Annotated in this window: 37 protein-coding genes (1 of these 37 running past the window's edge); 10 read left to right on the top strand and 27 right to left on the bottom strand. The window is 46.5% G+C overall.

Annotation, left to right across the window (positions count from 1 at the left end):
- Nucleotides 1-86: 86 nt before the first annotated feature.
- The 3 genes from CLV59_RS21030 to CLV59_RS21020 all read left to right on the top strand — a co-directional run bounded on the left by CLV59_RS21030 (nucleotide 87) and on the right by CLV59_RS21020 (nucleotide 5690).
- Nucleotides 87-3371 carry a SusC/RagA family TonB-linked outer membrane protein gene (locus CLV59_RS21030; protein ID WP_111594048.1) on the top strand — a complete coding sequence of 1095 codons (3285 nt, stop codon included), beginning with the start codon at nucleotides 87-89 and terminating at the stop codon, nucleotides 3369-3371.
- Between the two features lie 25 nt (nucleotides 3372-3396).
- Nucleotides 3397-5034, top strand: a complete 1638-nt coding sequence (locus CLV59_RS21025) for a RagB/SusD family nutrient uptake outer membrane protein (protein WP_111594210.1) — start codon at nucleotides 3397-3399, stop codon at nucleotides 5032-5034.
- Nucleotides 5035-5219: 185 nt separating this feature from the next.
- Nucleotides 5220-5690: a hypothetical protein gene (locus CLV59_RS21020; protein WP_111594047.1), complete on the top strand. Its 471-nt coding sequence runs from the start codon at nucleotides 5220-5222 to the stop codon at nucleotides 5688-5690.
- Between the two features lie 52 nt (nucleotides 5691-5742).
- On the opposite strand, the gene CLV59_RS21015 is transcribed toward CLV59_RS21020, so the two are convergent.
- Nucleotides 5743-6852, bottom strand: coding sequence for a calcium:proton antiporter (locus CLV59_RS21015; RefSeq protein WP_111594046.1), 1110 nt, complete (start codon nucleotides 6850-6852; stop codon nucleotides 5743-5745).
- Nucleotides 6853-6958: 106 nt separating this feature from the next.
- Between CLV59_RS21015 and CLV59_RS21010 the strand changes: the two genes are divergently transcribed.
- Genes CLV59_RS21010 through CLV59_RS21000 form a run of 3 tightly spaced genes read left to right on the top strand, consistent with a single transcriptional unit; the run spans nucleotide 6959 to nucleotide 9615 of the window.
- Entirely contained in the window at nucleotides 6959-7957 is a 999-nt protein-coding gene (locus tag CLV59_RS21010) for a glycosyltransferase (protein WP_111594045.1), read from the top strand.
- 19 nt (nucleotides 7958-7976) lie between these two features.
- A complete protein-coding gene (locus CLV59_RS21005) occupies nucleotides 7977-8981 on the top strand; it encodes a glycosyltransferase (protein ID WP_170137849.1) in 1005 nt (334 codons plus the stop codon).
- Nucleotides 8968-9615: a hypothetical protein gene (locus tag CLV59_RS21000; protein WP_111594043.1), complete on the top strand. Its 648-nt coding sequence runs from the start codon at nucleotides 8968-8970 to the stop codon at nucleotides 9613-9615. The genes CLV59_RS21005 and CLV59_RS21000 overlap by 14 nt, the downstream gene beginning before the upstream one ends.
- Here CLV59_RS21000 and CLV59_RS20995 read toward each other — a convergent pair whose 3' ends face one another.
- Complete coding sequence (locus CLV59_RS20995; protein WP_111594042.1) at nucleotides 9616-10554, bottom strand: ubiquitin family protein; 939 nt, start codon at nucleotides 10552-10554, stop codon at nucleotides 9616-9618. It lies immediately after the preceding gene.
- A 110-nt stretch (nucleotides 10555-10664) separates the two neighbouring features.
- Here CLV59_RS20995 and CLV59_RS20990 point away from each other — a divergent pair, with 110 nt between their 5' ends.
- Together CLV59_RS20990 and CLV59_RS20985 are read left to right on the top strand one after the other, a co-directional pair.
- Nucleotides 10665-11414 (top strand): glycosyltransferase family 2 protein, encoded by a 750-nt coding sequence (locus CLV59_RS20990; RefSeq protein WP_111594041.1) that lies wholly within the window; start codon nucleotides 10665-10667, stop codon nucleotides 11412-11414.
- 118 nt (nucleotides 11415-11532) lie between these two features.
- Nucleotides 11533-12327 (top strand): glycosyltransferase family 2 protein, encoded by a 795-nt coding sequence (locus CLV59_RS20985; protein WP_111594040.1) that lies wholly within the window; start codon nucleotides 11533-11535, stop codon nucleotides 12325-12327.
- Between the two features lie 7 nt (nucleotides 12328-12334).
- Here CLV59_RS20985 and CLV59_RS20980 read toward each other — a convergent pair whose 3' ends face one another.
- A complete protein-coding gene (locus tag CLV59_RS20980) occupies nucleotides 12335-13450 on the bottom strand; it encodes a glycosyltransferase family 2 protein (RefSeq protein ID WP_111594039.1) in 1116 nt (371 codons plus the stop codon).
- An 11-nt stretch (nucleotides 13451-13461) separates the two neighbouring features.
- Complete coding sequence (locus CLV59_RS20975) at nucleotides 13462-15297, bottom strand: ABC transporter ATP-binding protein (RefSeq protein WP_111594038.1); 1836 nt, start codon at nucleotides 15295-15297, stop codon at nucleotides 13462-13464.
- A 511-nt stretch (nucleotides 15298-15808) separates the two neighbouring features.
- Here CLV59_RS20975 and CLV59_RS20970 point away from each other — a divergent pair.
- Nucleotides 15809-16966, top strand: coding sequence for an acyltransferase family protein (locus tag CLV59_RS20970; RefSeq protein ID WP_111594037.1), 1158 nt, complete (start codon nucleotides 15809-15811; stop codon nucleotides 16964-16966).
- A gap of 80 nt (nucleotides 16967-17046) precedes the next feature.
- On the opposite strand, the gene CLV59_RS20965 is transcribed toward CLV59_RS20970, so the two are convergent.
- The 14 genes from CLV59_RS20965 to CLV59_RS20900 all read right to left on the bottom strand — a co-directional run bounded on the left by CLV59_RS20965 (nucleotide 17047) and on the right by CLV59_RS20900 (nucleotide 45442).
- On the bottom strand, nucleotides 17047-17631 hold the full coding sequence (locus CLV59_RS20965; RefSeq protein WP_111594036.1) for an RNA polymerase sigma factor: 585 nt from the start codon (nucleotides 17629-17631) through the stop codon (nucleotides 17047-17049).
- Between the two features lie 96 nt (nucleotides 17632-17727).
- Nucleotides 17728-18312, bottom strand: a complete 585-nt coding sequence (locus CLV59_RS20960; protein WP_146616265.1) for a collagen-like triple helix repeat-containing protein — start codon at nucleotides 18310-18312, stop codon at nucleotides 17728-17730.
- A gap of 55 nt (nucleotides 18313-18367) precedes the next feature.
- Nucleotides 18368-19402 (bottom strand): PorP/SprF family type IX secretion system membrane protein, encoded by a 1035-nt coding sequence (locus tag CLV59_RS20955; RefSeq protein ID WP_111594034.1) that lies wholly within the window; start codon nucleotides 19400-19402, stop codon nucleotides 18368-18370.
- Nucleotides 19403-19426: 24 nt separating this feature from the next.
- Complete coding sequence (locus CLV59_RS20950) at nucleotides 19427-21424, bottom strand: OmpA family protein (protein WP_245950912.1); 1998 nt, start codon at nucleotides 21422-21424, stop codon at nucleotides 19427-19429.
- Between the two features lie 25 nt (nucleotides 21425-21449).
- Nucleotides 21450-22454, bottom strand: a complete 1005-nt coding sequence (locus tag CLV59_RS20945; RefSeq protein WP_111594033.1) for a PorP/SprF family type IX secretion system membrane protein — start codon at nucleotides 22452-22454, stop codon at nucleotides 21450-21452.
- A 24-nt stretch (nucleotides 22455-22478) separates the two neighbouring features.
- The gene (locus CLV59_RS20940) at nucleotides 22479-26603 is read right to left on the bottom strand and encodes a PKD domain-containing protein (protein WP_111594032.1); all 4125 of its coding nucleotides are present in this window, start codon (nucleotides 26601-26603) and stop codon (nucleotides 22479-22481) included.
- Between the two features lie 18 nt (nucleotides 26604-26621).
- Nucleotides 26622-26963: a T9SS type A sorting domain-containing protein gene (locus CLV59_RS20935; RefSeq protein WP_111594031.1), complete on the bottom strand. Its 342-nt coding sequence runs from the start codon at nucleotides 26961-26963 to the stop codon at nucleotides 26622-26624.
- A gap of 19 nt (nucleotides 26964-26982) precedes the next feature.
- Nucleotides 26983-35904 carry an Ig-like domain-containing protein gene (locus tag CLV59_RS20930; protein ID WP_111594030.1) on the bottom strand — a complete coding sequence of 2974 codons (8922 nt, stop codon included), beginning with the start codon at nucleotides 35902-35904 and terminating at the stop codon, nucleotides 26983-26985.
- Between the two features lie 29 nt (nucleotides 35905-35933).
- Nucleotides 35934-37223 (bottom strand): DUF4302 domain-containing protein, encoded by a 1290-nt coding sequence (locus CLV59_RS20925; protein WP_111594029.1) that lies wholly within the window; start codon nucleotides 37221-37223, stop codon nucleotides 35934-35936.
- Nucleotides 37224-37234: 11 nt separating this feature from the next.
- Nucleotides 37235-38143: a zinc-binding metallopeptidase gene (locus tag CLV59_RS20920; RefSeq protein WP_111594028.1), complete on the bottom strand. Its 909-nt coding sequence runs from the start codon at nucleotides 38141-38143 to the stop codon at nucleotides 37235-37237.
- Between the two features lie 27 nt (nucleotides 38144-38170).
- Nucleotides 38171-39664 carry a RagB/SusD family nutrient uptake outer membrane protein gene (locus CLV59_RS20915; RefSeq protein WP_170137848.1) on the bottom strand — a complete coding sequence of 498 codons (1494 nt, stop codon included), beginning with the start codon at nucleotides 39662-39664 and terminating at the stop codon, nucleotides 38171-38173.
- An 11-nt stretch (nucleotides 39665-39675) separates the two neighbouring features.
- Nucleotides 39676-43311 carry a SusC/RagA family TonB-linked outer membrane protein gene (locus tag CLV59_RS20910; protein ID WP_111594027.1) on the bottom strand — a complete coding sequence of 1212 codons (3636 nt, stop codon included), beginning with the start codon at nucleotides 43309-43311 and terminating at the stop codon, nucleotides 39676-39678.
- Between the two features lie 417 nt (nucleotides 43312-43728).
- Nucleotides 43729-44736 carry a FecR family protein gene (locus CLV59_RS20905; protein ID WP_111594026.1) on the bottom strand — a complete coding sequence of 336 codons (1008 nt, stop codon included), beginning with the start codon at nucleotides 44734-44736 and terminating at the stop codon, nucleotides 43729-43731.
- Nucleotides 44737-44845: 109 nt separating this feature from the next.
- On the bottom strand, nucleotides 44846-45442 hold the full coding sequence (locus CLV59_RS20900) for an RNA polymerase sigma factor (RefSeq protein WP_111594025.1): 597 nt from the start codon (nucleotides 45440-45442) through the stop codon (nucleotides 44846-44848).
- A gap of 395 nt (nucleotides 45443-45837) precedes the next feature.
- On the opposite strand from CLV59_RS20900, the gene CLV59_RS20895 reads away from it, so the two are divergent.
- Nucleotides 45838-46857 carry an AAA family ATPase gene (locus tag CLV59_RS20895; RefSeq protein ID WP_111594024.1) on the top strand — a complete coding sequence of 340 codons (1020 nt, stop codon included), beginning with the start codon at nucleotides 45838-45840 and terminating at the stop codon, nucleotides 46855-46857.
- A 113-nt stretch (nucleotides 46858-46970) separates the two neighbouring features.
- Here CLV59_RS20895 and CLV59_RS20890 read toward each other — a convergent pair whose 3' ends face one another.
- The 9 genes from CLV59_RS20890 to CLV59_RS20850 all read right to left on the bottom strand — a co-directional run.
- Nucleotides 46971-47999 (bottom strand): hypothetical protein, encoded by a 1029-nt coding sequence (locus CLV59_RS20890; protein ID WP_111594023.1) that lies wholly within the window; start codon nucleotides 47997-47999, stop codon nucleotides 46971-46973.
- Nucleotides 48000-48031: 32 nt separating this feature from the next.
- The gene (locus CLV59_RS20885) at nucleotides 48032-49141 is read right to left on the bottom strand and encodes a hypothetical protein (protein ID WP_111594022.1); all 1110 of its coding nucleotides are present in this window, start codon (nucleotides 49139-49141) and stop codon (nucleotides 48032-48034) included.
- Nucleotides 49142-49149: 8 nt separating this feature from the next.
- Nucleotides 49150-49854, bottom strand: a complete 705-nt coding sequence (locus CLV59_RS20880) for a hypothetical protein (protein WP_111594021.1) — start codon at nucleotides 49852-49854, stop codon at nucleotides 49150-49152.
- A gap of 166 nt (nucleotides 49855-50020) precedes the next feature.
- The gene (locus CLV59_RS20875; protein ID WP_111594020.1) at nucleotides 50021-50566 is read right to left on the bottom strand and encodes a putative HlyD family type I secretion protein; all 546 of its coding nucleotides are present in this window, start codon (nucleotides 50564-50566) and stop codon (nucleotides 50021-50023) included.
- 3 nt (nucleotides 50567-50569) lie between these two features.
- Entirely contained in the window at nucleotides 50570-52765 is a 2196-nt protein-coding gene (locus CLV59_RS20870; protein ID WP_111594019.1) for a peptidase domain-containing ABC transporter, read from the bottom strand.
- Entirely contained in the window at nucleotides 52765-55881 is a 3117-nt protein-coding gene (locus CLV59_RS20865) for a lantibiotic dehydratase (RefSeq protein ID WP_170137847.1), read from the bottom strand. Before CLV59_RS20865 ends, CLV59_RS20870 begins: the two co-directional genes overlap by 1 nt.
- 33 nt (nucleotides 55882-55914) lie before the next feature.
- Nucleotides 55915-57120, bottom strand: coding sequence for a lanthionine synthetase LanC family protein (locus tag CLV59_RS20860; RefSeq protein WP_170137846.1), 1206 nt, complete (start codon nucleotides 57118-57120; stop codon nucleotides 55915-55917).
- 109 nt (nucleotides 57121-57229) lie between these two features.
- Nucleotides 57230-57421 (bottom strand): class I lanthipeptide, encoded by a 192-nt coding sequence (locus tag CLV59_RS20855; RefSeq protein WP_111594016.1) that lies wholly within the window; start codon nucleotides 57419-57421, stop codon nucleotides 57230-57232.
- A 79-nt stretch (nucleotides 57422-57500) separates the two neighbouring features.
- Nucleotides 57501-57671, bottom strand: partial view of a class I lanthipeptide gene (locus tag CLV59_RS20850; RefSeq protein WP_111594015.1) — the 3' portion only. Its footprint extends 9 nt past the window's final position; the window shows 171 of its 180 coding nt (coding positions 10-180); its start codon lies off the right edge, out of view — the gene reads right to left on this strand; the stop codon is at nucleotides 57501-57503.

Below are 57671 nucleotides of genomic sequence, written 5' to 3'. Positions count from 1 at the left end.
AGCCACAAAACAAAAGTATGGAACTCCTTTGTACCTGCAAAGTCCGCAGAAAGGGCGGGCATTTGCGTAGAAAATTATTGCTTACTATGCGATTAACTGTCATACTAACACTGGTATTTACACTTAATCTGAGCGCTAAAACATTCTCTCAGTCTGTTACCATCAAGGGCAAACGCCTCGCCCTGTATGATGTGTTTAACAGCATCAGCCGCCAGACAGGATATGAATTTATCTACGATGAAAAATTGCTGCAAAAAGCAGCTCCTGTAAATCTCAACCTGGAAGCAGCCCCGCTCACAGACGTGCTCAATGCCTGCCTGAACAACAAATTATTTTCCTACAGCATCGTTGATAAAACGATCGTTGTTTCACCAAAATCCAAACCAATGGAGTATACGGCCAGTCCGTATATAACCATCCAGGGTAAAGTAACGGGCCCCGACGGTCAGCCCTTGCCCGGCGTGTCTATCCAGGTTAAAGGATCTACCCGCGGCACCGTTACTAATCCCCTGGGGAGCTTTTCCATTCAGGCCAATCCCGGGGACGTACTGGTGGTTAGCTTTATTGGATATGCCCCACAATCCATCACGGTAGGCAACGACGCTAATATCCAGATCAAATTACAACCACAGGACGCCCAACTGAGCGGCGTGGTAGTAACGGCACTGGGTATACGCAGATCGGAAAAATCCATCACCTACTCAACCCAACAGATCAACGGCCTGGAACTCACCAAAGCCAAAGACGCGAACCTCATCAATACCCTGAATGGTAAGGTAGCTGGTCTGACCATCTCCTCCAGTGCATCTGGCGTAGGCGGTTCTGCAAAAGTGATCCTCCGTGGTAGCAAATCAGGACTGGGTTCCAACCAGGCCCTGTACGTAATCGATGGTGTGCCGATGAATAACAGTCTGACCAACCAACCTTCCAGTATCTACGGTGGTACTTCTTCCTATGATGGTGGCGATCCTATCTCCAACCTCAATCCGGAAGATATTGAAAGTATCTCTGTACTGAAAGGCGCTTCTGCAGCAGCTTTGTACGGAAGTCAGGGCGCTAACGGGGTTATCCTGGTTACTACAAAATCCGGGAAAGCCGGACACGTGGCAGTGAACCTTTATAGTGGCATTTCCTTATCGGAAGCTGCGTATCTCCCTAAATTCCAAAATAATTACGCGCAAACCAAAGATAGCTCTACCCAAAGCTGGGGCGCCAAAATCAATAACCCTACCAACCGGGATAATTTGAAAACGTTCTTCCAGACAGGGCAACTCTTTACCAATGGTATCAGTCTTTCCGGTGGTAACGAAATGGCGCAGACCTATTTCAGCTATGCCAATACCTCCGGCAGAGGCATTGAGCCTGGAAATAATATCGGTCGTCATAATATCGACTTTAAAGAAACAGGGCATTTCTTTGACAACAGGCTGACGGCCACTGCTGATGTGAATTATATGACGCAGCAGATCGACAATACGCCTATGTCTGGCTTTTATTTCAACCCACTTACCGGCCTTTATCTGTTTCCCCGTAGCCTGGACATCACCCAATATAAAAATACTTTCGAGATCCCAGATCCTACCCGCAACTACCTGATGGTACAAAACTGGCCATTAAATGAGGATGTGCAGCAGAATCCATGGTGGATCGTTAACCGTAACCCGAACAAGCTGAAACGCAATCGTCTGCTGATGAATGCCAGCCTGAATTACAAACTGAACTCCTGGCTGAATATCCAGGCCCGTGGAAGCATTGACCGTATCAATGACCTCTACGAACAGAAGATATACGCCGGCTCACAAGCGGTATTATCCAGCCCTAACGGCGGCTATTACTACGGTAACAATACTACCACCCAACAATACGGCGATCTGTTGGCCAATATCAACCTGCCTGGTAAAACCATCAGCTTAACCGGCGTGGTAGGTACCAGTATTCGCGATATCAAAACAGCAGGAGATTTCCTGAACTCCGCCAAAGATGGATTATATATCCCGAATGTATTCACCATCCAGAATATGACTACGCTGAATGCCTTAAAATCTGGTACCAGCCCGGAATTGCACAGCCACTGGCAATCTGTTTTTGCCAGTGCCAACCTCTCTTACCGCGATTGGTTATACCTGGATCTGACGGCTCGTAACGACTGGTCATCTAACCTGGCATTCACACCACAAATGTCTTACTTCTACCCTTCTGCAGGTCTGGGTGTGGTACTGAATAATATCTTGCATCTTCCTTCTGCTATTTCCTTCGCCAAAGTACGCGGCTCCTATGCTATTGTGGGTAATAGCCCGCTGGCATATCAGTCCAATACAGCGCCTAATCACCTGGGCACCAGCGGCAACCTGACAGTTGCTACCACCGGCCCATTCATTGCTTTGAAACCTGAGAAAACAAAATCCCTCGAGATTGGTACGGAATGGCGTTTCTTCGCTAATCGTCTGAGCTTCGATGTGACCTATTATAAAACCAATACCACCAATCAAACCCTGCAAATTGCAGCGCCTACTGCCACATTGTTCGAATCCAGATTCGTAAATGCGGGTAATATCCAGAACCAGGGCGTGGAAGCGGTAGTGAGATACGATGTTTTCAATCAAGGAAAATTCCATTGGAACACCGGTCTGAACTTCTCTACCAATGACAATAAAATCATTTCTCTCTGGTCTACTGTAGATCGTTTCACCCTGAGCGGCGCTTCTGGCGCTAACTATGCTTCTCAATTCAAAGTGGGCGGCAGCTTCGGCGATATTTACGGTACCGTACTGAGTAAAGATGACCAGGGTCGCATTTTGATCAAAGGTGGTAAGCCTGTTAAACAAGGCGGTGATATGCAATACCTGGGTAATGCCAATACCAAATGGCAACTGGGTTGGAATAACAACTTCGAATATGGTCATTTCACTTTCTCCTTCCTGATTGACGGTAAATTCGGCGGACAGGTAATGTCTATTACACAGGCGATGATGGATAGCTACGGCGTATCCAAAGCCAGTGGCGATGCCCGTGATGCCGGCGGCGTAAAAATCAACGGCGTGGACGAAACAGGTAAAGCAGTGTCCACCATCGATGCCAATACCTGGTACACTACCATTGGTGGCAGAGAAGGCGTTTCGGGAGAATATATGTACAGCGCTACTACGGTTCGTTTAAGGGAAGCAGCCCTTGGTTACATGGTGCCACTGAAAAGTACATTCTTCAAAACCCTGAAGTTCTCCCTGACTGGTCGTAACCTGATCTATTTCACCCGCAAAGCGCCATTCGATCCGGAACAAACGATGTCTACCGCCAACGGTCTGGGTGGTGTGGATGCATTTATGTTGCCTGCAACCCGCAGCTATGGCCTGACCCTGAATGCATCCTTCTAATGGTATCACTGAAAAACTGAAAACGATGAAATTATTACATAAACTGCGTGGATATAAAACCGTGATAGTAGCCGCCCTGGCTATTACCGGCATGAGTGCCTGCACTAAGAATTTTGAAAAATTCAATACGGACAATACCGGCATCAACGGCGATCAGTTGGGTCCTGATTTCAACGGACTTGGACTGTACCTCAAATCTGCCGAGATGGCGATTTACAATTTCTCCGGCGGAGGAGATCCGAACTCCTTCCAGGTACAGCAGAACCTGAATGCCGACTGCTTCTCCGGGTATTTTATGTCGGCCACCCCTTTTGCGAGCGGCGTCAATAACCTGAACTATGGCCTGGTTTCCGGATGGAACGGAGAAGCCTATAAAGTAGGTTATCTCAGCGTAATGTCTCCTATTCTGAAATTGCGTTCTACAGGTATTGAAAAGAACTACCCTGCTGTATGGGCAGTAGCGCTGATCGTTAAAGTGACCGCTATGAGTCGCGTAACCGATATCTATGGCCCGATTCCGTATAGCCATGTAGGTGAGAATGCGCCTACCATTCCTTATGATAGTCAGCAAGACATTTACAAACGTTTTTTCCTGGAGCTGGACACAGCCACGCAGTATCTGCGTGCGCAGATTGCGTCTAATACTAAGCTGCCGTTCGACTTCAGTCAGTTTGATGTAGTGTACAATGGCAACTTCAACGAGTGGCTGAAATTTGCCAACTCTTTGCGTTTGCGTCTGGCCACACATATCTATTATGCCGATAACAACACGGCGAAAACGGAAGGCGAAAAAGCCCTGAATCCAGCCAACGGCGGTCTGTTAACAGACAACACCGACAACATGACGGTGAAGATTACAGGCAGCTTTACTAACCCGCTGGCATTCATTGCCATCGACTGGGCCGATACCCGTATCAACGCATCCCTGGCCTGTTATATGAATGGATACAATGACCCTCGTATCTCAAAGTACATGGACAAATCCACCGATGCCGGTTTTGCACCGCAATACATCGGTATCCGTATCGGCAGTATTACCAATGCTAATTCCAAAGATGACTATGTGAAATATTCTAACCTGAATGTCAGCGATGGCGCCACTCCTTCATTCAATAAGAAGACAGCCGTCCAACTGATGACCGCAGCAGAAGTCTATTTCCTGAAGGCAGAAGCAGCCATGCGCGGATGGAATAATGCCGGCGATATCCAGCAGAATTATGAGCAAGGTATTGCCACTTCCTTTGCACAATGGAACGTGAGTGCGCCTGGTTATACCAGTGATGCCACCAGCAAGCCTGCCGCTTATGTAGATCCTAAAAATGTCAATAATAATTTGCCCAGCCCCAGCGGCATCACCATCAAATGGGACCCTGCTGCCGGCGATGAAGCAAAGTTAGAACGTATCATTACGCAAAAATGGCTGGCGATGTTCCCTGAAGGACAGGAAGCATGGACGGAATTCCGTCGTACAGGTTATCCTAAGTTGTTCCCTGTAGCAGTGAACAACAGTGGCGGTACTATTTCCTCTACTGTACAGATTCGCAGACTGCCATTCCCGCAGAATGAATACAGCACCAACCCTGCAACAGTGCAGGATGCCATTAAGCTCTTGGGTGATAAAGACAATGGCGGCACTAAACTGTGGTGGGATAAAAAACCGTAAACTGATTGATAACAAATAAACGGCTACCATAGCCTAAATACGAAACAGGCGGACCCTTTAGGGTCCGCTTTTTTATCTAGTAAAAATTGCCGAGTGATTGTTGTAACATTGAAATAGGCCACCCGTTTAACAGAGGAACAGATGCTAAACAATTAGCTAAAACAACCAAAATCAAATTATTTGATATGAATAAACGCTATTACAGCTCTCTGATATGGGGAGTGCTGCTGCTTATTGCCAACTTTGGGTGCAAGAAAAAAGAAGGACCAATTATTTCTAATGACGGGCTACCTTCCTGTATAGCTGTAAGATACGTTTCCACAGGCGCCACCACTAGCAGCAATTGCCAGGATATTATTCAAATCATGGACCCTGGTTTTATTGCCGCACATAGTACTTGGTTGGATACGCTCCAACTTCCACGCAGAAATGAAGACGGCTCCATTGACAATCTGGTGAAAGTGGCTTATCCTAATGTAATGAGTACTACGGCCATTCCAGATGGATTTAAAAATGCGAATACATTTTACATCACCATTAGCAGTGTAGACAGCGCAACAATGCAACCCGCTATATGCATCTGGACACACTTCACCGCAAAGTATACTGGCATCAGTTATACTGGCTGTGCAACGTCCGGAACAAGGCCATTATAAATCTTTTCCGCCATTCCCCTAAGGTCCTCGTAACGAAAGTTGCGGGGATTTTTTATGGAATGATGGTCGTAAATAAATAAGTGGCGAGTATCACCAATTGTACAATTCCCTGTAAGACATTCGTTCTGCCGGCACTGAAGGACAATTGAATGGTAAAGAGAGACAGCAGCAACAAGAGGGAAGATTTAGCATCTATGCCCAGTGTCACTTCAAAGCCTCCGAAATAACATACAATGGCTACTGCCGGTATGGTAAGTCCAATACTCGCCAGCGCGGAGCCCAGTGCCAGGTTGAGGCTGGTCTGCAGTCTGTTGCGGGAAGCAGCACGGATAGCCGCCATACCTTCCGGCAAAAGGATCACTGCTGCGATGATAATACCTACCAGACTTTTTGGAGCGCCTAAATTGACCACAATACTTTCAATGGTAGGCGATAATTTTTTCGACAGCAGTACCACCACCACCAAAGATACCAGCAGCAAAAATAAACTGGCGATGGTAGTAAGTCGGGATGGCGGTGCAGCATGAATATCCTCATGATCCCCGGTGGTTTCCTGTGGGAGGAAATAGTCACGGTGCAATCCTGTTTGTACTGCTACAAATCCGCCATACAATACGAGCGAGATAACCGCTACAAAAATCAGCTGACTGTTGGAATATACCGGTCCGGGTTGGGTGGTAGTATAATTGGGTAATACCAGCGTCAAAACGGATATAGCCGTGAGCGTTACAAGGGCCGCGCTCACCCCCTGCTTGATGTAAGCTTGTTCCTTGTGCTTCATCCCGCCAATAAACAGTGCCAGTCCTATAATCCCGGTAAGAATCAGCATGATGGCGGCGAATACAGTATCTCTGGCCAGTGTTTCTCCGCCCGCACTTTTGGAGAGCATCATGGAAACGATCAACGAAACTTCAATAATGGTAATGGCCAATGCCAGAATTAATGTACCGAAGGGCTCTCCCACTTTGTGCGCCACTACTTCTGCATGATGTACGGCAGATAGTACGACAGCAATCAGCGTCATACCCATAAGGGTCGCAAACCAGCCTCCGTCCGTGCTTCCGGCCAATCCCAGAATAATTAATCCGATTACAGGACAGATAACTGTCCACAATGGCAGCGCTATTTTCCAGCGTTTATATAAGATGTGATTGAATGACATAGACTTAAGTTACTAAAATATAATTACATGTTCCTATTTAACGTATTATCTGTATATTCAGTTCGAAGAAACCTGCTTATCCCTCGCCAGTAGTTATGCCATTAATATGGATTACTCAGTCATCATTTGTACATACAACCCTGACGTGCGCATTTTACAGCGATGCTTGTCCGCTATAACGGCATTGGATACACGCGGACTGGAAGTAGAGTACATCCTGGTGGATAATAACAGTCGCACTCCCGTCGTCTCCTTACTGGAAGTACAAACCGCCATCAGGGACCTACCCCGCTTCCAGGTTTTACATGTGACGCAGCAGGGGGTTAAATATGCACGCATCGCAGCTATAGAAAAATCTACCGGTAACCATATCGTGTATATTGATTATGACAATGAACCTGCAACAGATTATCTGCAACAGCTGAAACTCCTTAATGGCGCTTATCCACAGGTGGGCGCCTGGGGCCCGGGCCAGGTATTTGTAGATTTTATTGACGGTGTGAAAGACGATATTGCAGCCTATGCGCGTTATATGTTCCAGGAAAGGCATGACAGTGACATCTTATTCGATACTTCCCGGCAATGGCAGGAATGCTATCCATTTGGAACCGGGCTATGTACCAACGCAGCGTTGCTGAAAGAGTATGTGGCATTGGCGACAGCTGGTCATCTCACCCTAACAGGCAGAACAGCTGAGAAGCTAACCAGCGGGGAAGATACGCAGATGATACTGCACGTCATCCGAAAAGGATTTGCAGCAGGCGTAAGTCCTACTTTACAATTAAACCATATCATTCCAGGCAATAGGGCAAACGACCACTACCTGCGCAGACTGACTTACGGCACTAGCATCTGCTATGCTACTTGTCTGTTACAGGTTTTTCCGGAGATGAAACAACAAATGCTAAAGCAACTCATCTCTCCTGGCAGATTTATTCGAAAAACCATTCGACAGTTTCTATCCAGCCATTGGCAAGGATCTCCATCCAAAAGGTATCAATTGGTGCAATTCATAGGACTGAACAGTGGATATTACCAGGCACTGAACAAGGTCATCCCTTTTCCTGTTAAACATATTGCCAAATTTTTACAGGTAGAAGAATAGACATATGAACTTCGATGACATGAAAAAAGCGCCACATGGAGTGTCCGTTATCATTTGTTGTTACAATAGCAGCAAACGAATAGGGGATACTTTACGCCACCTGGCTAACCAGGAAGTAACGCCTGATGTTCCCTGGGAAATACTGTTGATCAATAATGCATCTACCGACGATACCATACTGACGGCCATGGAAACATGGGCCATGTGCGCTCCTTCCAATGCCGTTTTCCGGGTCATCACGGAAGTACAACCCGGCCAGATGTACGCACGCAAACGTGGCGCCCGGGAAGCGCTGTTCGAATTTCTCCTGTTCTGCGATGACGATAACTGGCTCCACAAAGATTATGTCATGCACACCTATCGTGTAATGCAGCAGGATGACAGCATCGGCGCCGCCGGCGGCAGAAACTATCCCGTTACTAACGCCGACGCATATCCGGAATGGTTTGAAACATATAAAGATAAATATGCCATCGGGATACCAGCCAATGCTTCCGGAGATGTAAGCCATAAAGGCTTTGTACTGGGAGCAGGACTCATTACCCGTAAATCGCTCTTTCTACTGATTAACCATGATACTTATCCTTCTCTGCTGAATGGCCGGAACGGGAACAGTCTTACTACCGGCGATGATTTTGAATACTGCAAACGATTGCTCCTCTGGGATTTCAAGTTGTATTTCGATAAAGAACTGGAAATGCAGCATTTCATTCCACGGGAAAGACTGACCATTGATTACCGCGACCGACTGATGGCGGGCATTGAGCAGGCAGGAAAAGTATTATACCAATACGACCGGGCTATTTATCTGCATCGGAAAAACCGGCGTAAAAACCGCTGGCGATTACTGTTCATGAGCCCTTTCCGGCTACTATTTTCCAAAGCAGGACTATCCAGCAGAAAATTTGAAGATGAGTGGCTGACATTCTACTACCTCGCGCCATTTGAGCTCAAAGGCAGTGAGGCACAGGCTTCCATCAAATCCTTCCTGACCGCAAAAATGAGTGGACATGTTTTATCGTAGGCAAACCGGGCAATCGTCCTTCCTAAAAATTTTCACTTTCTATAACCATAAAGTGAACCCCGAGGTACCCCGGTTGCAAAAAGCTGTTTTTGACAGTATGGGAATGAGTATCAACCAGGTATTTGATAAATCGTTTAGCCATGGTAGTTTTCTCAATCATATCTGCAGAAATGTAACAGATACCGATTACCTGATTTTCTTTGATGTGGATTGCATTCCCACCACGCGTAACTGGCTCCCCATGTTGTTGCAGGATTTGCAGGAGCCCGGCACTATTGCCGGTGCAGCCCAAACTGCCAATCATTTAAGGGATGCTCAAAACTTGTATGTATCTCCTTTTTTCTTTGGCATCAGTACAAAGTATTTACGGGAACTGCATTACCCGGACATGCAGATGACCTCGGATATGGACGCAGGTCAGCATTTGACGGAAACGATCCGCATACAGCAGGGAAATATTAAGTACTGGTGGCCTACAGATATAGAAGAAGAAAAATGGTATTTGCATCATCCGGAGCACACCAAATTTGGACTGGGCACTACCTACAACAATGCCATATACCACGCCTTCTATTCCCGTGAGAACCAGTCGGCCGGCTTTATGCGCAAATGCCGGGAGGTATTGGCATCCTGATTACTTAAACCACTGCAGCAGCCAGCGTTTGAGTTTACGTTTAGGCTTATTATGGCGTCGCCAGCGGTTTACCAGGTCAAATTCCTTTTGCATGTAATAGTAGTCGGCCTCCTTTTCAGGAAGGAAAGTTTTAGGATGAATGATTGTTGTTATTTCGCCGGCAGGAACATTGGCATTGAGGCTCTGCAAGTCAAAAGTATGGGTGGCATCTTCTCTGAATCCCAGGTTACTAATCAGATTCACATTGGGGGTAACGCATAACCCATTCTCAAAGAATGTGATGAAACTCAGCTGATAGTCCCAGGTATCAATTTTCCCTTGGTTTAATTCTCTGAAAATGCGCAGCCAGTCTTGTATCAGGAAAGGATCGGAAAATATTTTGGGGAGATGTAGGGAGACATCAGCTTCTGTGTATGCCGATAGCTCTGCATCGTACCGGTCCCATACTCTGCGCCAGGATGCCCAGCCCCAGATGTGGCTATACTGAGAAAAGAAATAGGTAGCCTCCCCCCACTTGCGACCATCCTGTAAATTAGCACCTGTAATAAGGCGGACTCTGCTATCATGTCGGTAATGCGCTAGCATATAATCGCAGAACCGAAAAAAGCTGTCAGCAGGTAAGCAGTCATCTTCAATAATAATACCTTCTTCCTCTTGTTCAAAAAACCAGGTGATAGCGCCCGACACCGCCTGCTTGCAGCCGAGGTTACTTTTACGGAAAAGCGTTTTCACTTCGCAGGGCCAGTCTACCTGCTGTATAATATTTCTGGTTTGTTCACACAATGCCGCCTCTCCTGGCTTATCCGGACGGGGGCCATCGGCGCCAACGTATAGGCGTGCCGGTTTTACGGAACGTATTTGTTGAAATACACGGGTAGTAAGATCCGGTCTGTTGAAAATTAAAAATAGTATGGGAGATTGAACGTGGTATGCCGACATACTAAAAAATTAAATTTTTCTCTGTTGAAAAATGTAACATTCTGCATCAACAAGCGTTACAAGATAATATTATTTCTGTGATAAATCATGCATTCCTAATTTCATATTTTATGACAGATTCGTCCATATCAACCTCGGAAAAGCTTATCAGTATTATCATTGCAACGTACAATGCAGAAAAACACCTGGCATCGTGTTTGCGGTCCATCTCAGAAATGCGACTGCCACAGTTAGAGATCCTGATAATAGATGGCAACAGTACAGACCAAACGATAGCCATCGCCCATACGTTCCCGCAATTAGACATACAGCTTATCAGTGAAAAAGATGAAGGCATATATGATGCATTGAATAAGGGAGTAAGGATAGCGAAAGGAAAATGGCTGCACTTCCTCGGTTCGGACGATGAATTACTGCCCGGATTCCGGGACATAGCCTTGCAGCTAAAGGATACAGACACCGTATATTACGGCAACAGTGAAGAACTTTACCGGGATGATTTCCGGCCGCCATATATTTTACTGAAAGGACCTTACAGCAAATACAGGCTGGCCAAGTTCCCCATGAATCATCAATCCGTCTTTTATCCGGCAGCAGTGTTTAAGAAATACCAATACGATCAGCGTTACCGGGTATTTGCAGATTATGCCCTCAACCTGCAAGTTTGGGGCGACAGTGCATTTCGAAGAAAACATTTACCTGTTTCGGTTACCTTATATAATATGTCGGGGTTTTCGGCCATGCATGAAGATAAAATATTCAAACAGGAGAAACCGCGTCTCATTAAACAACACCTTGGAAGGTATATCTATTGGCGATATCTGTTGAAACGATTAAAAAATAAACAGAGCGGCATATAATAGTAAAATAAACAAATACGTTTATTCAACTGTTTAACAATATATAAGGACGCCTACCCTTCTATCCTATTCCCTCCGATGAAATAAGAAACCAGCTTATCCACCGAAAATGAGATATATGAATGGATCTTTTTCAACCGCGTTACTCATCAGTACATATAACTGGCCGCAGGCACTGGAACGAATTTTCCTCAGTTTACTCAAACAATCCCGCTACCCAGACGAACTCCTGATAGCCGATGATGGCTCCAGAGAAGATACCCGGCAACTGATAGACCGCTACCGGGCCATGTTTCCGTTTCCTGTGAAGCATGCCTGGCATGAGGATCAGGGTTTTCGGAAAAGTATCATTCTGAATAAGGCGATCAAACTGGCATCTGCCGATTATATCATTGAAATTGATGGAGACATCGTCATGCATCCGCACTTCATCGCTGATCATATACGTAATGCTCAATCCGGCCACTTTGTACAAGGCTCCAGGGCTATTCTGAAAGAAGCGCTCACGCATTCGGTAATACAAAATCCGGGGAAGTCGCTCCACTTCCTCGTACCTGGCCTTGCCAACCGTTTCAATGCCCTTCGTGTTCCCCCTTTATCTTTCCTGATTGGCGCTAAACCATCTGGCGCGAGTAAGGTACGCGCCTGCAACCTGGCTTTCTGGCGCAAGGATTTCATGGCCATCAACGGGTATAATAATTTGTTTGAAGGTTGGGGTTGGGAAGACAACGAGTTCGCCGCACGCCTTATCCATGGCGGGGTGAGAAAGAAGAAACTCAAACTCGCTGCGATCTGCTTTCACCTGCATCATCAACTGAATTCCAGGCAGCAGTACCAGGAGAATGAAGCCTTCTATCACCAGACTATTCAAGCCAGAGTGGTGAGTTGTAAAAACGGATACTGCCAGGTATAGTATTCACTCAGAACCAATACCGGAATGCCAGCCAGCATACCAGCGGGTAGCCAATCCACTTTGTTATTTTATAACTGTTCAGCCGATAGAAATTCAGCTTTCGAATTTTCCCGTCGTCATTGAATCGTTCACCCATGCCTGTTAGTCGGCCCCTGGAGAGGTTCCCCCACAGCAAGCCCGATTGGAATGACAGCCGGAGTAACAGTACATAAAAAAACACAGCAGGACGCAGGGGAGCCCGGCGTTTCAATGCCTGGATCATATTGGCCACTAATTCCACGATAATGATTCCCAGCAGGATAAACAGTAATCCTGGAATAAGTTGCGGTTTCCAGACGGCTGCCGCCACACTACCAAAAATCAGGAGGAGCAATAGTTCCGGCGTATTCAGTAAATCATAGTATACATATTGTGGGTTCAGTTGTGCGAGCCAACTGCCACCGATACCATAACGGAAAGGGCGTTGTATATTCACTTTCTCCTGGTTCCACCAGGGATGTAATACGGCCGCTTCTGGCAGCGATTTGAAATTACGATAATGATTATGGGCTCTGACCTTCAGGAAGAAATCAATATCTTCTCCTCCCCCTGCGCGCGGATATAATTCAGAAAAGCGGATGTCTCCCAATGCTGATCTCCGGATCATAATATTGGCCGTTGCTCCCCAGGCATGGTTTTCTTTCTTCTCCGCTACTGTAAATATGTCCATGGAACCGCTGGCCCGAATGGCCTCTGTGAAAGCAGTACCGGGAGCGGGCATACGGATCAATCCAATAAAACCGATTTCCTGCGGATGTGTGGCAATAGCATGGATGTAGGTAAACAGCAGGTTCTCCGGCACAAGGATATCATCGTCCAGGAAAAGCATCCATGGTGCATGACCGGCCTCGATACCATCATTGCGGGAAACCGCTGCACCCTGATTTTGCTGATGATGAATGATGTTAAGGTCAGGACCTTCTCTTTCCTTAATACTTTCAGGGATGGTGGCTGTAGGATTATCCACTACCAGAAAATAACGGATACGGATATCCGGAGGCTTTGCCAGGTTCAGTATGGGCAGCAGATAGTTGGCTGCAGGCCGAAAGGAAGGAATGATAATATCCAGGGAAGACACTGACATATGTAATATATTTATTCCGTTACCGGCATGGCTGTGAAGGATTGCATATCGATTAGTCGGCGATACACGCCGTTATATGCCAACAGTTCCAGGTGGGTTCCTTGTTCCACAATACAGCCATTATCCATTACCAGGATATGATCTGCATTTTGGATGGTACTTAAGCGATGGGCTATCACTAGCGAAGTGCGGAATTGCATCAGATTATTCAGCGCCTCCTGCACCAGTTTCTCTGATTCTGTATCCAGTGCGGATGTGGCTTCATCCAGCAACATGAGTGGCGGATTATTCAGCACTGCGCGGGCAATGCAGATACGCTGCCGCTGGCCGCCGGAAAGCTTGATACCTTTATCGCCGATATTTGTCTGGTATCCATTGACAGTTGCGCTGATGAAATCATGTGCATTGGCGATGCGGGCGGCATGTTCCACCTGTTCCTGGGTTACCCCTTGTTTACCAAAGGCAATATTATTGAATATGGTATCATTAAATAATACTGAATCCTGGCCTACAATACCCATCATGGCGCGGAGAGAATGTGCCTGCACCTCATGAATATCTGTGCCATCTATCGTAATTTTTCCGGAACGGGGTTGAATAAATCTTGGCAACAGGTCCATGATGGTAGATTTCCCTGCGCCAGAAGGGCCTACCAGCGCCACAGTCTGGCCTTTGGGAATGGAGAAGGATACATTCTTCACCACTGCCGTATCATGATAAGAGAAGGAAACATTCTCAAAACGTATTTCCTCTTCAAAGCCTTTCAGTTGTTTGGCATTGGGAATATCCTGTAATTGCGGCTTTTCATCTATGAGCGAGAGCACCCGTTCGCCTGCTGCCAGTCCATTATGGATATTGCTAAAGGCTTCAGAAATAGCTTTTGCGGGGCGCATGACCTGCGAAAAGATCACGATGTAGGCGATGAAGTTTTCGGCGGAGAGTTCTCCACTGTTATTGGTGACGAGAGAGCCGCCGTAGAGCACAATACCTGCCACCATAAGTACGCCCAGGAATTCTGATACCGGGGACGCCAGTTGTTGGCGGCGACTCATAGATTTCAGGATTTTTGAGTAGTGTATATTCTCGTCGTTGAAACGTTTTTTGATAAAACCCGCTGCATTAAAAGCTTTGATTACCCGGATTCCGGAGAGGGCTTCTTCCAGGTAACTGATCATAATGGCATAAGACATATACGAAGCGGAGGCTTGTTGTTTCAGTTTCTTCACCAACCGGGATATGAGGAGTCCTGCTACAGGAATTACCAGGATCGTTACCAGGGTGAGTTTGTAGGAGATAACAAAAAGCATGACCAGGTAGGCAATGAGTGTGAGGGGTTCTTTAAACAGCACCTGGAGGGTACCTGTCACGGAGTACTGCACCGCTTGCACGTCTGTAGATATTTTAGTGATGATATCTCCTTTCCGTTCATTATTAAAGTAGCCAATGTGCAGGTCCATTACATTATCAAATACTGCCTTGCGGAGGTTTAGCAATGTATGGATGCGGAGATTTTCCATCGTGCGGTCTGCCAGGTAGCGGAAAATATTACTGAGGAATACCGAGGCGATAATGACGAAACACACCATCTGCAAGGTTTTTGTTACGCCGTAATGGTCGTTGATATACCAGGAGTAATATTGAAAATTTTTAAATATATCAATATAGTGTTCTGGTTTCACGGGAGGCGGTTGTTTTGCGCCTTGTTGGAACAGGGTGGAAAGCAGGGGCGCCAGCAGGGCCAGATTGAGGGTGCTGAAGATGACACCCAGAATGGTGAACAGCAAGTATGGCAATGCGTACTTTAGAAGCGGCCTGGCAAATGATAATAAACGGAAATATACTTTCATGTCTCTTCGCCTAAATTATTGATTCAGAATGGGGGATAGTAATTCAACTTAACAAGTTTTTCAAGATAAAGTTGATATTCTGTTAACGGTAATTAGTCCTCAAATATTGGGCTGAATTTTACTTTTTCGTGGAGGTGGCGCCTGCGGCGCTGGTTCTTTCTCGCAAAGCAGCAAAGCAACAAGGCAGCAAAGGCACTTCCTAGTACCGGTATTCTGGTATGAAATAATTTCACATTCAGTATCAGGTGAAATGACTCAAGACCTTGACCAGCTACGAAAATCTATTTTTATCAAACAACAAAACACCAGTCTTTGCCCCCCTTTGCTGCATTGCTGCTTTGCTGCTCTGCGTGAAACAAACAACAAAACACCAATCTTTGCTGCATTGCTGCTTTGCTGCTCTGCGAGAAACCAGCATATCAAATTTTTATGTATCTTCAGCGCCAATCTAATATCGCAATTTCCCTATGCTGCATATGCCAGATAGCCGATTGTCCCAAATGTTGCCCTGATGAAAGTATATTTTAAGAACCTGGATGCCATCAGATTTATAGCAGCGCTATTGGTCATGCTGCATCATATTCAGTTTTTCAAGCGCATTGATAAAGTGGATTCCTGGCCAGTGTTGAATTATATACTGGAAGACGGGGGTCGGGCGGGTGTGAACCTGTTCTTTGTGCTCAGTGGATTCCTGATCAGTTATCTCTTGCTGAAGGAGCAACAGGTAACCGGCACTATTAATTTCCGTAACTTCTATATTCGGAGGATACTTCGTATATGGCCACTATACCTGGCCTACGGCGTTTTGCTGACGCTGGCCTCCCCTTTTGTTTTTCATATGTTGGGCATGCCGGCCAATACGGATATGGCCACTATTCTGACTAATTTACTTTTCCTGCTGCTTTTTGCCGTCAATATTCAGCTGGCATTCTTTCCCTACAACCGGGGAATATTGGAAATTACCTGGTCAGTTTGTATTGAGGAACAGTTTTATCTTGTTTGGCCACTACTACTGAAAGTTTTCCGCAATCGCCTGAAAGTCTTGTTCTTCCTCATGTTGGGAACCGGATTTCTTTGCAAGACTTTATGCCTGGTGTTGCCTATGGTATTACCAGTGAAGCCGGAGCAGTTACTGAGCGTCAATTATCTCCTGTTATTCGATAAACTGGAATTATTCGGGATGGGTATGTTTGCCGCATATATCTTGTTTAACCGAGAACAGTATGAAGGTTTCCTTCAGCGGATACTGCAACCCTGGATTCAGGTGTTGGTGCTGCTGCTGGCCATACTGGTTGTCTTCCAAATCATTCATATTCCTGCGTTGACCCGTTACTGTTATGATCATTTTATTCATGCAGTATTATTTGGATATATCATGCTGATGGCGGTAGCTGAGAACAGTATTTTGCATTTGGAATATCCGATTTTGAAAACATTGGGGAAAATTTCCTACGGTTTGTACCTGTTACATCAGCCGGTTGCACAATTGTTATTAATACTTATTATGAAGATGCATGGGCCGGAAAAGGCGGTCTGGCTCTATGAAATCTGTTATCCGATACTTTGTGTAACGCTGACCTGCGGGGTGGCATATGTCTCCTATGAATTGTATGAGAAGCGTTTCCTGAAAGTAAAGACGAAATTCGCCAGCGTGGAAACGCGCATGTAGCCATTTTTACAGGGTCAGAACAGCAGATGGCTATTCTGCCCTGTATATATTATGGGCTCCTTGTTTCAAGTATTTTTATCTCAGCACATCGTTGTTTCCGCGGCAGCTATCTGGCGCCTTATATTCATCAGGGCATAACGTACACGCCCTAACGCCGTATTAATACTGATCCCTACTGTCTGCGCCATTTCGCGATAGTTTAGTCCCGCATAATACCGCAGGATGAGGGCTTCCCGCTGTGCGGCAGGCAATCGGTCCATCATTTCTTCTATTTCCCGATATCGTTCGCCGGTGATCAGGCGATGTTCCGGGCTGAATTCGGTATAATGCATACTGTCGCCAATTGCATCATTAAAGGAAGTAAAGATGTTGTTGCGCGTATCGGCCTTTCTGAAATGGCTGATACAAAAGTTATGGGCAATCCGGATGACCCAGGGGCAAAACCGGTTATTATCCGTATACTGTCCTGCTTTCAGGGCATTGATAATTTTTATGAATACCTCCTGAAAGAAATCTTCCGCCAGCGCTCTGTCGCGCACCAGCAGTACAATGGTGGTAAAGATTCTGTCCTTATGCCGATACACCAGTGCAGTGAAGGCCGGGTTATTGCCATCAAGATACAATCGGACTAACTCCTGATCCGAGAGGTGGTTGAATTTCTGCATACCTTAATTTCAAACTTTAAGCATCAATAAATATGTGGGGGGAAGGTTGGTCCCTCTCGACAGAGGGACCGCCATTTCTAAGATGTTATTTGTTGTTTAGTCCACAATGTTTAACCAGGCTTTTACTTTCTCATAGTTATTCCAATCGATCGCGCCACGTGCACTCACGCCACCTGGAATAATGATGTAACGCACCTGATAATATTTATTTCCCTGGTAGGTTATGGTGCTGGCTCTCACATCAGAATTCAGCACTATATAGCCTGGCTGTAAATAATAGTTTACCTGGAAGGAACCGAAGTAAGGTAATGGCATTACAACAGGGTCCGTTGCGGTCTGAAAGTTCATATATACTTTCACATCACATTTGCCAATCATGGCAGCAGTCAGTTTCGCGGAAGGGATACCTGCATACCAACCAATAGTATCCACCTTTCCGGTAGCGGAAGTATCGGTATCTGGTAAATAAGCTACATCCAGCCATGCGGAATAGATAACGTTGGCAACGCCGGTATCGCCTTTAGGACCGGCAGGACCTTGCGGACCATTTGCACCATTATCTCCTTTAGGGCCAGCAGCGCCGGCAGGACCCGGATCTCCATTTTTGCTACAGGCTACCAAAAACATTACAGCTGCAGTCAGCATCAGTGCATAGGACGCAAAGCGTTTGATTTGTTTCATAATCGAACTTTTGGTTTTGTTTGTTATTGTTTGGTTGATTAATTTTTTAGTGAGACTACCATACATTCCGCGGACAGGTATCTCCGTATTTATTACCGAGGAGTATACCAATCATGATTTCATGGGAGCCCTTGCTCACCACGTTCAGCGCGGATGATGAGTAATCATAGGAGTAGCCAATATTAATAAGGGAGCTGATATTTACCCCGAACATGCCTGCCACACCATCGTTGATGCGATAGGAAGCGCCCATCCATAGCCGGTCGCGGTACATGAAACGGGCATTTACATCGAAACTGACAGGGGCCGCTGTGATCATTTTCACCATCACAGAAGGCATTACATTCAGGTCATCGTTTAGCCATAAACGATAGCCGGTAGTCAGGAAGAGGTGGGGAATCAGCTTACCCTGATAGGCCGATGCACCCACCACCTTACCATTATCAAACCCCAACTTTTGCGGAATAATGTTCTGTGCCGATGCGCCGGCAAAGAAATTGGCGGAATACAGCCATAGTCCCAGACTTACATCCGGACGCCAGCGGTTCAGAATCCCTGCGCTTCCTCCCAGCACCGGATCATTGGGGTCCAGGAATTCCACTTTACGCGTATCCAGCGATACCTGTTGCATACCCAGTCCTATGCCAGCACTGATACTGGTGCGAGGCGACAGGTTGATATGATGCGCATAGGCGCCGGTGATGGAAAAGCGGTTTATAGGTCCTGCCTTATCATTCAGGACAGTAAGTCCCAGCCCCGGATGTGATGGCGGTGTAGTATACTCTTGCCAGTACGCGTGTCCGCGAGGGTTCTCTCCTTCCGGATTAAAGCCTGTAGGCGAGGCTTCGCCTGCATAATCCGACCTATGCAACGGACCTTGCAGGGTGAGATAGGTAGTCACCGGCGAACCGTTGATACCAGTCCACTGATGCCGGTGGCTCAATCGCAGATCCCAGTAGTTTTCAATTCCCGCGATAGCAGGATTGATGATAAAAGGATTCATGATATACTGGGTATAATGCGGCAACTGTTGTCCGTAACCCAAATGCATGCTGCCTATCAGCATACCTATCAACACAATCTTTTTCATGTCACTCGTATTTTAGGTGAACAGTTATTTCTTCAGCACCGTGAAGGTGGTTCGCCTGTTCAGCTGACGACCCTCCGGATTATCGCTGCCATCCGGATTGGTATTCGGCGCTACCGGTTGTGTAGCTCCATAGCCTTTCCATGTGAGGCGCGATTGATCAACTCCTTTGCTGATGAGATATTCCACTACACTTTTAGCACGGGCTACTGATAAGCGCTGGTTATGTTTGTCGGTACCCTTGCTGTCTGTATGCGCTCCTAATTCAATTTCCATGGCCGGATGATCCTTCAACATGGCGACGAGTTTATCCAGCGATTCATAGGAGGCCGGTTGTAAAGAAGCCTCATCGAAATCGTAGTATACATTGTCGATTATAGTGGCCACGGGCGGCGCAACTATGGGAGAAATGCAAATCGCCGGAGCGTCGTCTGCGTCAGCATCCAGATCCTCCGGTAATGCCAGTTGTGCATCACCTTTCGTATAACCGCCAGCGTTAGCTTCCAGTTTCAGGGGCAAATATTCCGGTACGGTGAAAGCATATTTACCATCTGAGCCAGTGGTCAGGGTGGTTATCACTTCATTGCGGGAAGGATCAGTAACCGTGACTGTAGCGCCGGCCACTGGCGTACCTCCGTCGCAGGAAACGACGGCGCCGTTCAGTTGCCTTGGTGCACGATCTTTATGGAGGAAGAATAATTCCAGGCAGCAGGCCGCATCCCTGTCGGTCCCCAGCAGTACATCATCCAGCAGGTTGCGGTTATTACTGCGACTGGCGAAGTAGATATCATCCTTGATAGAATTAACAGGAGCGCCCATGTTGACTGGCGTCTTCCAATGATCAACAGTACCGCGGGCAGCAAAGAAATCATAGCCGCCCATACCGGTTCTGCCATCGGTGGAAAACACCAGCGTGCCGGTAGTGCCATGGTAAAATGGCGCTTGCTCATTGCCCGGCGTATTAATGGTTTCACCCATATTCATTACCTGCGTTGGTTTTCCATTGCCATCGAGGGTAGCATACCAGAGATCAAAAGCGCCCTGCCCTCCTGCTCTGTCGCTGCTGAACAGCAGATATTTTCCGTCGGGAGTAACGAAAGGCTGTTGGGTATTATAGCCTGGTACATTGAGCAGGCTATCCAGCAAAACCGGTGCGCTCCAGGCATCTCCTGATTTGGAAGCCATCCAGATAGCCGCGATTTTCCTACCATGTTCTATATGCCAACGGGTGAGATACAAATGATTGCCATCTGGTGAAACAGCCGCGCTACCTTGATGAACATCCACGGGTTGATCCAATGTCATCAGGCGGATATTGGCCGCATTGCCGGCTTCATAGTCGGCCGTGTAGAGGCGGTTGATATAGCTATGATCCCCAGTGGCTTCATTCGGGCGAGTGGAAGTAAACACGAGGGTTTCCGGCGACAGCCACAGTGGCGCGTAGCTGGCGCCGGTAGTGTTCAAAGCCGCCGGGGCTTTGGTGATTTTATATAGTTGCTGATCTTTACGTGCCAGCTCACCCGTGATAAACCGGATATTCTGCAGTTCCCTGTTGGCTGATTCGCGGAACTGATCTGTTGATTTATAGTTGTCCAGGAACTGCTGAAATACTTGTCCGGCTAATTCATATTTACCTTGTGCGCGCAGCGAAACCCCGTAGTAGTAAGCCGCCAGTGGGAAATTCTCTTTTGCAGACTCCACTACAGTCGCATAGTAAGGGGTTGCCTTATCGTAATAGTGCAGCAGGCGATAGCTTTCTGCAAGTCGGTAAGTAGCCTCTTCTTCATTGCTGACTTTTGCTTTGGGTTGTTTAGAGGCAGACACGGCCACATAGGGCTTATAGGATTCCTGGCGGACCAGTTTACCTTTTGTGCCCAGGTATTTTTCATAATACGTGGCGGCGGAATTATAGTCATTCTTTTTGTAGTATTCGTCCGCAGCCCGCAGGTAGTTATATGCCAGCTGTGCCTGCGACGACATGGCCATCATTAATGCAGCAGCGGTGGTGAATATTATTTTTCTCATGAGTTGCCAGTTACTTTTTGGATGATTACAATCTTGGACAAACGAAGTCCACACCAGGAGTTCTTACTTTCTTTCTGCCGATGAATGTCAGCGATACCTCGAAGCTGTTGCTTCCTCTGGCCATTTTAGACAGATCAGAGGTATTGATATCATAGCTGACACCCAGCATCATATTTTTGTAGAGGAAGCCTGCATGGGTCGTAAAAGCATCCTTATAGCGATAGTTCAAACCCAGTATTACATCTGTTTCCAGTGCCGCATTGTATTGACCATATGCGCCAATCATTTTCTCAGAGGCAGATCCCTGCTGGAGATAGAGGATATTGGGCGTCAGAGAAAAACGGTCGTCTATATTCAGTTTGATACCAGCATGGGCAGTAACGCGCATGGGCATACGCGCATCCCCATAGGCGCTGAACTGATCGGCAGGTTTGGTGAGATGCATGACAGAAAAACCGCCATAGATATTGTATTTCTTACCTGGGGTACCATCATAGTAGAGTACGCCGGCGCCGGCATCAAAAGAAGCCGCAGAGGTGCGGGAAACGCCATCTGTAGAAGGGTTTGTTGGATTATATCCTGTAACAGGATTCCATTGTTCTCCAAAGCTGAATTTGGAAGGATCGAATTTACGCTGGATGAAACCCATTTGCAGACCGAAGGTCAGCTGATGATAATGACTGGCATCCAGTTTCACCCCAGTATAGGCCGCACTTACATAGCCGGTAGTATAGTTATATCCGGCATCTCCAGCGGCCTGATTGAGGACGCTGGCGCCGAAGTTGATACTCTTGGCAGTGGGTACTTCTGCTGATATACCATACGTTTTAAAAGGGCTGATATTCCCCCATTGTGTACGATAGATCGCCGCAATACGGTAGTCTCCGTCGAATGCGCCGGTCAGCGCAGGGTTTAACCAGGACGGATATACGTAGTACTGGGAGAAGTGAGGATCTGTCTGCGCCATCAGCCGCTTGCCGGCGGTAATGGCTATGAGCATCAAAAGCAATGCAGCAAAGTTCTTTCTCATGTACGCAGTATTTAAGTGTTAGTGTTATTTGAGAATTGTCACGTAGCCAGTGAGTGGCGGGAACCCGTTCTTCAGCTTGATCACGTAGTAATAGGTCCCTACCGGCAATATGCCTCCATTGGAATGTCCATTCCATGGCGTGCCATAGCCCTGACTTCTGAATACCCTTGCACCATAGCGGTTGAAAACTTCCACCGTAGCGCCGGGATAATCGTCCAGGTTTTTGATCACCCAGGTATCGTTGATACCATCGCCATTTGGAGAGAAGGCAGTTGGCGGTTGTACGGGCTTCAGCACTTTCACCGTCATCTTATCGGAAGCAGTACAGTTATGTTTGCCGATGGCCGTCATGGTGTATTCTCCATCCTTCATGGCGGTAATCTGTGGCGCGAAAACATTCGGATTCGGGAAGTCGCCCGCTGGTTCCCAGCGGAACTGCAGATTCACAGAATCATTTGCCGTTGGGCGGAACTGCACCAGCGTACCTTGCGGCACTACGAAGGAAGGTCCTGCATCGATGACTGGTTGCAGATACACCATCACAGTACTGTTGAACGGAGCAGAAGCGCAACCGGAGGCAGATGCCACTTGCAGTTGCACGCCATACTCTCCAGGCTGGGCATATTTCTTCACGGGATTTTTTTCTGTAGAAGTGGTACCATCACCGAAGTTCCAGGTCCAGCCTAAAATGTTGGCCGTAGGGTCTGTACTTTGATCTGTGAACACATTATCTGATCCCTGGCAGAGCGTATCCGGCGTAACTTTGAAGCCAGCCACCGGTTGTGCAAAAAAGGCGTTGAATGCTTTTGTAGCAGTGTTCACGCAACCAGCCGCAGAAGTAGTGGTGAGACTAACATTCACTGGTCCGTAACCCTTATAGTGATACGTCGGATCTGTGGCGGTGGAAATGCCATTAGCTTCGCCAAAATTCCAGTTATATGTAAGCGCTTGTGCGCCTTTGATAGTGGATTTATTCGTGAAGACTGCGGTACCTTCCGGCATGCAGACTTTCGTTGGCAGCGTGAAGTCGGCCACCGGCAAAGGATGCACAGTTACAGGATGTATGAGCGTATCGCTGCTGCAGCCTTGCGTACTACGAGTAACGAGGGCTACTTTCCAGGTGCTGTCTTGTGTATAATTGAAAGTAAAGCGATTGCCATTGGTGTATGTAGCCGTCGTTTTGTTACCGAAATCCCAGGACCAGGAAACGACGTTCGGATCTGGCTGCGGATAGATATTTACTGGTTGGCCCAGACAAACATCTGCGATCGTAAAGGCCGCTGCCGGTTTTGCATTCACCACGATTGTTGTGGAGATAGAATCCGCGCAACCATCTGTAGTGGTGAATACATACCAGATAGTATGCGTGCCGGGACCAGCAGTAGCCGGCGTCATGTTACCGGTAGCATCTACGCCAGGTCCACGATAGTAGCCGTTCCCTGTAACGCCATTCAGCACAGTACCTTTGTCTACCTTCACCGTACCTTTTACATTTTCACATATTGCCGTTAAAGCAGCGTAAGCCAGTTTAGGTTTGAACTTAAAGGTGGCGCTCAGCACAGAATCTTTCGTACAGCCTTTATCGGTAGTAACTGCATATTTGATGGTATAATTACCTGCGGTTCCATAAGTATGAGCAGGACTCTGTATAGCGGCGGTATTCGGGTTGGCCGGAGTGGCGGCAGGATCTCCGAAACTCCATGCATGCGTAGTGAAAGTACTGTTATCCGTTACAGTTGGAGTACCTGTAAACTGCACAATACCATCCGAAGCGATACATCCGGCAGGGAAGCTGAAACCTGCAACAGGATTAGCATTTACTGTAATAGAAATACTTACTGTATCGCTGACACAAGCCTCGCTTACTTTTACCACGTGTTTGACCACTTTGATTCCAGCAGTAGGGAAACTATCCGTTTTAGGCGTACCCGTGCTGTCTTTCAGGGGATTACCATGTCCGAAATCATAGTACCATTGCCCAATGGGTTTCGTGCCGCCAAAGGTAGAGTTGTCTGTAAACACTACTTTACCCCCCGCACACAATGCATTTACATCACTGGTAAAACTAGCCACTGGCTTAGGAACTACCCCAATTCCAAAAGTGGTATCGGAGACGCAACCTTCTCCACTGATCGCGGTTAGTTTCACCAGGTTGGTACCTACCGGCAAGAGTTTCTTCACTGTTTGTCCGCTATCTTTCACATTGCCTGGATATTCCCAATACCAGCGGTGTTGCTTGTTGGCCACGTTCATAGTATCCCCTCTCAGGTAGATGGTATCCAGCGTACAGCCGGAATATTCCGTGGAGAATTTCTTATCCGGCATATCTTTCACAATGATGGTATAGCCTACTCTTTCTGTATTGTTACAGTTTTCTATGCTGGGATGGGTGGTTAATACAGGGATATCATATTCTCCTTTTGTATTAAACATATAGGTGCCTGGAAGGGTGTACTTATAGTAAGGAATCCCTTTTACCATGATCGTACCAGTGCTAACAGGATTCAACACAGTAACGTCTGTAGCGGGGGTGATCAGTCCTGCCAGTTCACTCAGTTTCCAAACCATTTTAGTTGGCTGATAAGCCATGAGAATAGAGAGTTCTACCGGCGTATTTGTACAGGTATAATCATTTGTAGTTTTCGTATTATCGTATTCGTTATGAATAGAGCCAACGGCGTTGAGGTTGTTTACCAATGTGCCGGCATTGTAAGCATAGCTTTCTACTGGTCCCATTCCATAAACGGTACCTACAAATGCAGAATCACTGGAAGCCTGGGATTGCCCGACAGTAGGGCCCCATCTTTTCACCACAATGGAATATCCGGGCCGATTGGGATGCGCATAGACGTGATCGAAGGTATTGGAGCCATCAATGCGCAGAGAGGTCAGACCTCCGGTTGGAATGATAAGTGTGAGATAGTTTACTCTGATATCTTCCTTATTATTACGATAAAATCCTACGCTTTTAATGGCCTGTTCTATGGGACTGATGTACACTTGTTCCGGGTCTCCCCATTGCATATTATTTCCGCAGTTACCGGAGGAGGTCATGTATTGTGTCACCAGCACAGGCTTGTCTGCTTCAATATAATCCCCCGTACTGCTGTTATACTCATAATAAGAATTGCGTTGCAGTCCGGTCAGTGTATTACCATTCACCTTTACAATGGTTGCAGGATCTTTCACGACTACACGGTAAATATTATTCTGTTTTCCTGTAGGGTCATTATCGATAGCGTTAGGTGCAGTGAGATAGCGTTTTCCCCAGGTTTCATAACCAAAAATCTGTTGGAGTGCGTTATCTCCACTACCGCCCCACCCGCCACAATTAATGGAAGTACGGCTGCTGCCGGAAAATACTGCCACAGGAAAACACTCTCCGTTTGGATTGGCAATGGATTTCACCGTCGTTCCCGTCAGATCAAATCCTTTGCTGCTATTATTATCCGGGTCGAGTTTTCCTACCACTTGGTAGATTTCTCCTTTTTGCAGTGTAGCCGTAAACGGTACTCCTACTGTACGTCCGTTTCTGGTTGGTACAGAAGGGGTGATTTCAATCGTCGTATTATTTTCTTTGGCGATAACGAACATGTAGGAGAAGCAGTTATTGCCATAGTATTGCTGACTATTGCAGGAGATATAGGAGTAACCCCATGTATCCGTGGGCATCAGCATGGTGGCTCCCGAGGACGCAGAGCCATAGATATGCGCATATGCCACGATAGGCACATTGCTGACGATATGAATAGCCTTGTTAGTGAAGACGCCCTCTCCTCCTGTTCCTCCGAAGCCTGGCGGGGGCGAATACAATCTTGCATCATTGGTACCCGCTTTCTGAATCAGGTCTGTAGCGATGACTGTATTGGCAGGAATGTTATAAGTTTTGGAGTAAGTAGGTCCGTAAGACACGGTAACGGTAGCTGCAGTTTCTGCACTGAGGTACAGTACCATTTCCTGGTTATTGGCTTGTCCGGGTTCCATAAATTGGTGAAGTCCGTAGCCAACCCAGAATTCCTTTCCCCTGTTGGAGCGGTTCTGGGCTGTGCTTTTAATGGCCACGAACTGCAACACTAACATCGCTGACACCAGCCAGTATCTGTTGAAGCAGAGACGGGTATGGTTGAATATGTTGTATAACTGTTTCATGTTAGTAGCGTTGACAGGTTATTGCTTGAGAATTATTTTGCTCACGCAGGTGCCATCATCGAAAGACACGCGGAGTAAATAGGTACCTCTTGAAAGATCCTGGGCAGCCAGCAGGGAGAGTTTCCCGTTGCCTTGCCATATTTTCACCAGCTGTCCTGCAATAGAATACAGGGCCAACTGTTTGATGGATCGGATACCTTCAATGGTACATTGAGCGCCTAACGGGACCGGATATACTTTCAGCACCCTGTTTCTTTCCAGAACGCTGTCTATCCCCTGGCGGCAGCTGTGCGCTGCTGCATGGGCCGAAGCCACATGCAGCAATACGCCAGCAATTGTGATAATCATCATCTTCTTCATTGCCGTATATTTTCTTCGGTTATCGAACCAGATTTATCACGCCTTTCTTTTCAACCACAGTGCCATCCGTCAGGGTAACGCGGCATACATAGATGTATACGCCTGAAGGCATCGCCTTACCCTTGTAGGTTCCATCCCATCCTTGTTGTTGACTGAGCGATTCGAATACTTTTTCACCCCATTGGTTGAAGATGGACATATGTATATCGCGGATGATGTATCCATATACAAACAGCACATCGTTTTTACCATCATTATTCGGTGTGAAAGTGTTCGGGATATAAATGCCGTCTGGTAAAGTTTTGCCCTTAGCAGGATCAGATACCTGTTCTTCGCAACCCAGCGCTTTTACCAGGAGGGAATAATCGGTACTTGGCTGCAGGCCTTTCAGTTCATGCATCAATCCTTCGCTGCCACTGGATGGAGTAGTCCATGTGTTGCCACCATCTGCGGACACCAGGTATCCGGTAGCATAAGGCACAGCGGCCCATTTGAAACGCATAGTATGCACGCCTACTGTATCTACCGTCAATACAGGTTTCACCAGTTTTGGCGTCATTCTTACCACCCCTTTCGTTCTTGCGCCACCGGCACATCCTTGCGTGGAGCTTTCCACAAACACATCCACGTTCCGGGTTACTGGGTTAATCGTATAGTCGTTACCGGAGTGCAGCAGATTTCCGCCTGTTGCCGCATCGTACCAGTTGTACTGGGCATTAGGTTTAGGATCTTTCACCTGGAGGGTAACGCTGTTACCTTCACAGGTATTAATAGAATCCTGTACCAGTACTACCGGCGTTGGATCGAATACATCGACTGTTACAGAAGTATCGCCAATACAACCTTCAGCGGCTACGATGCTCAGTTTCACCTGTTTGGTGCCAGCAGAGCGGAAATACCTGGTGGTATCTTTAGAGTAGGCCACTGTAGTATCGCTGAATTCCCATTTCCATTTCGCGATGCCAACGCCATTGCTGGTAGTAGCATTACCGACGAACGTTGCCAGGTCGCTGATACAGTTGTTGTACGTGGTGGTAATCGTTACTACCGGAGCAGGAATTACCTTCACGGTGAGTACGCTTTCAAAGGTGCTGTTGCAGCTTTCGAAGGCAGGATGTGTGATACGGATAGGTATATAATAAATACCCGGTGCGCTGAATACATAATCGGCATCCAGTACATAACGGTAGTATACCCTTCCGTTTACGGTAATTGAATCTTTAGGAACCGGATTGGTTTGAACTACATCCGCGTGCGGAGTGAGATTAGCCACTTCGCTGAGCTTCCATTTGATCTCTACTGGTTTTACCTGGATCAGCATGGAGAAGCGGAACGGCGTCTTCGCACAGGTATAAGTGTTGGAAGACACGGACGAATCCGGATTGTTTACGTTCGTGTAAGAATTGAGGATATTCAGATTCTTCACCAGTGTACCCGCGTTGTATCCATAGCTTTCCTGGCTGCCTTCTCCATATACGAAGGCGGTGAAAGCAGAGTCGCTACTAGCTTTGGATGCACCTGGTGTTGAACCCCATCGTTTCACCACAACAGAGTATCCTGGCGCATTCGGATGCGGATACGTATAGTCGAAGGTGTTACTACCGTCGATCTGCAGGGAGCTGAGACCATTGGTAGGAATAATTACATTGAGATAGTTCACCCCTATGACTTCCTTATTGGTACGATAGAAGCCGATCTTTTTGATACCTTGTTCTACCGGGCTGAGGTAAATCATTTCAGGGTCCCCATCATTATAATTTGTACTGGTACAGTTATATGCTGACGGCATATAGTGTGCTACCATTACCGGTATATCTGATTCGATTATATCTGCGGTTCTGCTTTCAAATTCATAATAGGCATTACCGATCAGGTTTGTTAACCGCACATTATTCACTTTCACAACGGTGGCAGGATCTTTTACCAGCACACGGAAAATACCCGTCAGAGTGGCGGTAGCTGAATTGTATGTAGCAAATGGCGACGTCAGGTATTTCTTACCCCATGCCTGAGACGGGAAGTTCTGCTGCAACATATTATCTCCACCGCCACTCAGTCCGCCTCCGCAGTCCAGAGATGTACGGGAACTACCGGAGAATACCGCAACAGGCCAACATTCATCCTTGTCATTTTTTACGGATCTGATGTGACTACCTGAGAGATCATATCCTTGCGAACCAGACATAATTGATCCCAACACCTGGTACACTTCTCCTTTTTGCAGCGTAACAGTAAATGGTACATTCGGCTGACGGCCTCCCACAGTTGGTACAGTAGGTGTGATTTCCACTTTTGTATTATCATAGTTGGCGATCACGTAGAGCCAGGAGTAACAATCGGAACTGTAATACTGCTTAGACTGTAAAGTCATATAGTCGTATCCGTAAGTACCTACCGGCAGCAGCATGGTAGCGCCGGACGACAAGCTGCCGTAAATGTGCGCATATGCCACAATAGGCACGTCACTTTCTATACTGATACCTCTGTCAGATATACCTTCATCCAGCAGGCGGGCATCGCTTGCGCCGATTTTAGGAATCAGGTCGGAAGTGATGGTAGTATTGGCAGGCACTCTGTATGTTCTTTCCCATGAAGTACCGTTAATGTATACACGTACATTGGCAGAATCTTCTGCATTGAAGTACAGTACCATTTCCTGTGTGTTGGCGCCTGTGAAGAACTGGTGATGACCATATGCTACCCAGAATTTAGTACCTCTGTTGGAGCTGTCAGATGGCACTATTATTTGCTTGGTATTTAAACCCGGAGCTTCCATACCAGTGAAGTAATCCAGGTAACGGAGACTCGTATCACTAATGATATTGGCCACCGGATCTACTTTACTGAGGGTATCAGTACTCCATACTTTGGCGGTATCCGTCATTGCCAGGCGGATATTTTTCTCGCCATGAATGAAGCCCAGCCAGGAGTCTACATAATACTGTTTAATATCAAATCCATACTGATTGCTGGATGGGTTAGCATCTACGTCCACATAGAAATACATGTAGGTAGAATCTTTCGGCACATTTGGTGGTTTCACACCGGAGTACCTGCGCACAGTGAGATCAGTAGGAATAGACACTCCTGGTTTCCAGGTAATTTTGGTAACGGTATCGGTACCAAACATCCAGGTTTGTGTAATACCCGGAGCCGGAGTTGCCGGCGTAGCAGGCAATACAGGCGGAATCACTGCCGGATAGAACTCATAGGCTCCCATATCGGGTACCCCTTCTGTGAGTATAGTTGGGCGAGGTGCACCATTGATATCCACCGGATTGTCTACTGCCTGCACACCACGGCCATGGATAGCCCAAACATCCGGATTGTTGATATCAGGACGTAAGTCCGTGTTGCTGATAAAGGCCGGTTTATAGGAGATGGAGCTCATCTCCTGTGATTTCGCAGCGCGGTAAGCAGGCAGCGTAGCATAATCCGTTGCCGGAGCTGCCGTCTGACGAATCAGGGCTGCACCATTGGTGTACAGCGTATTGTAATCACTGTTGATATAGTCCGGATTCGTTACCATTAAAGCTCTTCCGCTACTATCATGCGCGAAGATGTTATTTCTCAACTTCAGATTGCCATCACTGGAAGAAGTATAGAAATAAGCGCCATAGCTGTTATTCGTATTCCTGGAGCTATTGAGAACGGTGTTATTATAAACATTAGTTTTGCTGGCGTAAGAGCTGTAGATACCATAAGAATTGGTACCCAATGTCTGCACGTTGATAACGTTGTTGACTATACTACAAACATCCGCTTCGTAGAGATACATCCCTGTTACGTCTGCGAAGTTGCCACGCATAGTTATTTTATTTCCCGCTACATCGGCCTTTTTACCCTGTATGCTTGGATAATAGAGGTAGACGCCATGAACGGTGGTGGTAGCGCCCGTAACATTGATCTGGTTACGGGACAGTACCAGTGAAGAATCCGCATAACTGTTGTAAATACCATAAGCGGTAGTCCCCAGCGGAATTGTTAATTCCACACTGTTTGCAGTAATATTCGCATTACGTACATAGTAAGTATAGATACCATTATCGCGGGAACCTTTGATGATATTATTATCTATTTGGAGGTTCTGGCCCAGCACGGAGTAACTGTTGTTCCAGTAAATACCGGATGAACCGTTCCTGATAGTATTGCCTGTCAGCGTATTGGCGTTGCCATATACCACATTCGCATATATACCTGAAACATTACTGCTGGTACTTGTTACCGCAGGCATTTCAATAGCCATTTTACTGATACTGTCGTATCCTGCACCACGATCGAAAACGATACCGCGACCATAAGTAGTGCTGGTAGGTTTCACCGTGATGTTTTTCCAGGTAACATAACTCACAGAATCCAGCATCAATACATAGTTGAGCGTAGAAGTGCCGGCAGTAGTGAGGATTACGTCCGCAGCATTACCAGTTTTGCTGGTGAAGGTGACGCGACTGTTCACCCCTGCTCCAGGGATATTATGCATGGTCACCTGTTCATTATAGGTGCCTGCAACGGCTTCAAATGTAACCGGACCTGCGATACCGCATTCCAGTTTCTGTGCAGCAGCGCCGAAGCTCTGGAAGTTCTGTATGCTCGCAGGCTGTGAAGGATCGATGGAATAAGTTCCTGCCAGCAGCGGATCGTTCAGGTTCGCCATTACCACTGTAGAATAAGCCGTATCTGTGCCACCGCAAACTACCATGCAACGGAAATATTTCTTTGCTGTAAGCGCGGTGCTGAAGGCTGCAGTGAACTGCGGATCTCCGGCAGCTTCCCAGTTGCTTGTACCATCGGGGCTGCGTTGCCATTGGTAGGTCTGTCGTCCTCCCCTGCTATTACCTGTCAGATCCAGTTTCACATAGTTGCCCATACACATCGGCGTATTAGGCGTAATCAAGGAAGTGCCAGGCACCGGCGGTTTGGTACAATCCGGAATAGTTACTTCCCATGCGCCCATATCAGGCGTAGTGGTACTACGTACTACCTGACGGATATCATTGGCGATACCTACCGGCGTACCGGTGTTATCCAACGGAGAGATCGTTGGTTCAAGATTACCGATCGACTGATCCACAAATACAGGTTCCACATTAAGGGAATTGCTGTCCAGTCTAGCGGTAGTGCGCCAGTTAGCCAAAGTTGTGATTGCCGCACCGGAGTAGCCAGTATAAGCAGTATTGCTGGTACTTTTCACGAAGATGTCGTTGTAGTTTGACTTCACCATATTGGCGGTAGACATATACAAACCATATCTGGAACCAGTGCCACTTCTGCTTACTTTGAAAATGTTGTTATACAAGGAAACATCTGTCACCGTACCGCTATGGTAGTAGCCATAGGTAGTTACGCTGGCAGTGTTGGTATTGTCATCCAGCACAATGGTATTATGCAGGTATTTTACATAGCTGGAATAGAGATCGTAGATACCATAGGTAGTACCGCCACGGATGTTATACACTGCGTTGTTGAACATTCTGTTTGGCGCATTTACATCGCCATCAGAATAGTACATGCGGAGTACGTAAGTGGTGGAAGTACTGGTACCTTGCGCATCATACAGGTTATGTACCCTGTTGTTGCTAACAGTAACGCCACTAGAACTTTCTGCACTGATACCGTTTACAGAAGAAGCGGTATTAGCGCGTCCCGGTCTGCTGATATCGTTACCATTGATGGTCACGTTCTTATTGTAGTATACGCGGATACCATCAGAGTAAAACTCTTTCACGGTATTACCGGAGATGGTAATGTTGTTACTGTAGTTAGTACCATCTGCATAGTTGATGATACCATAGTAACCGCCACGGATCGTGTTGTTGAGCAGGCGGATACCATCGCATCTGTTGTAAGTGCTGGTGGTAGCGCTGCCATCGGCGCCGCTGATCACGATACCGGCGTAGTTACTGCTGGTAGATGTAGTATCGGTAATGATCACACAGCGACTGATGGTGTTACTGTCTGCATCTCTCCACATATGTACTCCAAAACCATAAGTAGTACCACGTGCATCAATCACCAGGCTGTCTATCGTTACGAAATCAGCCCCACGTAATTTGATGGTAGCGCGTTCGTCTGTTGTTTGACCAGTGAATGCAATCGTATTGCCGTTACCGTTAAAGGTGATCGTATTTACAGCGGAAGTGCCAGGTATGGAATCCAGGATCAGCTGTTCGTTGTATGGTCCGGTTCCTGGAGTTACATTAAACACTACCGCGCCAGTGATACCGCAGTTCATCGCCGCTTTAGCCGCATTGAAGCTGATAAAGTTGGTAGCAGAAGCAGGTTGTGTTTTATCGATAGAGTAGTTACCGCCCGCAAGAGCAGGATTAACGGTGAGTAATACCGGCGTAGAATAAGCAGTGTTGCCACTGCAAGTAACTGCTACACGATAGTACAGGGTGGTTGCAGCCGCTATGATAGTATCCGGGTTGGTAATAGGCGTACCCAGATCTGTATATGTACCAGTTGCCGAGGTAGCGGTCTGCCATTGATAGGTCTGGGCCAAACCAATGGAGTTACCAGTGAGCGACAACGAGACTTTTGTATTGGCGCATACCGGGGTCAGGTCCACTTTTGCTGTACCTGGCGTAGGAGGCGTGGTACATGGCGGCGGCGTAAACTCGTATGCTCCGAGATCCGGCGTAGTAGTACTACGTACCGCTTTTAAGATATCGATCGGCACAGCCGCCAGCGGCATACCTTTGTTGTCGATGGAAGCGTTAGCAGGCGTATAATTACCTGTAGCCGGATCGGTGAAGAGCGGATTGGTTGTAAAGGCAACCGCGTCCTGACGGGAAATAGTTTGCCAGTCGGACAGCTTGGCGGCATTTGCACCCCAATAGCCGAGATAGTTAGTACCAGTGCCCCCTGGGTTGTAATAGTTGTTATTATTAGCGAGGACGGTACTGGTTGCAGTACTGATGTAAATGCCATATTTTGATCCCCCGCCAGATCTGGTTAGGGAGACGAGGTTATTATAGAATTCTACGCCATCTACCTGCGACGATTGATAATAACCATAAGCACTATACGTAGTACTTGTATTGGAAGCCCCGTCAATAGAGAGGGTATTGTGGTAAAAGCGGTTGTTGTCGGAACTACTGTTATAAATTCCATAAACAGTGCCTATACCGGTAAGATTATAAATCAGGTTGTTGGATACCTCATTCTCCAGACTGGCAAAGGCGTCTACGTTGGAGAAATATACCCCATAGAAGCTATTGGTATTCGTAGGCACAGCGCCAAACGGATTGGTAATCCGGTTGCGCGTAACCTTCACCCGGGTATTGAGTCCGGAGCCATATACGCCGTAGAAGGTGCTCACCGTCTTCCTTACTGGTCTGCTGATGAGGTTATCTTCAATATTGAGTAAAGAGGCGCCACCGAAATAAATACCGTAGTAATAGAAATCGTTTATTTTATTATCCCTGATGGTAACGCCGATATTCGGAATATTGGAGCTACCCATTACCGTGATACCATAGTAGCCACCGAAGATGGTGTTACCAATGATATTGATGCTGTCGCAACTGTTATCGCCGGTGCCGGTAGGGGAAGAAGTAGAAGTACTGATAACGATACCGGCGTAGTTAGAGGCGGTACTAGCGGTATCCAGTACGATCGTACAGTTAGTGATATTGTTTCTGTTGGCATCATTCAGTATGTGAAAGCCCCAACCATAGGTGGTACCTGTACCGATGATGGTTTTTAGCACTAAGCCATTGAAAGTAAAATAGGATGCATTGTCTAATTTTATGATGGCCCTGTTGGTACTGGTACAGGCGTATGCCAGCGTATCGCCATGGCCGTTGAAGGTAATAGTATTCACTGCAGAAGCGCCAGGCACTGCATTGAACATTAATTGTTCTGTGTAGGTACCGCTGCCTGCCGTCACATCGAAGGTAACAGGGCCGCTGATACCGCATTTCAGGAAATTATAGGCATCATTAAAGGATGCGAAGTTACCGCTACCGGTAGGCAGGTTTTTATTGATGGTGAAAATACCCTGCACTAATGCCGGACTGGTTACCTGTACCGCATTGGAAGCGCCTGAAAGTCCGCTACCAACGCAGGTTACCACACATCTGTAGTAAGAGGTTACTGTCTGACTTTCCGTCACCATAGCGGAGGTGTCGTTCGGAATGTTGGTCCAGCTAACGTTGTCGGCTGAACGTTGCCATTGGTACTTGAGGCCGGAAGCCACTGTACCGCCGGTTACGCTGAGACTAAACTTTTGGTTTAGACAGACTGTATTCGTTGTCACGGAAGCCGTACCAGCGGCAGGCGTACCTGTACAGGCTACTGCGGGGATCCAGGCAAAGGTGACGTTGGGCCTGGTGCTCATAGTACCCGTATTGGAAGTACTGCTTGTACCGCATACATCCGAAGTATTATCTACCCGGTAGGTATGGGAAGCATTGAAGGGAAGTCCTGTAGTATAGGGGACTTCCGGGTTATGAGTATACCAGTCCCCATCTGCGATGGGACTTTGTCCGTTGCAGACTTCCAGCACGATATTATCCGTACCGTTCCAGAAGAATCCTGTAGGGAAAGTGAATACGTTCCAGCCAGCGACTGGTTGATAATCGGCGCCTATTCTGCCGATGTGAGTGGTCGGTAGCCAACTGTTCTGATCCAGCGTAGTCACCGTAGTAGTGCCTATTTTGATGGCATACCCTTCGATGACGCCGGTAGCGTTGAGGTTCTTTACAAAGAACTTCACGCCGCTGATCACGCCTGGTCCCATGCCGGCAGCTTGCAGCTCCGACGCCAGGATCAGGTATTGCGCTCTCGACCCCTCATAATAATCCTGTAACGGGCACGGATATCCGGTATCATTATTCCCGGTAGTATCGTTCCCGATACGGATATCTGTTTGTGCCGATAGCCGTAGGGCTATCAGCAACAACAGACTGGTAAGGAGAGTTACAGTTAATTTTTTCATTTCATTTTATTTGGGAATTCTCAATACAATTAGTGATACCAGAAAATCCAGGACTTGCCGTCTGTCGCACTTACCATTGCAAAAACTCTGTCCGTCTGTTGCACCATATAGAAGCCGCCTGCATCCCCCATTTTTCGCACCGTATTCTGTGGTGCTGAAACTGGAGATGGAGGGGTTCCTAACGAACCATAGACATTAAAATGAATAAAGCCACTGGCATCCACGGTAGGCGGGCCGTCGAATCCTACGCCGTAGTTGAAGGTGAGACCAGTACCCGCGGAGTTAATAACTATCCAGGGCAGTAGGTCTATATCTTCCTCATATTGAGGCCAGTAACCGATGGAATAATATCTGGAGGTAGCATGTACATTATAGGCATCTTCTACCCCATTGACATGAAAGCCATTGTAGCTTTGCCAATAGGAACCATCCGCCAGCGGGATATTGTACCAGCGCATAGGCGCTTGCTTGTCGACTTGCAGGGGCAATGCGGTTTCTGTGATGGTTGCTTGTTTTCCATCCACTGTACAAGTCATGGAACCATTATTCCAGGTTACATTTTCCAGTTTGGAGAAAGGTAACTGGAGGGTGTCATAAGGATTACTTAATGCAACGCCTGTGAGCGTATAGTAATACCTGCTTGACACCAGTTTGTATTTCCCATTATCCATAAAACCCACCAGCATGTAGTGCGTTTCAGGAGAAAACTGTAAATCGTACTTGGATTCTGCAGTAGATAACCGTTGGAAGAAGGTCAGCATAGACTTCACCTTATCGATGGTATGTGTTGCTTTTCCTTGATAATAGGCGTCCTGTTCTTCTTGTTTGGCTTTTACGAGGTAGGCATAGGTATGATTGAATCTTCCACGTAAACGGATGGTATCGCCGGCTCTGCCATCGAAGGCAAATTCAAAATCCGACTGGAGGCCTACTCCGTCAGGACCGCCGTTTACATTGCCATCGGGGTCGCTGAGTTGATGGAGATAAGAATAAGTATCGAAAAGGATACTTGGTTGTTGTAATGCTTTCAGTCGCCAGCTACTTTCCTTCATAGTAGTAGCGGTGGTGGCATCCATATCGGCAAACATCTGTACCCGGTTGGAGTCCGTGAATTTCATGTAGAAGCTGTATGCTCCGTTTAGTCTAGGGAATACCACCATATTCCAGCCATAAGGGGAACCCATTAGTTCCCGCTGGTACATTTGCAGCGTATCTTTCAGGCGTTGATCAGGGGATTCAGAGAAAACCGGATCTATATCTTTCCTACAAGATCCCAGCGCCATTATACCGACCAGTAAACCGTATACAATTTTTTTCATCCTCAGTCAGTTTAGTAGAGTAATTTTTCAATTTCAGTGCGGGTGCGATTCTGGAGGCTGTAGAAGTCGATATGCCAAACCTTATCGAAGTAATTCACCACAATGGCTTCCTTTGCTCGCAGACTGGCTTTCGCTGTTGCCTGTGGCGTACCGTTGGTACTATTTCCGGCCGGGATACTGTTTACGATCTTATCGAAACCTGCCTTACCTTCTACCAGCATCATGGATATCATCTCCACAAAATCATCGTCAAAACCAGACATGGCATAAGCGGTCACAAACCCATCTCTGTGGGCCGCTGCATCGGAGATATTATTCCAGTTGCCTGTGTAAAGACCCGGCGTTACGCGTTTGAAGTCGACCGGATACATCGTATTCTGATGCAGGATATGTCCGAATTCATGTTCGATCACATGGAACATCTGTTTCACGGTGGCGGAATCAGAGAGTTTATATCCAGGCATTGTTTTCGTACGGAATTCATTGATAAGATAGAGTACTACTTTTCTGCCTCCTTCTGCTGTACCGAGGGTGATGGTACCGTTGGCATTCCAGCTGGCACTGCCTGAGAGGATCAGGAATTTGGGACAATATTTTTTAAAGAAGAGCGAATCTGCTTCAGCGATATAGGTGCTGATCCATACTTTGCGAATGGCTTCCACTACGGGGATGACTTTCTCTTCTTTAGGAGGTACCAGTGTTTTGTTGACTTCAAATTCAAACTGGTCCCATTTGTATTTCACCGCCACATTAAATGGAGCGGTAAGGGAGTCGTACAGGTACTTATCAATCGTACCTTGTTTCCAGGTATCTCCTCCCAGCCCGGGGATATCCTCCACGATGTCCATGGTATCGCGTTTGCTGCAGGCGAACAGGCAGCAGCAGGCGAGTAAAAGCAGGAGTGATTTCAGTTTCAACATAGTATTAGATTGTGGTTGATATAGAATTTATTTCCTGGGATTCAGTTCCAGCCCACTGTTGACGGCCGTCTGCGGTAGCTGAAATACGCGCATGTCATCTCCTGGTTTCAGCTGCAGTACTTTACCATCGAAAGTGTTGTGCGTGATGGTGGCGTCATAGCGCAGCAGATCGAACCAGCGCATGCCCTCCTGTATATATTCTGCGCGTTTGAAATCCAGTATTGTTTTGAGATAGGCCTGACGCACATCTGTAATACGGTAGTAGTTCTGAATTTTTGCCAGTGTGATGGCATGCGTGGTCGAGTTATAATTGGTAATACGTTTGCTGGCGAAGAGATTGAGATCCTTCAGCACAGCATCGTAATTACCAAGCCAGGCATTGGCTTCAGCGCGATTGAACAATACTTCTTCTGTTGTGAAGAGTACGTTCATCGTATAGGGTTGTCCGATAGTGGCGTTTACGGAATTCTTCACGAAATACTCTGTGGCTTTGGGAACGAAGTAGTCCTGGTTGCCATAGTAGTATACCGGATAGGCGAATTTTCCACCGGTAACATTGTCGCCGATGATCTCCATTTCTTTTGCGAAAGAGAGGTCGTAGCGGTACCGGCCCATATAGCGCCCCATGAGGGATTTGGTTTCTACGATGAGCAGGTTGGCATCTTCTGCTGCATTGGAATAGAGATCCCAGATCTGGGCGGGCGACATGGTATTATATCGGGTATTCCACAAGCGCATATGCAATCCCAGCTGATCGGCAGGGAAAGCCTGGTTGGCATAGTAGCCTACTTTCTGATAATCTTTTTTGAACAGGTAGAAGCGGCTGGCGAAAGCATTGGCGGCTACTCTGTTGAAGTGATAGCGACTGACCGTATACGAGTCATCTTTCAGTAGCGGTAATCCTGCCAGCAGATCTTTTTCAATCATCTCATATACATAGGCCACCGTCTTGCGTTGGTAGATTTTATTCACAACTGTTTCCGGTTCTGTCACGTAAGGAATACCCATACTGCTGCCGGCGGTCGCTTCGCTGTATATTGGAGAGAACAGATTCACCAGCATAAAATGCGCATAGGCTCTGGCTACCAGCGCCTCTCCTTTCTGTGCGGTATAAGCGGCCGTATCAGGGGCTTCCGCACAGGCTTTCAGGGCTTGGTTGGCAGCGGCGATCGCCGCGTAGGCCGCCGCCCAATAGGCTTCCGGGGAATCTTCTTCAATGGATTCCACATCGCGGAAGAGGTAACTGTCGCTGTTAGGCCTTTCTGATTGTCCTACGGCTTTATCTTCCACGTTGTCCGACTTTGCTTCGCACATAACGATGTAGCTGGATTGCGGGTAGGAAGTGCCCAATAGTTTAGCCACTTTCGCTGGCGTATCCATGGAAGTCCAGGTACTGTCTGGCTGTTGTTCCAGGAATTTCTTACAGGCGCCGGTAAGCATGAGGCCAGCGGCCAGTATGATAATAGCCTTTGGCTTCCTGGAGCGGTAGAATTTATGCTTCGTAGTAGGATATAATTTCATGGTGCATATTTTTAAAGACCAGCTTTTATGGAAAGCGTGAACTGTTTCTGAATTGGTTGTGCTACCCCGCCGGAATTGAAGAATTCCGGATCTTGTCCTTGCAGTTTTTTATCCGCATAGATCAGCCATGGATTGATGGCAGCGCCGGTAACAGAAAGGCTGTTAAAGCCTATCCATTTCTTTGCTTTGTCGGACGGCAAAGTGTAGGTGAGCGAAACGGTTTTCAGGCGCAGGAAATCACCTTTTGCCACTCTTTCTGTTGAATAGTTGTAATTGTTATATGGATAGCTGCCCCAGATCAGGCTTTGCTCAAATACATCGAGGATAGAGGGAACAGAAGTTTTCTTTTCTTCTCCTGGCATTTCCCATCTGTCGTAGAATTCTCTGGGCATAGCGTCCAGGTCGGAGTAAGCGGTCTTGAATGCAGGATATAATCTGATCTTATTGCCTTGCTGATAAGTCAGAAATACGTTCAGCGAAAGGTTTTTATATCGGAATGTATTAGAGAAACCGCCAGTAATCGGAGGGTCTACCGGTCCTTCATAGACAAGGTGGCCTGTTCTCAGATCCTGGAGGTTTACGTTATTGTTCAGGTCTCCTTTTTCATTGATGAATTCAGGAACGCCGTTATAGTGTGACAGGTCTTCATATTTGAGGGAAAAGAGACTACGTACGGGGTATCCCTGGATGTTGCCTCCTTCTGCTACTACGAGGTCGAAGATGGCCGGGATATTCTTGGCATTGGTGATTTTATTGGTATTGTAACCGAAGGTGACATTTGCTCTCCAGCTAAAATTCTTTTTTCTCACAGGCTCGCCGCCGATCATGATTTCCAAACCTTTGGAATCCATATCGGCGTAGTTGGCGGCCTTGTAGAGTTCACCTCCCACACCGGAGGTTTTGATTTTGCTTATGAGATCAAAACTTTTACGCGTATATGCATCGATAGCCCAGTTAATTCTGCCATTGTACATTCCTCCATCCAGTCCGAGGTTGGTGGTATAGAGTTTCTCCCATGTCAGGTCATCGTTTTGCAGATGTGCCAGTTGAATAACAGATTCTACTTCGGTGAGATGCGGTCTTTTGGTGTTGACTGTCTGAAATACAATATTGGAATTGGTAGCAGGGCCCATGCTGGCGGTGAGGCCATAGCTGGCGCGCAGCGTGAGGTAGTCCAGATTACGGAATGACTGCATAAATTGCTCCTGTTCTATATTCCAGGAAGCGGCGGCGCTGTAAGTAGGCAGCCAGCGGGCTTTCCTGGAGCTACCCAGGCGGTTAGAGCCATCATAACGACCCGTTACAGTAGCATTGTATTTATGATTGTAGGCATAGGTTGCTGTAGCGTAAAAGGCCGCAAAACGGTCATAATCGCGCCCCATCGCATAGTAAGGAAAATTGCTCTCGATAGTCTGCTTCAGGATCTTGTAATCCACGAAAGGAACACCTCCGTTATCATACTGATAACCATAACCTGTATTGCTGGCTGTTTGCCTGTCGGCCGCCTTTACCTGTTGTCCTACCAGTACGTTCAGTTGATGTTTGGTGCGGAAGGTATCGGCATAGTTCAGCCCATTTCTGAAATCATAGTTTACCAGCAGGTCTTCTGTGCGGTTATAGAAACCGCCATAAGGCAGTACGATAACTGGTTGTGCGTCCGGATCATCCGGGTTGCGATAAAGGAACCGGTTATTTTCTGCGATGGTGGCATTGTCTGCGGCACGGTAGGCATTTGCCATATTGGATTTCTCTGTGATCTGATGTTCTCTGGAAGATTTCACATAGCGCATAGCGCCGGTGAATTCGTAGCGAACTTTCTTCGACAGCTTCCACTGCAAATCGCCCTGCAGCCGGAGGTCCATCAGATTCAGATTGATGTAATTATTTTTCAGTTCATTGATGATATTGAACGGTGCATAGTTTCTTCTGAAATATTCCAGGTTACCATCTTCATCGTATGCAGTGAGGGTACGACTGGTATTGAGGGAATAGCTAAAGGGATTGATATCGAAATCACGGTCGTACTTTCCTTCTACCGGGTTACTGCTGCGGGTGAGCGCTCCCGGTGCTTTCTGCTGGCGCACAGATGCCAGGGTAGAGAAATTCGTTGTAAGACGTTCTGAAAGTTTATAGGTATTACGATAATTGAGCGTATATCTGCTTACTTTATCTGCCAGCGTCCAGCCGTTGTCGCTGAAATAGCTGGTAGAGAAATAGGACTGGGAACGATCTGTACCAGAGGAGATACTGAGAGAATGTTCCTGTACGAAGTTATTACGGAATAGCATCCCAAACCAATCAGTGTTGGCATTGGCATAGCGCATCAGGAAGGCCTTTCTGGCTTCAGGCGTATTGGCTACAGGGAAATGGCCGTTTTTATCGGCGTTGAGCTTTTCATATAATTTTCCGAACACCCCATTATCTGCTCTGGAAAGGATATCAGAAGTAAGGATTCCTTTTCTTTCCAGTTCTGCCAGAACGGACATTTGTTGTGCAGAGTTCATGATATTGAAATCGCTGTAACGGGGTTTCAGCTGGGTGCTGAAATTGCCGCTGTAGGCGATCACCGGCCTGCCGGCTTTCCCTTTTTTAGTAGTGATTACCACTACCCCATTCATAGCGCGTGCGCCATACAAAGCAGTAGCGGCGGCATCTTTCAGGATATCGAAACTCTCGATATCGTTGGAGTTCAGTCCTGCCACAGCGGAACCTAGCAATGTAGTTGGGTCTCCGCTGGAGAGCTGATCGTTGCTGATATTGACTACGTCTTCCAGTACAACGCCGTCTACTACCCATAACGGTTTGTTATCGCCATTGATGGAGGTAGCGCCGCGTACGCGTACTTTGGGCGCAGTACCGAAAGTGCCGGAAACGTTCTGTATCGCCACGCCGGCAACGCGTCCTTCCAGCATGCGACTAACATCCGTCATCCCGTCAATTTTCACATCTTCTGCTTTGAGTCGCGTAGCAGCGCCGGAGAATTTACTTTTATCAATGCTTTGAAACCCTGTCACTACCACCTCTTGCAGGTGAGTAGGTTTTTCTTTCAGCACAATGTATTGTGTGCCGGAAGCAAATTGACTGGCATGCATCTCCTCAGATTTATACCCTGTGAAGTTGAGTATCAATACTGCATTGGAAGGAATTTTCTTCAGTTCAAATTCTCCTTTAGCATTAGTGGTAGTGCCGCGGGAAGTACCTTTAACGATAATGGTTACGCCAGGCAGAGGTTCTTTTTTCGCATCCGTTACCACTCCTTTTATATCCGTTGTTCTGGGTTGAATTTGCCAGAGGTTACCGGAAAGTTTGGAGGGAATGTCACTGGGATTTTCTTTTCTGATCACAATACGATCATACATAACGAAAAAAGAGAGCGAGTAAGGAGAAAGGAGTTTATGCAGGAGCACGCCTACTTTCTCATTGTTGGCACTCAGTGTTACTTTATTAGCATTCAGCGCATCGCTGCTGCTGTATACAAAGGATACTTCAGCGACGGAGCTAATTTTCTCCAATGCATCCTTGAGCAACACATCACGTAGTTGGATGGAGATTTTTTTATCCAGTAAATCCTGCTTGGAAGCCTGTACCGACAAGGCCGGCAGTAGTAACAACAAGCAGTAAAAGACGTGTCGGAAATTCTTCAACATAGTTCGGTTTTGAATAGACATTTAAGGGTAATAGGTTCCCGTTCCGGCTCCTCGTGAGAACCGGGCAATAGCGGGTCTTCTGCTATGCAGTTAACTTTTAATCAGATAAAACAGGTAGTCTTATCCGGTGGCGGAAGTGTAAATGTTCATAGTTTTCATAATCAGTCCTTGTTTATAAATACTGGTTGATAAATTCTCAAATAAGCTACTAAACAACATTACAGCCAAACAACATATACATCCATGTGGCGGATGAGAATTGATTTAAGACCTGTTGTAAAGGGCAAAGATTGCCCGCCCCGTAAAATCTTGATAATTTTACAGGTAATAATTTCTGCGTTAAAAATTAATGTCTGCTGCTATTCAAATTTGATTTGAATACATGGCATGGTTAACGCGATTAGACTTTGGTTTTGATCAATGGCTATTTCCACTTTCTAACATATAACCTTTTCCGTCGGCAAGTGCTACAAGTCGGGCCTGATACAATGCAGCCAGATACTCCAACGGAATCCGCACATTCTGATCAATTTTGACATCCAGTTTTATCCTTTGCTGGAGGATATCCGGACTCGCTTTCAGCGACAGATTATACAGGCGTTCCAGATCGCTCAAAATGTTGGCAACGGTTTCTTCTTCGTATAGGAAAATACCGGCTTTCTTTTGTTCATAGAATCGCGCATCTGCAGTACCATCGGCTATTTGGTATTGATTTGAAATGGTGTTCAATACCAGTTTTTTGTTGGCTGTCAGTACAGTGCCAGGCTGTTTTGCATCATGCAGATTACCGGTCACCACTTGTACACTACCTGATATTACTACTACACTGGCGAGGGAATCATTGTCTACATCCATATTAAATGCAGTACCCAGTACAGTCGTTTTCATTACTTTCGAATTAATAATAAATGGATGTGCCGCATCATTCTTCACATCAAAAAAAGCTTCTCCTTGTAAGTCCAGCGTCCTGTTTGTTTTTCCAAAGCTTTTGGCATATTTAATTACAGACCCGCGTTCCAGTTGTACTACAGAGCTATCGGGTAAGGTCAGCGTTTTACGTTCATTGTCTGCGTTGATAGCCAGCATATCTGATCCCAGGGGTTTCATCCAAAACCAGGTAGCTGCGCAGACAAGTAGTAATCCAGCTGCGGCGGCCACTCTCCGGGGATACATGCGGAATATGCCACGGAAACCGCTTTCTTTTATTCCCGCCCGACGATGGATATTTCTCAGCATTTGTCTGGACAACTTTCTATCCAGCGTACTTCGCATCTGCTGTAAATCCATTTGAAAATCTTCTTCGGCTACTGCCTGCAATTCAGAAAGATCCGCACTTTCCAGGTATTCCCTGATCCAGTTCCATTGTGCCAATGACCATTTATCTGAATGCAGTAATTGCTGCAAATAAGCTTTTCTATTCTCCACTATCGTGACGGTTTATACTTTAAATACGCATGGCTTGAAAAAATGGGGGGTCGTTTCCGGGATTTTTTTCAAAAAATATTATATATTTTATTTTTCAATACAACCAACATCAGTTCCCATCAGGGAAATTGAGGAAAAACAGTAACAAGAGAATATATTTTTGTTCACCATTTCGCTGCATATAATCGTTCAACAGGGACATGGCCACCGACAGATGTTCTTTCACGGTATGGCGTGAGATATTTAATTCCTCAGCGGCTTCCGCATAGGTTTTACCTTCCAGTTTACACAGGGTTACAATACTCCGTTTTCGGGGGGATAACTGCTCAATGCCTTTCATAAGGAGTTTAAACTGTTCTTCCTGTACGTGCAGGTTTTCCACTCCTTCCATTCCTTCATCGGACATGGACAGCAGATCTTGGTGCAGCGCGTGCTCCCGCACCTTTTTTCGTATGTGCGATACAGATAGATGAAAGCTGATCACAAACAACCAGCCGCTTACCGACTGATCAGCTTTTAGGTCAAACCGTTTCTCCCACAATTTGCTGAATACCTCTTGCAAGATATCCTGGGCAACAGTTTCTTCTTTTACGAACTTGAAAATATTGCGGTATACCGCCTCATGATATTTCCAATACAGTTCATCAAAAGCAGCAACCTGACTATCCTGTAATTGTTCGATTAATTCGGCATCTTTCATGTTCATATCTCCTCATTTATATGAATCATAGCGCGGAATAAATGTGGCATAAAATAAGGCTCTTCAAATAACATCATAAGTTTTCATGGACCGTACTTACGTGTATAAAATAATAACAAAATATTGTTATTTAATAAATATAATCATATTATCTATATTCATAACCTATTACATTTTGTTTATAAATGGGATATCTGCTAAATATTTTTGCAAAATTTAGCATAGGGATAAAAATGCCTCCAAAAGTTACGTCTGTTGTTTTTGGAGATATATAAACCAAAAATTGCAGCATATTCGTATGAGGTGTTTGTAATTTATTTTTAGGGAGACAACTGCCCCTTTAACTAAATAGGTCAAATAAGGCATAAAGAGATTAACTTGCCATTTCCAAATTTTAACGGATGAAGAAAGGTTTTGTGTTCGGAAAATTTCTCCCTTTTCATAAAGGGCATGAGGCGATGATACGTTTTGCCATAACGCAGTGCGATCATCTTACGGTGTTGATATGCTGCAGCGACCAGGAACAGCTACCCGGGAAGATGCGTAAATCCTGGCTGGATGAGACCTTCGCAGGTATAACGAACCTGGATATACGGATTTTCGAATACGAGGAAGCACTGTTACCCAACAGCTCCGTGTCTTCCGAAACCATATCCGAAATATGGGCGAAAACTTTCAGTCGCCTCCTGCCAGATCATACCCTGTTAATTACCTCCGAACCTTATGGCGAGTATGTAGCCCGTTTCATGGGTATACAACATATCTCTTTCGATCCTTCACGTATACGCGTCCCCGTTAGTGCCAGCGCCATACGCCAGGAACTCACCAATTGGTGGGATTATCTGCCAGACAGTGTAAAGCCGGATTTAAGTTTCAAGGTAGTATTACTGGGTACAGAATCCACTGGCAAAACAACGCTCACCGCTCAATTAGCAGATCACTTCCACGCCACCTACGTGCTGGAAGCCGGCCGCGATCTGATAGACGATTCCAATGAATTTACGATCGACGATCTGTACCTCGTTGCGAACGCACATGCCACTATCATTGATGACGCTTCCCGAGGCAGCAGTCCCCTACTCTTCATCGATACCGATATCCATATCACCATCTCCTATGGCAGATATGCCTTTGATACTGCACTGGAAATTTCTCCGGAAATATTCCGTAAAAACCGCGCAGACCTGTACCTATACCTGAACAATGACGTACCTTATGTACAAGACGGTACGCGCCTCAGTCAGGACGAAAGAAATAAACTGGATATCTTCCACCGAAAAACATTGCAGGATTTTAATATCGCTTACGAAGAAATTACAGGCAACTGGGAAGAAAGATTTGAAAAAGCAGTAGCCCTGACGAATTTGGCTATGCAAAAGAAAATGGAGTGGATAGCGCGACTCGCGTCTCCCAATACTTAAATGCTTTCTTTCTGATAGTTTACAAGAGTCTCTGTTGACGCATCACGAGGTCTGTAAACAAAAAGGAGGCGCATAATGTATGCGCCTCCTTTTTGTTTATCGTTTTGTCTCTGTTACAATTTCATCGACAGCAAGAAGCCAATCGTGAAGTTTGCATCCCAGTCGAATACAAAAGTGTCACAGTTGGTTACATCTTTGATGGCTTTGTAAATGTTCAGACCACTTTTAATTTTGACCTTATCAGACTTATACTGAGCAGGTTCATTCAGCACGGTATAACGCTCTTGTCCATCGCGTACTTCTTTTGCCAGTTCGAAAGGTACTCCGCCAATGATGAAGCAGATTTCACGTTTACCAGCAGGTATTTTCTCTGCCAATGCTTTGATAGAAGCATAAACGGCATCATCTTTCATGTCTTTCTCGTAATATTTAGCACCAGGGCCTTCCAGGGATTTAATGGTATTACCTTCCATCCAGGAAATTTTCGTATTACCAGATCCGATATCCACTACAAATGAGTTTTCATTGTAAGTTGGAGGCAGTACAGATTTCAGGGCGTATTTACCTTCCTGTTCTGCTGTTACCAGGTTTACGATATAACCCATTTTCTTCAGCTCAGCAACAATAGTAGCAGTTTTAGGCTCCTTCTGTGCACCGGAACTGATAACAAAGTGAACGTTGCGGGATTTTACACCTTTATCAAACATAGCGCCGATATAGTCTTTCAGACCCTGGCGAATATCTGCGGTAGTAGCCATCCCTTCGTATACGAATGATTTACCGAAATCTTTGGAAACGATTTCCCAACGTTTTTCTTTGTCGTAGTTAATAACGAAAGAGTTAAAACCAGAAGCGCCCACTTCTACCACACCTTTCATTTCACCATCTACTGGTTTTTCCGGGGTATAGTTGAAGCTACGTCTCTCTGCAGTTTTACCAGCGGCAGATTTAGATTTCTTCGCGTCTTTACTAGCTGTTGGCGTCGTATGTTGCTCTTCGGTATGCGACTCTTCAGATTTAGTGCCGATAGCGTCCAGTTTTCCGGTTTCAGATGCCCAGTAACCAATACCGATAATAGGTATAGCAATGATGAACACTTTAATCGGCCAACGCAATTTGGCCCAGGTTGATTTTCCTTCCATGTTGTGTATTGTACTTTTGGGTTGTTTACGAATTAGTCAAGAATAGAGAAGCCTTTATCTACTTTCTCTTCTGGTTTCAGGTCATAATAAGAGTCGGCCATTTTGCTCACATTCAGCATTTTCAGGTTGCGGTCATCCACTTTACGGATGAACTCTTCCAGTTCGTTCTGTGAAGGCGCGCCGCCCACGGTGATATTATTGTTCTGATCCAGGAAATCGAGGTTGGATCTGATAGAGGCAATGTTCTGGCTGATAGCGCCGGTAGCGGCATTCATCGCTTCCTGGAATACCCAGCCATCTTTGATGTTGAATACTTCTGCCAGTCCATCTGTTGCGTTTTTCATTTTCTGGGTAGCTTCCAGTTTCTTCGCAATGATAGATATACTGCTGTCCAGTGTGCTCACGTAGATGCGTGCAGCGCTTTCGTTATCTTTCAATACTTCCAGCACTTTTGCAAACTGATTGGCATACTGCGCATAGCTTCTGGCATTCTGCTCTTCTGCTTCTCCTTCTTTACCCAAAAGGAAAGCTTTGGTACGGGTTTCTTTTGCATCACGGGCCAGCGCATTGGATTTCTCCATGTTATTGTTCACCGATTCCGTTTTGCTTTTCTCTTCCAGACTAGCCGCTTCCTGTGTGAAACGCTTAGCCAGACCGTATTTCTCTTCTGCCGTTTTCTGAGAAGATTCGCCGCTCTGGATCATGTCTATACGTACGCCATCTACGTTCGCGATTTTGTCTTTCACTCTTTTGAGCGTATCTCTTGCGTCTTTAGACAACAATTGCAAAGATTCGATCGGATTATTGCGGATGATCGCTTTTTCACTTTTGAATAATAAAATGGTTCCCAGTCGGTGTAACACCGCGATAATCCGGGGAGCCAGCATCAGCAATACGATCAGAATGATACTGAAGATGACCAGGAGAATGCTTTTCTGTGCATACTCCAATAATTGAGGCAGGTATTTAAAGAATGCGAATGCTCCGCCCAGCACCAATGCCCAGAAGAAAATGTTGGACATTGTCTTCTTCGCTTCAGGCGTCTGCATTTGAGCGGGAAGGTGGTCTCCCAGTACCTGGAAGATGGGGAGTTGACTTTTTAACTCGGCAGGGATGTTTACCTGCTGCTGTTGTTGTACCATAGGGACTATTAAATTATGTTGCTTTCAATAAGGTCAAGGGCCTTCCTGATATCGGCGATTACTTCTGCTACAGCGTTGTTGCCAATCGCAATTTTATTGTCGATATCCCGGAGTTGCGGTTCATATTTACCGTTGATTTCTCTCAGGTCTTTTTGCTTATTGTCTAACTGTTGGCGCAGTTCATTCAATTTTCGTTCCAATTCCTGAATTTCCGTTACCAGACTCTCTTTTTCCTTTACCTGCTGCTGTTCTACGGATTGTTTTTGCTGTTGCTTCTGGGTCGTTTCGCGGGAAATGATATCCTGCAATTGATCTGCATAGCGTTTACCCGTAGCCGTTAACTTCTCTTTCGTAAGTGTTTTATCTACGTATTTCAGGGAAGTAAATGCCGCTTTGAGCGTGTTGGCATCTACGGCGCCCATTTCTGCGGCTGCATTCCAGACTTCGAAAAAATCCACTCCAGGTTCGTTCAACTTTTCAAGCATCTCCAAAACCTTGATTTTCATCTGTTTCACGTCTGTGGCCGGGGATGCGGTGATGGGCAATGGCGGCGGCGTCTGCGAATAGGTGGCAGGGTTTCTAACCTCAGGGGCGGCAGGAGCAGCGGGTGTTGCGGCGGGCGCACTAGCCTCTGCTGCAGGCTCATCTTCAAAAATCAGTTTCTTCAGACTTTTGAGAATGCCGAATGAGTTTTTTTCTTTCTCCTCGTTCATGAATACAGTTTATAGGATGCTAAAAATAGCAAATTTATTTGTCTGGCAGATGGCTGTATTGTTAATTATCTAGATAAGTTCAACTACCCCCAGCGCATATACGAAGATACAAAAAGCCCTCCAGTTACTCAACTGGAGGGCTTTTTGTAATAGGATGAGAATCAGATTATTGTCTGCCTGGAATTATTTTTCCAAAGATGCGTTGCAATAAATTTAATTTTTCTGTTTCGATTTCTGCACTGCCTTCCAACTGCGTTACTGCTGGAATGGTGTGTCCGGCAGTGGTTTGCAGTCCCTGATCCAGTTGGATATGTACCTGGAAACCGCTATTGGCGCCAGATTGTCCCGCAGTACTTACACGCCCCCGCAACAGCCCGAATTGTTCATAGGGGTAGGCATCCAGCCGAATGAGAACAGGCTGTCCGGGATGAATTTTCCAGACAGCATTGGCGGGAATAGTAACAGTAACTGCCGACACGCTGTTGTCTGTACGGATACTCGCCCGCCCGATCACCACATCCGGGTAACTAAAAAACCAGGCGCCTATAAATAATCCTGCTACCAGGATGGTCATCATAAAAATTCCCCGCCGCACGATCCAGGAGGGCATTTTACCCATGATTTCCTGCACCGGTTCACTACGCAGCTCTTCCAGGGAAGGGTGAATGCCATTACTTTTCACAGGGATAATATGTTCTTGTAAATCTGCCATAAATTATTCTCCCAGTTCCAGTTGATTTTTAACCAATGAAAAATAGTTCCCTTTTTTTGCGCTCAACGTTGCATGTGTGCCTACTTCTACAATGCGGCCTTTCTCCAGCACTACAATCTGATCGGCATGTTTTACGGTACTAAGCCGATGTGCAATCACTACCACTGTTCTACCCTTGAAGAAGCGTTCCAGGTTTTCCATGATAATCCGTTCATTACTGGAATCCAGTGCGCTGGTGGCTTCATCGAAAAACAGGTAAGCAGGATTCTTGTATACGGCCCGGGCAATTTGAATACGTTGCTTCTGCCCTGCGCTGATACCATTTCCGGTATTGCCTAGTTTCGTTTGATAGCCCAGCGGCAGATCTTCGATAAACTCCCGGATATTGGCGGTAGATACGGCTTCTATCAGTTTGTCATTATCCGGATGTTCATCACTGATAGAAATATTCTTCGCGATGGTTCCGGAGAAAATAAAACCATCCTGCATCACACTACCACATTGATGCCGCCACCATTTCGGAGATAGTTCCTGCATATCGGTATCGCCAACGGTGATGATACCTTCTACCGGTGGATAGAATTGCAGCAACATTTTCATCAGTGTGGTTTTACCACTTCCACTGGCGCCTACAATTGCCGTCACCTTACCTTCCGGGATGACCAGATGGATATCCTGTAGGATATAGGGAGACTGCCGTCCGCCGTACTGAAAGGATACACCATCCAGTCGGATATCGCCAAAACTCTTGCCTGTGGAGGCCAGCACCCGATGCCCCTCCAGCTCTTCCTCCTGACGGTTGTGGATTTCTCCAAGGCGGTCCAGACTGATTTTAGCATCCTGGGCGGATTGTACGAAAGTAAGGAGTTGGTCCAGCGGACTATTCATCTGCCCAATGATATAACTGACAGACAACATCATCCCCAGGGTCAGGTGGCCATTCATGACCTCTCTGGCCGTGATGAAAGAAATAAGGATATTTTTTAACTGATGAAAGAAAACTGATCCTACTTGCTGATACTGTCCTAATGCCAGATTCTGGACATTCAGTTTAAACAATCCGGCCTGTACCCGCTCCCATTCCCATCTGCGGGAGGTTTCGCAGTTGTTCAGTTTAATTTCCTGCATGCCTGTTATCATTTCAATCAGCACATTCTCATTTTCACTCATTCCCTGGAATTTCTTGTAATCCAGCGCCTTTCTGCGTTTGAGGAAAAAGAAAATCCATCCGATGGCGGCCGCGCTGAACAATACAAATACCAGCAGGATTTTCAGACTGTAGACCGCCAGTACGATAGTAAATACAATCAGGTTCAGAAAAGAGAACAGGGTAGATAATGTTGTTCCCGTCAGGAAACTTTGAATACGTGTATGATCGCCAATACGCTGATGAATATCCCCGATCATTTTGGAATCAAAATAACGAATCGGGAGCTTCATCAGTTTTATCAGGAAATCAGAGATAATATTGATATTGACGCGGGAATTCATATGCAGCAAGATCCAGCTGCGAATCATTTCTATGGCCGTAGATCCGGCGAACAACAGTAACTGGGATAACAGTACCAGATATACGAAACTGGTATCCTGTCTGTTGATACCGTAGTCCACCAGGCTTTGCGTCAGGAAAGGCAACGTGAGCGAGAGTACGCTGGCCACCAGAATACTTAGAAATAACTGGAAAATATATTTCTTGTAAGGGCGCAGATAATTTGCCAGAAAGCGGAATCCCGTTTTCATCTTTTGCCGTCCTTCTTTAGAATAAAATGCATCAGTAGGTTCCAGCATCAGTACAACCCCTGTATTGCTCTTTCCCTGCCAGCATTTCAGGAAGGTTTCCTTATCTACTTTAACCATTCCATGACCTGGGTCCGCAATCAGGATCTGTTTGTTCTTTGCATGGCGGTCATAGTTTTGCGGTGGTAATACGACAAAGTGCTCCTGGTTCCAATGCAGGATACAAGGCAGATCTACCTGTTCATCCAGTTGTTCGAAACTGATACGCACCGCATTGGTATGAAAACCTATTTTCTCTGCCGCCTCGCTGATACCCAGCAAACTTACTCCTTCTCTGGTAATGTTGGATTGTTGGCGCAGGTATTCCAGGTCATAACTCCGTCCATAATGTTTGGCTACCATGCGCAGGCAGGTAGGTCCACAATCCATGGCGTCCAATTGCTTATAAAATGAGAATCCCATTATTTCGCGGCCGCCTCCATCGCCAGTTGAGAGATATAATATTTTTCCAGGAAATGATACAGGATCAGTTCATGTTTACGTTGCTTTCCTACAAACAGCCGGTTGATGAACATATGGATATGACTGGCTATGATGCTGCCATATTTTTCTGTTCCGTTCCAGCGGGCACGTATCTGTGCGACAGCGCTTAAATTCCCGATGCTACGGGTAGTATAGCAGGCTATCGCTTCTGCAATATCATTTTGTTCATCATCATCCGGGTTCATGAATGACATGATTTCCTGCTGATGTTTGCGATACTTATCATTTAAAGGTTTATTCAGCAGACTAGCGCCACCAAACTCGTCGATAAATCCAGCACGCATGACGGCCAGTAATTTTCGTTTATTGGCGAGGTCAAATCCAAAATCATTCAATAGCATATCCATTCCTCTCAGGCCCAGTTTCCAGCGATAGGCCTCCCCTTCTGCACCTTCCAGCATACCGATGATTCCCAGTACAGCCAAACTGTCCTGGAAGAACATGTCTTCACTGGCCAGGATCGTGTCTCCATATCGCTCTATTTCCCGGATATAGGTATCGCATACTATTTTCTGCACTTGTCCGGCTGTAATAAATGGCTGTAAAGCCTGTTCTATCTCGTGCAACAGAAAATCATTGGCCGCCGGTTGCTTTCTGTTGAGAAAGCGTATACGTATATGCGGCTGCGGATCTGCAAAGCGCAGGAAGAAGGTTTGCTCAAACAGGCCATCCTCCTGCCATTGAGGGATCGTTTCTGCGAAGTAACCGGAAAGCAGTTCCTCTGCAATACGGTTACCACAATAAATTTTCAGGTACAGCCATTCTCCTCCCGGCGCAAAATTCCGTTCCAAGGGTACTTCCGCGGGTGTTTGTACAATGGCTGCCGGCGATACTTTGGACGGCGTAAATGTTACCGGGACTAACATCTCATGCGTATATACATGGCCGTTAGTATCCTTCAACATTCCTGTATTGCCTTCATGAATAAATTCTTTCAGTCGCGCATGTCCGGCTTTTTTGATATGATCTATCAACATATCTACCACCATTGGCTGACGCAGATCCAGCAACAGTTCATTGTCTGCCTCCACCAGGAGTACCTGTTCGGGCAACTGATGTTGCTGCATATAAGCACGGATAAAAGCTGCTCTTTCCACTGGGGTGTCCTGTACCTGTTCTACATCTTTTTTTAGTATCATCCAGGCTTCGCGACAAACAATCAGTTGTTTGTAGGTCACGCGTGGCAGATGCGGGCGATTTGCCAGTATCCCCCATTCCCAGGACAGGTGGGATATCTGCGACTGGTGTTGCAGATCGCAGAGGAATTTATATATAGGAAGACTGTTATTGCTATAGTTGTGGGCAGAACTGAGTCGCGGTATAACGCGTTTATTCAGTCGTTTGCTACGGAGAATAACTTCATTATTTCTGATGCTTACCATCAGATCTGAAACTGGAATCTGGTGTGAATCCGGAACGCCGGAAATACCGATATAAGGAATTTCGTAGGCTCTCAAAACGGGGCGTATCAGCACATTGGCGGCTCTTGCTTCCGGGAAATGGATCACTTCTGCGAAAATCGCATCGGGGATGGTAGCGGCCTCCTCTTCCAGGATTGTTTTCAATTTTTCGCTCAGTTCCGAATCTCCGCTACAGAAGCGTCCGATGAGGTTTGCAGCAGAGGGGCCACCGACCGACTGCAAGGCAAATCGATAATCGCCCTTATCTGCGGCTTCTCCTGATGCTGCATACAGCGCGCCAAACATATAGCAGCTGGCTGCCATAATGAGTTGAGAAGGATCGCCCGTACTTTTCAGATCAGCGGCAGTTATTTCCACGCTTCCCCCGGTACGGAGGAACTGTTCGTATTTCTCCAGGCAGAGTTGTTGCATGGCAGACCAGATAACGGTTGTCTGCGCAGCGCCTCCGCCTGCGGTATCTATATCTTCCACGAACGGCGTATGTACGTTGCCGGTAGCAGCGCCATAGCCGATGCCTGTTTCACTGTCGAGTACCAGGTTCAACGGCACTTCGGCAGCATCGTATCTTTCCCGGAAGCGGTCTATGAAACCGCTCAGGTCTGAAGTTGGGCTTTTCCCATATCCCATACAAAGGGCACTCAGTTCCTGGACCTGTGTCAGTATATGATTCATTAATTGTTCACTGATCGTACAGGTACCCGCTCTGAAAAGGTCTACCTGCAACAGATCTTTCGGCATTTCCAATGGAAAGCTAGCGGCACAGGTATCTTCAATTTCTCTCAGGCGGTTCCTGTTAAAGTCTTGCTGCTGAAAGAGGTTACGCAGCAGCATTAAGGTTTCTCTTAAAGTATGGAGGTCGTCAATGGATAAAAGGCGCTCGGTCAGTTTACGGAGATTATCCGTTTCTGTAATTCTCGGCTCAGTTTCAGCGATCAGGATCTGGGATTGGATTAATTCCCCCACAAATTCCCGGGCATCATTAGGGTCAATCGTATCATCAATGGAGCGGATCAGCGTTACCAGTTGCTCAATCGTACTGCCGGAAGTGGATTGTTCCAGAATCTGCTCAAGGAATGCGGATTCGGTGACAGCGGTGAGCAGATACTTACGGCGGTTATGTGCGATAGAATATTCCGCATAGCGGTATTTTTTACCGCTTTTATAGATACTGTTGTTCGGGAAATAGCGTAGTTGTTGCTTTACCGAAGGCAACTCCTGGATATAGTGGGTAATCTTGGTGAAATAGTCCATATCCAGTCGCACATGCTGGCGACTACCTTCCTCGTCTAAGGTCCAGGAGGTCTGGTCTGTAACCGATCCGGTAGTACAGCCGGCGAAGAGGCCATAGGGCGTGCTGCGGGTGCAGGCTCTCACCCAGTATTTGTACATGGCTTTACGCAGCTTTTCCAGTTTTTTTTCCTGGAATGCAGTAGGTTCTGCGAGGTAGCGATCCAGTTCTTTCAGGAGTTCTCCGGAAGCAATGTGGAGCGCATATAAAAATTCGGGATAAGCTGCTGCCAGTTCTGGTAGTGTTTTCTCCAGGACTGCAGTATAGGAATTCAGAGGATAGAGTGGACTTCTTAAAAGAAATAATCCGGTATGCGTCAATGCCATAGCCATTCCTTTAAAAATGTTTATGAATGAAAATCAGGACAACAAAAAACATTCATCCCAATGCAAGGGAGTATCGTGTTTAAGAGAGAGTACGGCCAATCCTACGCCAGCGCCGCCATCCAGCAGATCCCAGCTATAGTCCCACTCCTTGTCTTTTCCCTGCCATACTCTGATACCATGCTGCGCTTTTTGCTCATCGAAAGAGATAGCTGCTACTGCCTTGCTGTACCAGTGATTAGCAGTATCCAGGAATAGTTGTTCTTTTGTTTCAAACCAGAATTTGCGATAAAAAGCCGCAATACCGCTGGTACCGTGGCATAGGCAGTTGTCGACCACTCCAGCCGTTTCATTAGTATCCCGGCGGGCGCTGTACCGCATGATATTCAATGCTTCTTCTTTCCAGGCTTCCTGGTTAAATGTTTTTCCGCAGAACCAGAGTGTCCAGGCTACGTTCAGATCTCCGTAGCACCAGGCGAGGCGACTATTGGCACTGGAGTATTTCCCATCCAGAATTGCCGGGTACATGCCAGTCAGCGAGGTGGCTGTTACCGGTAGTTTGTTTTGCAGCATAAAACCGATGGTAGCTTTTGCCAGTTGCTCGCATTTTTCTTTTGCAATACCAGCCTGGTAGACTTTAGCGACTACAATCATCGCTGCACAGCTGCCATGGGCGAGGCTGAAGGCATCGGTATATTCTGCTTCTACTCTATCATAGGTAAAGAAAATAGGCAGACTCCTTCCTTTCGGTGTTTCACGTCCTGCATCCCATAGTGAGTTGACCAGGTATTCCAGGTGTTCCTGCACTTCTAATCTGTTGGCCCATGCTACCAGGAAATTGCAGATACCTAGGCTGCCATGCAGGTAGTCATAGCTTTTATAATCGAGGTGATTTTTGCTTTGTTGAATGGTTTCAGAGATAAAGTCATCGATAAGATAATCGATATCCATATCTACGAACTCGTGTCTGTTCAGATGGTCCAGTAGCCAGAATGGGCCGGTATGACCATTACAGAAGGCGAAATTGGGATCTTCTGCGGGGGAATAGCTTTGGTAGATTTTCTCCAGCAAGGCCACCGCATTATCTTTTTCCGGCGCTTCGAACTGTTCATAGTAAAACAGGAACAGTAAGGCGCCCCATGGGCCTTTAAAAAGACTGTTGGCATGTGCAGCGTTGAAATCTTCTTTTTCCAGGACCTGTATCAGGTCTTCGTAGATATTTCGCAGATGTGTATCGATCATATTCATATGTTGGCGGCTGAAAGTGGAACAATAGGGAAAGCAGGGCTTTCCCTATTGGAATAGTGCGGGCAGCCCTATCACTGCCCGCAAATGACAGGTATCGATGCTATCAAGGGATTTGGCAGCAAGGACGGCCTGGAGCTGGGCTAGATGCTCTGCAGGAAGAGATTTGATAAGTATCCTGGCAGAGTGCAGTAGCCAGACCGCCTACCAGTTGATGCTGTTGGTCAGCATTCAACTGAGCGATAGTTTCTTTGCTCAGCAGCAATTTCTTGCTGAGTTCAATTTTTTTCTTTTTCATAGCTTTTAAATTTACAGGTGTTAGAAATGTCTGCCATGGTGAATGGCAGGAAGTTCAGATTTGGCGATGCTATATTCACTTAGCATTTAGTGTTGGTATTACCTGGGCAGGTAACTTCAAATGTTTCTACGCAGCATACGCTCCACGTAGTAACTGGCATACCGCCAGCCAGCTTACCCTGCTGCAGCGGGTTTAGTACCACAACTGCCTCTTTTTTCAACAGCAGCTTTTTGCTCAGATTTACTGTTTT

This window comes from Chitinophaga dinghuensis (assembly GCF_003259435.1).
In the GTDB taxonomy this organism is placed as follows: Bacteria; Bacteroidota; Bacteroidia; order Chitinophagales; family Chitinophagaceae; genus Chitinophaga; species Chitinophaga dinghuensis.
Note: the sequence above shows the minus strand (reverse complement) of the source record. Positions and strands in the feature narration are given on the sequence as shown.

Coding starts and splice junctions, on each gene's coding strand:
- CLV59_RS20895 (WP_111594024.1), top strand. CDS start 45,838: ATGAAGAAAGGTTTTGTGTTCGGAAAATTTCTCCCTTTTCATAAAGGG.
- CLV59_RS20965 (WP_111594036.1), bottom strand. CDS start 17,631: ATGCAGAAATTCAACCACCTCTCGGATCAGGAGTTAGTCCGATTGTAT.
- CLV59_RS20935 (WP_111594031.1), bottom strand. CDS start 26,963: ATGAAGAAGATGATGATTATCACAATTGCTGGCGTATTGCTGCATGTG.
- CLV59_RS20885 (WP_111594022.1), bottom strand. CDS start 49,141: ATGGTACAACAACAGCAGCAGGTAAACATCCCTGCCGAGTTAAAAAGT.
- CLV59_RS20930 (WP_111594030.1), bottom strand. CDS start 35,904: ATGAAAAAATTAACTGTAACTCTCCTTACCAGTCTGTTGTTGCTGATA.
- CLV59_RS20925 (WP_111594029.1), bottom strand. CDS start 37,223: ATGAAAAAAATTGTATACGGTTTACTGGTCGGTATAATGGCGCTGGGA.
- CLV59_RS21020 (WP_111594047.1), top strand. CDS start 5,220: ATGAATAAACGCTATTACAGCTCTCTGATATGGGGAGTGCTGCTGCTT.
- CLV59_RS20940 (WP_111594032.1), bottom strand. CDS start 26,603: ATGAAACAGTTATACAACATATTCAACCATACCCGTCTCTGCTTCAAC.
- CLV59_RS20855 (WP_111594016.1), bottom strand. CDS start 57,421: ATGAAAAAGAAAAAAATTGAACTCAGCAAGAAATTGCTGCTGAGCAAA.
- CLV59_RS21030 (WP_111594048.1), top strand. CDS start 87: ATGCGATTAACTGTCATACTAACACTGGTATTTACACTTAATCTGAGC.
- CLV59_RS21005 (WP_170137849.1), top strand. CDS start 7,977: ATGAAAAAAGCGCCACATGGAGTGTCCGTTATCATTTGTTGTTACAAT.
- CLV59_RS20980 (WP_111594039.1), bottom strand. CDS start 13,450: ATGTCAGTGTCTTCCCTGGATATTATCATTCCTTCCTTTCGGCCTGCA.
- CLV59_RS21010 (WP_111594045.1), top strand. CDS start 6,959: ATGGATTACTCAGTCATCATTTGTACATACAACCCTGACGTGCGCATT.
- CLV59_RS20880 (WP_111594021.1), bottom strand. CDS start 49,854: ATGAACGAGGAGAAAGAAAAAAACTCATTCGGCATTCTCAAAAGTCTG.
- CLV59_RS20915 (WP_170137848.1), bottom strand. CDS start 39,664: ATGAAATTATATCCTACTACGAAGCATAAATTCTACCGCTCCAGGAAG.
- CLV59_RS20900 (WP_111594025.1), bottom strand. CDS start 45,442: ATGAACATGAAAGATGCCGAATTAATCGAACAATTACAGGATAGTCAG.
- CLV59_RS20890 (WP_111594023.1), bottom strand. CDS start 47,999: ATGGAAGGAAAATCAACCTGGGCCAAATTGCGTTGGCCGATTAAAGTG.
- CLV59_RS20985 (WP_111594040.1), top strand. CDS start 11,533: ATGAATGGATCTTTTTCAACCGCGTTACTCATCAGTACATATAACTGG.
- CLV59_RS21000 (WP_111594043.1), top strand. CDS start 8,968: ATGTTTTATCGTAGGCAAACCGGGCAATCGTCCTTCCTAAAAATTTTC.
- CLV59_RS20910 (WP_111594027.1), bottom strand. CDS start 43,311: ATGTTGAAGAATTTCCGACACGTCTTTTACTGCTTGTTGTTACTACTG.
- CLV59_RS20945 (WP_111594033.1), bottom strand. CDS start 22,454: ATGAGAAAGAACTTTGCTGCATTGCTTTTGATGCTCATAGCCATTACC.
- CLV59_RS20970 (WP_111594037.1), top strand. CDS start 15,809: ATGAAAGTATATTTTAAGAACCTGGATGCCATCAGATTTATAGCAGCG.
- CLV59_RS20865 (WP_170137847.1), bottom strand. CDS start 55,881: ATGGCATTGACGCATACCGGATTATTTCTTTTAAGAAGTCCACTCTAT.
- CLV59_RS20975 (WP_111594038.1), bottom strand. CDS start 15,297: ATGAAAGTATATTTCCGTTTATTATCATTTGCCAGGCCGCTTCTAAAG.
- CLV59_RS20870 (WP_111594019.1), bottom strand. CDS start 52,765: ATGGGATTCTCATTTTATAAGCAATTGGACGCCATGGATTGTGGACCT.
- CLV59_RS20955 (WP_111594034.1), bottom strand. CDS start 19,402: ATGAAAAAGATTGTGTTGATAGGTATGCTGATAGGCAGCATGCATTTG.
- CLV59_RS20990 (WP_111594041.1), top strand. CDS start 10,665: ATGACAGATTCGTCCATATCAACCTCGGAAAAGCTTATCAGTATTATC.
- CLV59_RS20995 (WP_111594042.1), bottom strand. CDS start 10,554: ATGTCGGCATACCACGTTCAATCTCCCATACTATTTTTAATTTTCAAC.
- CLV59_RS20950 (WP_245950912.1), bottom strand. CDS start 21,424: ATGAGAAAAATAATATTCACCACCGCTGCTGCATTAATGATGGCCATG.
- CLV59_RS20960 (WP_146616265.1), bottom strand. CDS start 18,312: ATGAAACAAATCAAACGCTTTGCGTCCTATGCACTGATGCTGACTGCA.
- CLV59_RS21015 (WP_111594046.1), bottom strand. CDS start 6,852: ATGTCATTCAATCACATCTTATATAAACGCTGGAAAATAGCGCTGCCA.
- CLV59_RS21025 (WP_111594210.1), top strand. CDS start 3,397: ATGAAATTATTACATAAACTGCGTGGATATAAAACCGTGATAGTAGCC.
- CLV59_RS20860 (WP_170137846.1), bottom strand. CDS start 57,120: ATGATCGATACACATCTGCGAAATATCTACGAAGACCTGATACAGGTC.
- CLV59_RS20920 (WP_111594028.1), bottom strand. CDS start 38,143: ATGTTGAAACTGAAATCACTCCTGCTTTTACTCGCCTGCTGCTGCCTG.
- CLV59_RS20875 (WP_111594020.1), bottom strand. CDS start 50,566: ATGGCAGATTTACAAGAACATATTATCCCTGTGAAAAGTAATGGCATT.